This window comes from Citrobacter sp. HN-141 (assembly GCF_033341895.1).
GTDB lineage: Bacteria > Pseudomonadota > Gammaproteobacteria > Enterobacterales > Enterobacteriaceae > Citrobacter.
In genome coordinates, this window is the sequence record NZ_JAWPBF010000014.1 from 1 (window position 1) to 57,671 (window position 57,671).

Genomic DNA, 57,671 nt, shown 5'->3' on the forward strand with positions numbered 1-57,671 from the left:
TAAAGAGCAGTTGCGACGCGCTTTAGCGCTCTGTCGCGAGGTGGCGTATATTACGCTTTCCTCTTTCAGAGTCAACCCTCATTTTCAGGTTTTTCTCTTCAACCGAGCCGGCTGTTTGCGTGAAGTGATTCACATCCGCCGTGTCGATGGAGGCGCATTATAGGGAGTTTCCTGTGGCCCGCAACCCTTAAATGACAGAAAAATGACTGACTGCTGCATTCCACAGCAAAAGCCCGCCTTATACCCATTTACACACAGAGTTATCCACAAAGCCGTCAATATTTCCTGCATCACATCCCGGAAAAAGAAGAAACCAACATTGAATTCTCTTTTCTATATAGAAAGAAAATAACGAATGCCCGTTTTCTACTCCATATATAAGAAGGGATGGCGGCGGGAGCGCCCGGCCCCCCCTACTACCTTTGAATTACGTACCTCATCAGGCGATAATACCCGTACAAATAGTGATTCCAGGACTGCGATGAGACACCCTCTGCAACGAACTGCTATACGCAAACGCCCGATGAAACTCGGCACAACCGTGATCCTCATGGTCAGCGCTGTCCTCTTTTCTGTGCTGCTCGTCGTTCATTTGATTTACTTCTCGCAAATCAGCAACACGACACGTGATGCATTAGCAGACAAAGCGCTTGCGGTAGCGCGAACGTTGGCAAACTCTCCTGAGATCCGCGAAGGGCTCAAGAAAAAGCCTGAGGACAGCGGTATCCAGGCAATTGCTCAGGCAGTAAATAAGCGCAACGATTTTTTATTTATCGTCGTCACGGATATGAAAAGCATTCGTTATTCGCACCCTGAAGCACAACGCATCGGCCAACCGTTTAAAGGCGACGACATCCTGTTGGCGTTGCAGGGCAAAGAGAACGTTGCCATTAATCGCGGCTTTCTGGCTAAAGCGCTACGCGTTTTCACCCCCATTTATGACGAACATCACCAGCAGATTGGGGTTGTGTCGATTGGTCTCGAGCTAAGCAGGGTCACTGAGCAGATCAATAACAGCCGCGGCAGTATCTTTTGGTCCATCTTATTTGGCGTTCTGGTTGGGTTACTCGGTACCTGGGTATTGGTGAAGGTTCTCAAACGCATTCTGTTTGGTCTGGAGCCTTATGAAATATCCAACCTGTTCGAACAGCGCCAGGCGATGTTGCACTCTATAAAGGAGGGGGTCATTGCCGTTGATGATAGTGGTGAGGTCACGCTAATAAACCAGGCCGCTCAGGAGCTGCTGGATTACCGTAAGTCGCAGGATGATGCCCAGCTTTCCACGCTCAGCCATGCGTGGTCTCAGGTAGTCGACCTTTCGCAGGTACTACGTGATGGAACGCCACGCCGTGATGAGGAGATCACGGTGAAGGACCGGCTGCTTTTAATCAACACCGTTCCAGTACTCAGCAATGGCAAAATCATCGGGGCAATTTCAACGTTCAGAGACAAGACCGAAGTCCGTAAACTCATGCAACGTTTGGATGGTATGGTCAACTATGCCGATGCACTTCGTGAACGATCCCACGAATTCATGAACAAGTTACACGTGATTCTGGGATTATTGCACCTGAAAAGTTATAAGCAGTTGGAAAATTACATCCTTAAGACGGCCAACAATTATCAGGAAGAGATTGGCTCGCTGTTAGGCAAAATAAAATCACCGGTGATCGCAGGCTTTTTACTCAGTAAGATTAATCGCACATCTGATTCAGGTCATAGCCTGATCATTAGTAATGAAAGCCAGTTGCCGGAAAACAGTAATGAAGATCAGGTGGCGGTGTTGATCACCGTGCTGGGTAATTTGATTGAAAACGCCCTGGAGGCGCTAGGTCAAGAACCGGGGGGTGAGATCAGCGTATCCTTACATTATCGACACGGCTGGTTGCATTGCGAAGTGAATGACGATGGTCCGGGGATCGCCCCCGAACACATCGACCACATCTTTGAGAAGGGCGTCTCGTCAAAAGGAACCGAACGAGGCGTCGGTTTAGCACTTGTGAAACAGCAGGTTGAAAACGTTGGCGGCAATATTTCCGTCGAATCCGAACCTGGGGTCTTCACCCAATTTTTTGTACAGTTACCGTGGAATGGTGAGAGGGCCAGCAGATGATCAATGTCTTAATTGTCGATGACGATGCAATGGTAGCGGAGTTAAACCGCCGTTATGTCGCGCAGCTCTCTGGTTTTCATTGCTGTGGAACGGCCTCTACTCTCGAAAAAGCCAAAGAGATCATCTTTCATGGCGAACATCATATTGACCTGATTCTACTGGATATTTATATGCAGAAAGAAAACGGTCTGGACCTGTTACCCATTCTGCACAGCGAAGGCTGTAAATGTGATGTCATCGTCATCTCCTCCGCTGCCGATGCGACAACCATCAAAGACTCACTCCACTACGGTGTCGTTGACTATCTGATCAAACCGTTTCAGGCCTCACGCTTTGAAGAAGCCTTAACCAACTGGCTGCAGAAGAAAACGGATATGGAGAAGCACCAGTACTATGAACAGTCAGAGCTTGATCAGCTGATTCATGGTAGCACGTCCAGCGAGCAGGAAACGCGGCGCTTACCCAAAGGGCTGACACCACAAACGTTACGTACGCTGTGCCAGTGGATTGATGAGCATCAGGACCAGGAGTTCTCCACGGATGAGCTAGCTAACGAGGTCAATATCTCCCGGGTCTCGTGCCGTAAATACCTTATCTGGCTCGTCAATTGTCATATCTTATTTACCAGTATCCACTATGGTGTTACTGGCCGACCGGTTTACCGCTACCGCGTTCAGGCAGAGCATTACTCATTGCTTAAACAATACTGCCAATAAAACGCTCCCCCAGGGATTATTCGTTATATAAAAGTAACAATTATTAAAATAATGAAAAATCCCTTTTTATCCCGCAAAAACAGATAAATAGTGAATTTGCGTTAGATCAAATATATTTGTATAAGACATGTTAAATTTATTATTCTGTTATTGATAAACATCACACTGTTTTTAATTTCAAAATCGCTAACAAAAGTTAATTAAGTATTAACTAACTCACAGAGTGTGTATTTTTACTCCTAAAGGATTAGTCTGAATTTTATCAGACATAAAAATCTAAGCTGGTAGCAATGGAGACCATGCTACGTACTATGGACACCGTACATTTTTGTGAGCAAATAAACGTATCCGTACGCCAGACTCATTACCACATGACATGGCGTGACCGCGATCACATAAAGAATACACTCACCTGGTATACCGGTGTTTCACGTAATAGCGGACAACGTAGAACCGACGGTCAGCACCCGGAAAACCGGTGTAAGCCAGCCAAACTACAGCGTCAGCCGCAGCGCTTCATAACCAGCTCTACTTCCCATCGCCTGAGGATCCTCTCCTCTGATCAATGCCATAGAAAAAAGCTAAATATTTCCAAAAATTTATAAAAAAATTCTGGCCAGATATTTAAACATTAATCGCAAATACGGACATATCGAATACTGACCATTTTTTGATGCTTATTCCGGCAAAAAAGAATGTGCCACAGATCCATTTTTCAAAAAATTGACTGGGTTTTTCGCGAGGGTAAATAAAATGTTATTTAGTATACAACTTCTCATAATATTAATATGTTTGTTTTATGGCGCCAGAAAGGGCGGTATCGCGCTGGGTTTGTTAGGCGGTATCGGCCTGGTTATTCTGGTTTTCGTGTTCCATCTCCAGCCGGGTAAACCCCCTGTTGATGTAATGCTGGTTATTATTGCCGTGGTGGCCGCATCTGCAACCTTGCAAGCCTCCGGCGGTCTTGACGTTATGCTGCAAATTGCTGAAAAGCTGCTGCGTCGTAACCCAAAATACGTTTCTATCGTAGCACCGTTTGTTACCTGTACCCTGACTATCCTGTGCGGTACCGGCCACGTGGTGTACACCATTCTGCCAATCATTTATGACGTCGCCATTAAGAACAATATTCGCCCGGAACGCCCAATGGCGGCGAGTTCTATCGGTGCACAGATGGGGATTATCGCCAGTCCGGTTTCCGTAGCCGTTGTCTCGCTGGTTGCGATGCTGGGTAACGTGACATTTGAAGGCAAGCACCTCGAATTCCTCGACCTGCTCGGCATCACCATTCCATCTACCCTGCTGGGTATCCTGGCTATCGGTATTTTCAGCTGGTTCCGTGGTAAAGATCTGGATAAAGACGAAGAGTTCCAGAAGTTTATTTCCGTACCTGAAAACCATCACTATGTGTATGGCGACACGGCAACACTGTTAGACAAAAAACTGCCGAAAAGTAACTGGCTGGCAATGTGGATCTTCCTCGCTGCCATCGCCGTGGTTGCCGTGCTCGGCGCTGTATCTGAACTGCGCCCTTCTTTTGGTGGCAAACCGCTGTCAATGGTACTGGTTATCCAGATGTTCATGCTGCTGACTGGCGCATTGATTATCATCTTAACCAAAACGAATCCCGCATCTATCTCAAAAAATGAAGTCTTCCGTTCAGGTATGATCGCGATTGTGGCGGTGTACGGTATTGCCTGGATGGCCGAAACCATGTTCGGTGCGCATATGTCTGAAATTCAGGGCGTACTGGGCGAGATGGTGAAAGAATATCCGTGGGCCTATGCGGTTGTCCTGCTGTTGGTCTCCAAGTTTGTAAACTCTCAGGCTGCAGCGCTGGCGGCTATCGTTCCGGTCGCACTGGCTATCGGGGTTGATCCAGCGTACATCGTTGCTTCTGCTCCGGCATGTTACGGTTACTACATTCTGCCGACCTACCCGAGCGATCTGGCTGCTATTCAGTTTGACCGTTCAGGTACCACCCACATTGGCCGTTTCGTTATCAACCACAGCTTCATTCTGCCTGGTTTGATCGGCGTAAGCGTATCCTGTGTCTTTGGTTGGGTCTTCGCCGCAATGTACGGTTTCCTGTAAGCACACTTCGCGTGCCGCCCGATATGGTGCGGCACGCCACCTTTAAGACGCAGAGAATTTTTAAATTCCTGATAAAAATGAAAAGGCTGGAAGCAAATGTCAAAAGTTGAATTCACTTACCAGGCGGCTTTCCCACTGGGGGAAGACAAAACTGAGTACTACCTGCTGACATCCGATCATGTCAGCGTCGGCGAGTTTGAAGGCGAGTCAATCCTGAAAGTAGCACCTGAAGCACTTACGCTACTGGCCCAGCAAGCCTTCCACGATGCCTCCTTCATGCTTCGCCCTGAACACCAACAGCAAGTCGCCTCCATACTCCATGATCCTGAAGCCAGCGAAAACGATAAATACGTTGCGCTGCAATTCCTGAGAAACTCCGAAATTGCCGCCAAAGGCGTATTGCCAACCTGCCAGGATACCGGCACGGCCATTATCATGGGTAAAAAAGGCCAACGCGTCTGGACCGGCGGCGGTGACGAAGCGGCGCTCTCCAGAGGCGTATTTAATACCTATATTGAAGATAACCTGCGCTACTCGCAAAACGCGGCGCTGGATATGTACAAAGAAGTGAATACCGGCACTAACCTGCCTGCGCAAATCGACCTGTACAGCGTGGACGGCGACGAATATAAATTCCTGTGCGTGGCAAAAGGCGGCGGTTCTGCCAACAAAACCTATCTGTATCAGGAAACGAAAGCACTGCTGACGCCCGGCAAACTGAAAAACTTCCTGGTTGAGAAAATGCGTACGCTGGGGACTGCAGCTTGCCCGCCGTACCATATCGCATTTGTGATTGGTGGTACGTCAGCAGAAAGTACCCTCAAAACGGTGAAACTGGCCAGCACACACTACTATGATGCGTTGCCGACTGAAGGTAACGCTCACGGTCAGGCATTCCGCGATCTGCAACTGGAACAGGAACTGCTGATCGAGGCCCAGAAACTCGGCCTCGGCGCCCAGTTTGGCGGGAAATATTTTGCTCACGACATCCGCGTGATTCGACTGCCTCGCCACGGCGCATCCTGCCCGGTAGGCATGGGCGTTTCCTGCTCCGCAGACCGTAATATTAAGGCCAAGATTAACCGCGAAGGTATCTGGATTGAAAAACTGGAACATAACCCAGGCCAGTACATTCCGGAATCTCTGCGCCAGGCCGGCGAAGGCGAAGTGGTTAAAGTTGACCTTAACCGTCCGATGAAAGAGATCCTTGCCCAGCTTTCTCAGTACCCGGTATCCACCCGTCTGTCGCTGAGCGGTACAATCATTGTGGGTCGCGACATCGCCCACGCGAAGCTGAAAGAACGTATCGAGTCCGGCGAAGGTCTGCCGCAGTACGTGAAAGATCACCCGATCTACTACGCAGGCCCGGCGAAAACGCCGGCTGGTTACCCGTCCGGTTCTTTGGGTCCAACCACTGCGGGTCGTATGGACTCCTATGTTGACCTGCTGCAGTCCCATGGCGGCAGCATGATCATGTTGGCGAAAGGTAACCGCAGCCAGCAAGTGACCGACGCCTGCCATAAACACGGCGGCTTCTACTTAGGTAGCATCGGTGGTCCGGCAGCTGTACTGGCGCAGCAGAGCATTAAGCATCTGGAATGCGTGGAATACCCGGAGCTGGGAATGGAAGCTATCTGGAAAATCGAAGTTGAAGATTTCCCTGCCTTCATCCTGGTCGATGACAAAGGCAACGATTTCTTCCAGCAAATCGTGAGCAAACAATGCGCTAACTGCGCGAAGTAACCTATTCGGCCCGGCACTGGACTGACACCAAATTTTTGGGGCCAGCCCAGTGATCCCCCCGGGCCAACTTTATCCCCCCATTAACTGGCGTTGAATTTTCGCCGTTCACAGTGAATAGTAATATTTTCCATTACTTGTGAATTCGCCATGCTCCGCACACTGAATCCTGTAATACTGAACACTGGCGCTATAGTGCTGGCGCTGATCCTTATCTACACCGGCTTCTGCGCCACCGAGAAATTGACCTGGCTGATGGAAGTAACGCCGGTCATTATTGTTGTGCCATTGCTGCTCGCTACCATGAAGCGTTACCCGCTGACTCCCATGCTCTACACGCTTATCTTCTTTCATGCCATCATTTTGATGGTTGGTGGCATGTATACCTATGCCAAAGTCCCCATTGGTTTTGAAGTGCAGGCGTGGCTGGATCTTAGTCGCAACCCCTATGACAAACTGGGTCATTTTTTCCAGGGACTGGTGCCAGCGCTGACGGCAAGAGAGATTTTAGTCCGCGGCAATATTGTCCGCGGCCGCAAGATGTTAGCGTTTTTAGTTTGCTGCGTAGCACTGGCAATCAGCGCCACCTATGAGCTCATTGAATGGTGGGCGGCACTGGCGATGGGACAAGGCGCGGATGACTTCCTGGGTACGCAGGGCGATCCATGGGATACCCAGTCGGATATGTTCTGCGCCCTGCTCGGCGCGCTAACGACTGTGCTTCTACTGGCGCGAGTTCACTGTGCACAGCTGCGCCGCTACGGGCTGGTAAGCGCCAACTAAATATACCGACTGCCGGATATCGATAACGTTCATCCGGCAGACGCAAGATGGACCTTATCGATGCAACCAGGCCGGCAACCACTCGGCGTGCGCGTCAATCAGATCATCCACCAACGCATAAATCTCCTCAATCCCTAATACCGCAGCGGTATGCGGATCCATCATCGCCGCGTGATAAACACGATCGCGATTCTCCGTCAGAATAGCTTCCGTCAGCAGGGTTTGAACATTGATATTCGTTTGCATCATCGCCGCCAGATGAGACGGGAGCACACCCACTTTTGTCGGCTGAATACCATTGGCATCAACCAAACAAGCCACCTCGACACAGCAGCCCTGCGGCAGGTTATCGATCAGGTTGTCGTTACGAACATTGCCATACACCACGCTGGGTTCTCCGGTCCAGATAGCGTTCATGATTGTGCTGGCATATTCCCGTGACGGTTTAATATCAATGCGCGCCGTCGTTTTGTACTCTTCCAGCTCTTTATGCCAGTTCGCTAGCTGCTCTACACAGCGCTTCGGATATTCATCCAGCGGAATCTTATAGCGCTCAATCAGATCTTCACGACCCGGTTTGATAAACCACGGCGTGTATTCAGCAAAGTGTTCCGACGACTCGGTGACGAAATACCCCAATTTTTTGCACATTTCATAACGCACAATGTTCTGGCAGCGAGTATTGCCGTGGATATTCGGTTTCGGGGCCTGGCCTGTTGCATAAGCTGCCAGCAGTTCCGGATAGAGATCGACATAGGTCCCATCAGCCGTTTTACGCTCCAGTTGCAGATAAAACGCCATATGGTTGATCCCGGCGCAGCGATAGCGCAAAGAAGTAGGGTCGATATCCAAATCACGGGCCAGCTCCTCCGCCGTTCCCTGCACCGAGTGACATAGCCCAACCTGCTTAATATGCGGATAGCGCGCATACATTGCCCAGGTGTTCATCGCCATCGGATTAACGTAGTTAAGCAGGGTGGCATGCGGGCAGACGTCAGTCATATCCTCACAAATCTGCCATAAATGCGGGATGGTGCGCAGCGCGCGCATAATACCGCCAGGCCCCAACGTGTCGGCTATCGTTTGTTCCAGACCGTGGCGCTTACACACGGAAAAATCGGTCACGGTACACGGCTCGTAACCGCCGATCTGGAAGGCGACTATCACAAAATCGGCATCCTGCAATGCCGCTTTTTGATCGGTATAGCAAGTGATCTGGCCGCAAGCGCCAGCCGAGTCCATCAGCTTACGCACCATAATATGCGACTCTTCCAGGCGGGCGGCATCGATATCCATTAAAGCAATATGCGCGGATTTCAGCGCATCGCGGTGAAAGACATCTCCGAGAATATTCTTCACGAAAATCGTCGATCCCGCGCCGATAAAAGTAATTTTGGGTGCAGACATCATGACTCTCCAGAACGTGGGGTGATGACGTCATGGTGGCATGAGGACGCACGAAAAACGTCCGGCTTCTGCACCGAGTACTCCCAAAAACTCAGTTCGCCTTTTCACCCGGATGAAAACTGAGTTTCTGGGACAATTTTTGCCGAAAAGCAGAGTATTCGGGTTCAAAAAAGCACACTACCCGATAATGGTGGCCTGATTTGCGCGCCGATTCGCAATCTTATTCGCTGAAAAATGGCATGATTCTGAACAATCAGGAACTGGAGCTACCATGACCACGCCGCCAATCTCAGCGCTTTCCCCCGATCCGCACATGTGCAACAGCGATGAAAAACAAACCCGTAGCCCGCTGTCGCTGTACTCGGAATATCAACGTCTCGATATCGAACTGCGCGCGCCGCACGCCATGACCACCAGCCACTGGCACGGACAGGTGGAGGTTAACGTACCGTTCGACGGTGATGTGGAATACCTGATCAATAACGAAGTGGTGCAGATAAAACAGGGCCATATCACCCTGTTTTGGGCCTGTACGCCGCACCAGTTAATACGACCTGGCGCCTGCCAGAACATGGCTATCTTTAATTTACCCATGCACCTGTTTCTCTCCTGGCCGCTGGACCGTGAACTGATCAACCACGTCACTCATGGCATGGTCATCAAATCACAAGCCTCTCAGCAGTTGAGCACCTTTGAAGTTCAGCGCTGGCAACAGGAGCTGAGCAGCCCGAACGAACAAATTCGCCAGCTTGCCATCGATGAAATTAGCCTGATGCTCAAGCGGTTTAGCCTCTCCGGCTGGCAGCCAATCCTGGTCAATAAAACCGCGAGCACGCACAAAAATAGCGTTTCACGTCACGCGCAGTTTTACGTGAGTCAAATGCTCAGTTTTATTGCCGACAACTACGATCAGGCGCTCACCATCAACGATGTTGCGGAGCACGTGAAGCTCAACCCCAACTATGCGATGGGGATTTTCCAGCGTGTGATGCAACTCACCATGAAGCAGTACATTACCGCGATGCGTATCAACCACGTTCGCGCATTGCTGAGCGACACCGATAAAACCATTCTGGACGTTGCCCTTACCGCCGGGTTTCGCTCCAGCAGTCGTTTTTACGATACTTTCAGCAAATTTGTCGGCATGTCACCACAGCAGTACCGCAAACTGAGCCAGCAACATCGACAATTGATGGCCGGATAAGCGCCGGATGGCGCAAACACATGCCCACTGACAGCACATCCCATTCGGCAATATCAGTATCAGCCAAAAAAATAATTCCCCTGTCGATAAACAGTGCCGAAAAACTACCGCCGATAAGTATTAATTATTTGTTTATAAAGGAATAAAAATAAAATGCGCTCATTTTTTAGCCACTTTACAGCCCAATTCGTCAGGATAATACTTGCCTGCGTCACATTCATACGGTGTGTCTGCAATCCATACATTGCAACCTCTCCACTACCGGGTAAAAGATGATGAAAGTATTAATTGTTGAAAGTGAGTTTCTGCATCAGGACACCTGGGTTGGTAGCGCTGTCGAGCGTCTGGCTGATGCCTTAAGTCGCCAAAATGTTACCGTCATTAAGTCCACCTCATTCGACGATGGTTATGCCATTCTCGCGGCAAATGAAGCCATTGATTGCCTGATGTTCAGCTATCAAATGGAACAACAAGATGAACACCTGAATGTCAGGCAATTGATCGGCAAGCTCCACGAACGCCAGCAAAACGTCCCCGTTTTCCTGCTGGGCGATCGGGAAAAAGCCACTGCATCGCTGGATCGCGATCTGCTGGAGCTTGTCGATGAATTCGCCTGGATTCTCGAAGATACCGCTGACTTTATCGCCGGGCGCGCCGTTGCTGCGATGACCCGTTACCGCCAACAGCTGTTACCGCCGCTGTTCAGCGCGCTGATGAAATACAGTGACATTCACGAATATTCCTGGGCAGCCCCTGGTCACCAGGGCGGCGTGGGATTTACTAAAACGCCGGCCGGTCGTTTCTATCATGACTACTACGGTGAAAACCTATTCCGTAGCGACATGGGTATTGAACGCGCATCACTGGGTTCACTGCTTGACCATACTGGCGCGTTTGGTGAAAGCGAAAAATATGCCGCACGTGTCTTCGGCGCTGACCGTTCATGGTCCGTGGTGGTGGGTACTTCTGGCTCTAACCGCACCATCATGCAGGCATGCATGACTGATAACGATGTGGTAGTGCTGGACCGTAACTGCCATAAATCCATTGAACAAGGGCTCATTCTGACCGGGGCAAAACCGGTGTACATGGTGCCAAGCCGCAACCGCTACGGCATTATCGGGCCTATCTACCCGCAGGAAATGCAGCCTGCAACATTGCAGAAAAAAATCAGCGAAAGCCCGCTGACGAAAGACAAAACCGGACAGAAACCGTCATACAGCGTTGTGACCAACTGCACCTATGACGGCGTCTGCTACAACGCGAAAGAGGCGCAGGATCTGTTAGCCCAGACCAGCGATCGCATTCATTTCGATGAAGCCTGGTACGGCTATGCGCGTTTCAACCCGATTTATGCCGATCACTACGCTATGCGTGGTGCACCTGGCGACCATAGCGGCCCAACCGTTTTTGCCACCCACTCGACCCATAAGTTGTTGAATGCACTCTCTCAGGCATCTTACATTCACGTCCGTGAAGGTCGTGGCGCGGTAAATTTCTCCCGCTTTAACCAGGCGTACATGATGCACGCCACCACGTCTCCGCTGTATGCCATCTGTGCATCAAACGACGTGGCAGTTTCCATGATGGACGGTAACAGTGGCCTGTCGCTCACCCAGGAAGTGATCGATGAAGCCGTCGATTTCCGTCAGGCGATGGCACGGTTGTACAAAGAATTCACGGCTGAGGGCGACTGGTTCTTCAAACCGTGGAACAAAGAGGTGGTTACCGATCCGCAAACCGGAAAAACCTATGACTTTGCGGACGCCCCTACTCAACTTCTGACGACCGATCAGAACTGCTGGGTAATGCGTCCCGGTGAATCCTGGCATGGGTTTAAAGACCTGCCAGATAACTGGAGCATGCTGGACCCGATCAAAGTCAGTATTCTGGCGCCAGGTATGGGTGATGATGGTGAACTGGAACAGACCGGTGTTCCGGCGGCGCTGGTTACCGCCTGGCTTGGCCGCCACGGCATCGTACCGACCCGTACCACCGATTTCCAGATTATGTTCTTGTTCTCTATGGGGATCACCCGTGGTAAATGGGGCACGCTGATTAACACACTGTGCTCTTTCAAACACCACTACGATGCCAATACCCCGCTCTCACAGGTGATGCCGGAACTGGTAGAGGAATATCCTGACACTTACGCAAACATGGGTATTCACGATCTGGGCGACACCATGTTCGCCTGGCTGAAAGAAAATAACCCAGGTAGCCGACTCAATGCGGCCTACTCCGGCCTGCCTGTTGCTGAAATGACCCCGCGTGAAGCCTATAACGCGATAGTCAGCGATAACGTTGAGATGGTGGCTATTGAAAATCTGCCGGGCCGTATCGCAGCCAACTCCGTTATTCCTTACCCACCGGGAATTCCAATGCTGCTGTCCGGGGAAAACTTTGGCGATGCCAACAGCCCGCAGATTAGTTATCTACGTTCGTTGCAATCCTGGGATCATCATTTCCCTGGCTTTGAACATGAAACCGAAGGAACGGAAATTATTGACGGTGTGTATCACGTCATGTGCGTGAAAGCCTAATGTCGCTTTTTAGATAGTCTTTTTTTTATAAGGTTGACGTGTGATGGTTGAGTAATTCCTGAGTATTGCTGCAAAACAATAACATTGTCATACCTTTTGCGCGGGACCACCCCGCGCTTTTTTTATACGCAAATAGTACGTTGCCACTTGCGTAAAAAATTATGTACATGCCAAGAATCCCTACAGATATTGTAATTACTAAAAATCACGCTATTTTATCGCTTGTCTTGATTCATCATACAATTTTTTTTTAGCCGCGATTACTCAGCAGGTGCTGAGTTACGGTATTTGATGTTCATATTCCGGGAGTTTGGGTATGAGGCTTTGCAGCAAAGAAGCTTGTGTTATTGTATTAACGGAGAAAGATGTTTGGTTAAGGATTAACGGTAAAGAAGCCATCAGTTTAAAAGCTAACCACATGGCTCTGGTGGCGTGTGATAATAATATTATCGACTTCTCTTCACTTAATAACGCACTGGTCGTACATATCAGTCGCGATGTCATTAAAGACTATCTACGATTTTTAAATAAAGATCTTTCACAGATCCCTCTCTGGCAACGTAGCGCTAACCCCGTGATGACCGCCGTCTGCCTGACGCCGGATGTCTTTCGGGTTGCCGCTCAACACAGCGTGATGGAAACGCAAAACGAAGGCGAAAATGAGCGTACCCGCTCGCTACTGTTCACCGTATTATCGCGTTTTCTCGACAGCAAAAAGTTTATCTCCCTGCTGATGCATATGTTACGCAATCGCATCAGCGACAGCGTTTACCACATCATTGAGAGCGATATTCATAAAGACTGGAATTTAAGCATGGTCGCCAGTTGCTTATGTCTGAGTCCCAGTTTGTTAAAGAAAAAGCTCAAAAATGAAAACACAAGTTACAGTCAAATAATAACCACGTGTCGTATGCGTTATGCTGTTAACCAATTAATGATGGACGGGAAAAACATTTCACAGGTATCTCAGCTGTGCGGATATAACAGTACTTCATACTTTATCTCCGTATTCAAAGAATTCTATGGAATGACGCCACTGCATTATGTCAGTCAACATCGGGAACCCTCCGCTGCCTGATTTTTGATCATTTAGCGATGAGCCATAATAATATCAGCATTGGCGATACCCCTGTTCCGCCATCATAAAATAGTCTTCTGAAGAGGTATGATGTGACGTCATTTATCCTTATCAGGAGTTAAAAAATATGTCGACGGATGCTGATGCTCACAAAGTGGGCTTAATCCCCGTCACCCTTATGGTGTCGGGGAATATTATGGGTTCCGGTGTATTCCTGCTACCCGCAAATCTGGCGTCAACTGGCGGGATTGCAATCTACGGATGGTTGGTCACTATTATCGGTGCTCTGGCACTGTCGATGGTGTACGCCAAAATGTCGTCCTTAGACTCCAGTCCCGGTGGTTCTTACGCTTATGCGCGCCGCTGCTTCGGTCCCTTTTTAGGCTACCAGACTAACGTCCTGTACTGGTTGGCCTGCTGGATTGGTAACATCGCCATGGTCGTTATTGGCGTGGGCTACCTGAGCTATTTCTTCCCAATTTTAAAAGATCCGCTGGTCCTGACGCTCACCTGTGTCGTTGTCCTGTGGATCTTCGTCTTGCTGAATATTGTCGGTCCAAAAATGATCACTCGCGTGCAGGCCGTTGCGACGGTACTGGCGCTGGTACCGATCGTCGGGATTGCCGTCTTCGGCTGGTTCTGGTTCCGCGGTGAAACCTATATGGCAGCCTGGAACGTCAGCGGAATGAATACCTTCGGCGCCATCCAAAGCACCTTAAACGTAACCTTATGGTCGTTCATTGGGGTTGAAAGCGCCTCCGTTGCCGCCGGTGTGGTTAAAAACCCGAAACGTAACGTCCCTATCGCCACCATTGGCGGGGTGCTGATTGCCGCCGTCTGCTACGTTCTCTCAACCACGGCGATTATGGGGATGATCCCTAACGCTGCGCTGCGTGTGTCAGCCTCACCGTTTGGTGACGCTGCACGAATGGCACTGGGTGATACCGCGGGGGCCATTGTCTCCTTCTGTGCCGCGGCCGGATGCCTTGGCTCACTGGGTGGTTGGACGTTGCTTGCCGGCCAGACCGCAAAAGCGGCAGCCGATGACGGCTTGTTCCCACCGATTTTCGCGCGCGTGAACAAAGCGGGAACACCGGTTGCAGGATTAATTATCGTCGGCATCCTGATGACCCTCTTCCAGTTCAGCAGTATGTCGCCAAACGCCGCAAAAGAATTTGGTCTGGTCTCTTCCGTCTCAGTCATCTTCACGCTGGTGCCGTATCTATACACCTGTGCCGCTTTGCTGCTGCTGGGCCACGGTCACTTTGGTAAAGCGCGTCCGATGTACTTACTGGTGACCTTCGTGGCATTTGTCTACTGCATATGGGCAGTGGTCGGTTCTGGCGCCAAAGAAGTGATGTGGTCGTTCGTGATGTTGATGGTCATCACCGCGCTGTATGCACTCAATTACAACCGGATCCATAAAAACCCGTATCCTCTGGATGCCCCGACCAACAATAATTAATGCCTGTAAGCGTCGTTGCCCGATGACATAAGCGCATCGGGCCTACGCATCCCCCCCCCCCACCAGTACCTGCTAACATTAAGAACTTAATGTTGGCTTAATTTTACTTTGAGAGGATCCGCTCCACTTAGTCGATGGAACCCCCTTAATGTTAAAGCTCCTGTTTAAAAGACCGACTCTCGGGCAAATCAGCTGGCTATTGCTGATCTCATTTTATCTTGCGACCTTCCTGAACATCGCGTTCTACAAACAGGTACTGCAAGACCTTCCGCTGGATTCCCTGCGCAACATCCTGGTGTTCTTATCGATGCCGGTTGTCGCGTTTAGCGTTATGAATATCGTGCTCACGCTGGCCTCTTTCCTGTGGCTTAACCGCCTGGTCGCGTGCATTTTCATTCTGGTTGGGGCGTCCGCCCAGTATTTCATCATGACCTACGGCATCATCATCGACCGCTCGATGATCGCCAACATGATGGATACCACACCGGCTGAAACCTTCGCCCTCATGACGCCGCAAATGCTCATCACGCTCGGGGTGAGCGGTATTCTGGCCGCGCTTATTGCCTGCTGGGTAAGAATCAAGCCTATTACTCCGGTACTGCGCAGCATACTGTTTCGTGGCGCGAACATTCTGATCTCCGCGCTGCTGATCGTGCTGGTCGCTGCGTTCTTCTATAAAGATTACGCCTCACTGTTTCGCAACAACAAAGAGCTGGTTAAGTCCCTCAGCCCATCCAACAGCATTGTGGCGACCTCATCCTGGTATTCACACCAGCGACTGGCCCACCTGCCGCTGGTGCGCATTGGCGAAGATGCACATCGCAATCCGTTGATGGTGAAAGAAAAGCGTAAGAACCTGACGATTGTGGTTCTCGGCGAGACCTCACGCGGCGATAACTTCTCGCTGTCCGGCTATTCGCGCCAGACCAACCCACTGCTGGAAAAAGATGATGTAGTCTATTTCCCCCGCACGACATCCTGCGGAACGGCAACGGCAGTATCGGTGCCCTGTATGTTCTCGGATATGCCGCGCGCGCACTACGACGAGGAACTGGCGCAGCATCAGGAAGGCGTGCTCGACATTATTCAACGGGCGGGAATTAACGTTCTGTGGAACGATAACGATGGCGGCTGCAAAGGGGCATGTGACCGGGTACCACACCAGAATATGACTCAGTTGAACCTGCCAGGGCAGTGTATTGACGGTGAATGCTACGATGAAGTGCTGTTCCACGGGCTGGAAGAGTACATAAATAACCTGCAAGGCGACGGCGTAATTGTGCTGCACACCATCGGCAGCCACGGTCCAACCTATTACAACCGCTACCCTGCGCAGTTCAAAAAATTTACGCCAACCTGCGACACCAACGAAATCCAGACCTGTTCGCAGCAACAGCTGGTTAATACTTACGACAACACCATTCTTTACGTTGACTATATTGTTGATAAAGCGATCAATATACTGAAAGCGCATCAGGACAATTTCACCACCAGCCTGGTTTATCTTTCCGATCACGGTGAATCCTTAGGAGAAAACGGCGTCTACTTGCACGGTCTGCCGTATTCGATTGCACCAGACACACAAAAACATGTGCCGATGCTGTTGTGGCTTTCAGAGGACTATCAGCAACGCTACCAGGTTTCTCAAACATGTTTGCAGAAACGGGCCAGCTCAGAAGATTTCTCACAGGATAATCTGTTCTCAACCCTGCTGGGATTAACGGGCGTACAAACCAAGTATTACCAGTCAGCAGATGATATTCTGCACCCATGCAAGGGAGGCTAACCGAATGAAAATTCTGATTGTTGAAGACGATACGCTGTTACTACAGGGGCTGATACTTGCCGCACAAACGGAAGGCTACGCCTGCGATGGCGTGTCAACGGCCCGTGCCGCCGAGCATTGCCTGGAAACGGGGCATTACAGTCTTGTCGTTCTGGATTTAGGTTTACCGGATGAGGATGGCCTGCATTTTCTGACCCGCATCAGGCAGAAAAAATATACTGTTCCGGTGCTGATCCTGACCGCCCGCGACACCGTGAAAGACCGCATCACCGGGCTGGATGTCGGTGCGGATGACTATCTGGTCAAACCGTTCGCGCTGGAAGAACTGCATGCCCGCATTCGGGCGCTGCTACGTCGGCACAACAATCAGGGTGAAAGTGAGATTATCATTGGCAACCTGACATTGAATATCGGCCGCCGCCAGGTGTGGATGGATGGACAAGAAATTGTCTTAACGCCCAAAGAGTACGCGCTATTGTCGCGGCTGATGCTCAAAGCGGGGAGCCCGGTACACCGGGAAATTCTGTATAACGACATCTACAGCTGGGATAACGAGCCGTCGACCAATACGCTGGAAGTCCACATCCACAACCTGCGCGATAAAGTGGGAAAATCACGCATTCGCACGGTTCGAGGTTTTGGCTACATGCTGGCCGCTACTGAGGAAAGCTAAGTGAATTTGATGCGTTTTCTAAAACAACCGCTCCCGCTTCGCCAGCGTTTAATGCTGACGATCGGCCTGATTCTGCTGGTCTTCCAGCTGATTAGCACCTTCTGGTTGTGGCACGAAAGCACCGAGCAAATACAGCTGTTCGAACAGGCGTTACGCGAAAACCGTAACAACGATCGCCATATCATGCATGAGATCCGGGAGGCTATCGCCAGCCTGATCGTCCCCGGCATTTTTATGGTCAGCCTGACGCTCATTATTTGCTATCAGGCGGTGCGGCGCATTACCCGTCCTCTTGCCGATCTCCAACAGGAGTTAGAAACTCGCACAGCGGATAATCTGGCTCCCATTAATATCCGTAGCTCCACCCTTGAGATACAGGCGGTAGTGACGGCGCTCAATCATCTGGTCACGCGGCTAACAACCACTATCGACAACGAGCGTCTGTTTACTGCTGACGTTGCCCATGAGCTACGAACGCCACTATCCGGCGTTCGTCTGCATCTGGAATTGCTCTCAAAAACCCACAATGTTGACGTTACGGCGCTCATCACCCGTCTCGACCAAATGATGGACAGCGTGTCGCAGCTGTTGCAACTCGCCCGTGTGGGTCAGTCGTTTTCGGCCGGGAATTACCAGCATGTCAAACTGCTGGAGGACGTCATACTGCCCTCCTACGATGAGCTCAGCACCATGCTGGACCAGCGGCAACAAACGTTGCTCCTACCGGCAAGCGCAGAGGATGTCATCGTACGCGGCGACTCCACGCTGTTGCGGATGTTGTTGCGAAATCTGGTAGAAAACGCCCACCGTTACAGCCCGGAAGGTACCAACATTACGATTAACCTTAACGCGGAACAAAATGCAATTCTGGCCGTTGAGGATGAAGGACCAGGCATTGATGAAAGTAAATGCGGGGAGTTAAGCAAAGCGTTTGTACGCATGGACAGCCGTTTCGGCGGCATTGGGCTGGGATTGAGTATTGTCAGTCGAATTACCCAACTTCATCGCGGGCAGTTCTTTTTACAAAACCGCCCAGGTGCCAGTGGTACTCGCGCCTGGGTGGTGCTGGAGAAAGATCAGTAAGAGCTCACCCACACGTACAAAAAGCTGCTCACAATCAGTACGCTGCATACGGTGGTCAAACTTTCATAAATACGGGTTTTCATGACACTCTCCTCCGATAATCTGGAGGAGAGTTTGCCTTACGGAGATTAAGCCAACCTTAAGGCCACGCACCGGATGGCGGCCGACGCCTTATCCGGCCTACAAAGTACAATGCTATCCGTAGGCCTGATAAACGTAGTGCCATCAGGCAATCACACGATTACTCATCAATACGCGGATGCTGCTGGACCAGGCGCGAACGTTTAACCTGTAGATCAGCAATTTCCTGATCGATGTCTTCGATTTTCTGCTCAATGTTATCGTAGTGCTCGCCGAGAATTTCTTTCGCTTCCTGAATATCCGAAGCCGCAGGCGTAGCCCCTTTCAGCGGCTGATTGGCGGTCTCTTTCATGGTCACGCCGGTAATTAAACCAATCACCGCAATCACCATCAGATAGTAAGCAGGCATCATCAGATTCTGCGAACTTTCCACCAGCCAGGCGGCTAACGTCGGCGTCAGACCGGCGATCAATACCGAGATATTAAACGCGGCGGCCAGCGCACTGTAGCGAATATGCGTCGGGAACATCGCCGGTAACGTTGACGCCATCACCCCGGTAAAACAGTTGAGGATCACCGCCAGCATCAGCAACCCGGCGAAAATCAGGCCGATGACGTTACTGTTAATCAGAATAAATGCCGGAATCGCCAGCACAAACAGCGCAATACTGCCCATGATCACAAACGGACGACGCCCGAAGCGGTCGCTGAGCAAACCCATAATTGGCTGCACAAACAGCATACCAATCATGATGGCGATAATAATCAGCACGCCGTGGTCTTCAGAGTAATGCAGGTTATGCGACAGATAACTCGGCATATAGGTGAGCAGCATGTAGTAGGTGACGTTGGTGGCAATCACCAGACCAACACATGCCAGCAGGCTACGCCAGTGTTTAGTCGCAATTTCTTTAAACGAAATCTTCGGTCCTTCCTGCAGACCCTGACGATCGCCCTGCTCCAGCTTGTCGACATGCTGCTGAAACGCAGGTGTTTCTTCCAGAGCATGGCGCAGATACAGACCAATCAGCCCTAACGGTAGTGCCAGGAAGAACGGAATACGCCAACCCCATTCAAGGAAGTTGTCTTCACCGACGACGGTCGAGATCAAGACGACTACACCGGCACCCAGCACAAACCCGGCAATAGAGCCGAAGTCCAGCCAACTGCCCATAAATCCACGCTTACGGTCCGGGGAATACTCTGCGACAAAAATCGACGCGCCGGTATACTCCCCACCGACCGAAAAGCCCTGTGCCATCTTACACAGCAACAGCAGGATCGGTGCCCAGATACCAATAGACGCATACGAAGGGATTAACCCAATACAGAAGGTACTGATCGACATAATCACAATCGTGATAGCCAGGATCTTTTGGCGACCGTATTTATCGCCGAGCATACCGAAGAACAATCCGCCAAGCGGTCGAATCAGAAAGGGAACGGAGAAGGTAGCGAGTGCAGCAACCATCTGCACGCTGGGGTCAGCCCCCGGGAAGAACACTTTACCTAATGCGTAAGCAACAAACCCATAAACACCAAAATCAAACCACTCCATTGCATTACCGAGTGACGCGGCGGTAATAGCTTTTCGCAGTTTTCCGTCATCAATAATGGTGACGTCGCGAAGCGTAATTGGCTTTATTTTTTTCCTTTTTAGCATACCAGTCCTCATAGACTTAGCCCTGTCGCGCTACAGATCGAGTCTCCCAACGCCGTATGCGCTAAGGTCATCGCCGAGCGGGGAATGCACAGGCGCAATCCCTGTAACAAGCGTAGCAGGTTTACTTACACTGACTGATAATGAGCAGTACAACCGAACCTGTTGACGCCTGATTGGGCGGTTAATGACCTCTTTACCCTAACAGTGTTTAAATGTGTGATCAACTTCACACATAGTTTTTCATTTCGTCAATCTGCGTAAATCAGGTCATTCTGAGTCAACTTTTTTACATGTCATGCTTGCGATTTACTGACAATTAAATTCAAGAATAAATCGCTTTATTGCACCAACAATCACAGCTGTCACTATTATTCTGCTAGTAAAAAAATCACCTAATCCCTTCACAAAAAGATCACAGGTTTTTTAATAATCATAGCGCCTGGGAGATTTTGCTCAGAATATGTGATGAAGATAACTAAAACATCGTTTTATTTTGATTGAATCAATGTTCCTGTGAATGCAAACTAATTCCAGACGCAATATCCCTGGGAGCAGTAGCACGCTCAACGTATGCCGCGTTAGATTTTATAAAACAAAGAGATAGCTGTTTTCTCTGTTAAGACTCACAAGTAACCTTTTGAATATAAATAATTTTTACTTTCTTGCGCGTTTATAACCTGCGACAAGACATGAGGACGTTTATGAAAATTAAAGCCACGATTGAACGCATCCCCGGCGGAATGATGTTGATTCCTCTGTTATTAGGCGCAGTGTTAAATACCTTAGCTCCCGATACGGGTGCGTATTTCGGTTCGTTTACCAAAGGGATGATCAGCGGAACAGTTCCGATTCTGGCAGTGTGGTTTTTTTGTATCGGCGCATCAATTGATTTGCGAGCAACCGGTACGGTATTACGCAAGTCAGGTACATTGGTATTAACCAAAATAGCCGTAGCCTGGGCAGTGGCCATGATTGCCGCTTCATTTATTCCTGATACTGGCATTCAAACCGGGTTCTTTGCAGGTCTTTCCGTACTGGCAATTGTCTCAGCAATGGACATGACCAACGGGGGTTTATACGCCAGCCTGATGAATCAGTACGGTACGAAAGAAGAGTCTGGCGCCTTTGTGTTGATGTCGCTGGAGTCCGGTCCGTTAATGACCATGGTCATTCTGGGCTCTGCCGGCCTGGCCTCTTTTGAGCCACACCACTTCATCGGCGCGGTCCTGCCGTTCCTGATTGGCTTTGCACTGGGCAACCTGGATCACGACCTGCGAGCCTTCTTTAGCAAAGCGACACCGGTACTGATTCCGTTCTTCGGCTTCGCTCTGGGTAACACCATTAACCTGAGCGTCATCGTTGATACCGGTCTGCTGGGTATCCTGCTGGGTGTGGCCGTCATCGTTATCACCGGTATCCCGCTGATTATTGCTGACCGCGTCATTGGTGGCGGGAACGGTACGGCAGGTGTCGCCGCCTCTTCTGCAGCTGGCGCTGCAGTGGCGAACCCAGTGATTATCGCCCAGATTAACCCAGCATTTGAACCGGTTGCCGCTTCGGCAACGGCTCTGGTCGCTGCCAGCGTGATAGTGACTGCGATTCTGGTGCCAATTATCACGGCACTGTACGCCAAACGCTTTAACAAGGAACGCGTCGCCAACAATACAGCAGCCACCCCGGCCGACTCTTTGCACCACTAAGTCTGGCTACACATCACTCGCCGTCCCTTCTCAGTGATCCAGAGGGGGACGGTGCAAAAATCTCCTCAACCATCGCATCAACCAGTCGCTTTGCCGAACACAGTCTCGGCATCCCCAACGCCACATTCTGCCAACGCTGCGTCACCGACCAGCTTACCGGATGGCGCTGTGCATCACACCAGTCCCCCAGCCAACTCAGCAGATCGTTATGTTCGCTCGAACCCCCAACTGCAGGTGAACTCAGCCATTGATGATAATAATGGCGCGTAGTAGGTGCCGCATTCACGCTGTGTGCCAGCGTCTGGGCAGCCATCGTGCGTAAATTGTCTTTTAGCATCGACACAACATCGGCATTCGCCAGCCGACAGGCATCACCAAAGGCGCCCCAGCGCAGTTCCTCCAGCGCAACAAAGCAGCGTCCGGGTAATGACCAGCCGTCATACGCCCCAGCCCGCCAGCGAGTAAAAATCTGTTCACTGTGTTCGCCTGCCTGCACGGTCAGCCCACGTTGCGTCAGCGCTTTTTCTTTATATGCGCTACGTTGGGCAAACCCGTCAGCCAGTGAAATTAATTGCTGCATCACGCCGGGAGTTGATTGTCCGCGTGGTTGTTCAGTTTGTTGTAAAAATACCAGTCGCTCGGCAATACGTACCAGCGCCAGGTGGCCAGGATCGATAGTGCCCGCCAGCTTTTCCACCAGCTTAAGGCGCATCACCAGGTGTTCGCTGGAAACCCCCGCCATCACCCACGCCCGCAGCTGCGTCTGGGATAACACTTCCTGCGTCAGACGCGCACGCAACCGCTGCTGCTGCTGCAGAAAACCGCCGGAACGTTTGGTTTCATCTCCCTGAACCAGATCGACCATAAACTTCGGGTAGACGCACTCCAGCGTCCGCCCTGGGCCTTCCAGTAACACGTTAGTCATGTATGCTCGGTTGCAAAAAGGGTGTGGATATCGTCACGCAGCAAGCGGGAATCTTCATAAATCCATGCCGCCGTCGTAATACGATGCTGCAATTGTTCATTCATTGCGTTCACCGCCGATTCATTTTGCTGGCGCAGGGTCAGACTCTCGCGCAGGCTCGCCTGCAATTGCGTCAGACACAGTGAAAAATCAGCAAAAAACGTGGCCATGCCTGCCGTAACGGAAATATCGACCTGAGCAACTAAAGCTTTACGAATTTGTTGGCAAAACTGAGTGACATAATGGACAAGGTTCTTGTGCAACGCGCCCATATCAATGAGGTAACGCGTTTTTGTTTCGACGTAATCATTCCATCCCCAGTTTGGCTGATTCAACCAACGTGAGAATGTGTCACGCACAACACCGCCGGTGGAGGGGGCATTATCCGCAGGGATATCCTGTTCAATAGCCTCGTTAAACAACTGACGCGTATTGAAGTTAAACATCGACGCATGAAAGGCTGGAAAACGGATCCGCGCCCGAAATCCGGCATGGTTCAGATCCTCTTTCACCCGTTGTTCAATAGGCCGCATAGCATCATTCAGCGCCCGGGATAACGTCGATTCAAGCGCCTCAAAACGCAGCGCCAGGTCCCGGCTGATACTCTCCTGTGCCGCCAGCAGGACCACCTCACAGGAGGAGCGAATTTTATCTAACACAATTTTCGCTTGTCCCTCGTCATGCAACACCAGCATATCACCGGCCATTTCCGCCGCCGCAATGGCAGCGCCCATGCCATGTTGTGACATCATCAGCACGTTTTCTTTAACAAAGAACGTATTAATACCGCACAGAATCTCGGTCTGCTGCTGATTGAGATAGCCGGCAGCAGCCTCCAGCGCCAGCTCAACCTCGTGACTGACCTCGTCGCCCACCCGCGCCTGGCTTCTCTGCAACTGTTGCATGTCATCTTCAATATGCGCGATGTTCATCTGCAACTGCTCATAGGCGACGGTTAAGCCGTGGGCGCGAAACTCCAGATATTCGTGTGCGCTTTGCGAATAGTTCAATAGCTTGTGTGATGCCGAGCGCAGCGCATACAGTGAGGCATTGGCGTAGGCTGCATGGATCACTTTCTGAATCGGTTGTTCAAACAGTGAGTCTTCCCAAAGCAGATCGGCGGCATGGCGAATATGCTCTTTATCCTCAAGATCGGTGGAACGCCAGCGCCTGCCGAGTGCCGCTTCGGCAAAGTCCTGGACCCAGCGCTGCTCCTGATGATCCGGCAAGCGCCCATTATTCACGAGTTCATGGCGCGCCCTGTTGGCCAGATATCCCCACATTGAGGAGACCGGATAAATACGTTCAGGCGTAATACCGCCTTGCATCAACGTGCCGGAAATTAACGCCCGCACCTGCTCTTCATCATCGCTGTTGCGGTCTTTCTGATCGAATTTGTTAACCAGTGCATACAGCGGTACTGATTTTCCAACCGCCATAATGGCCTGACGGACTTCCTCATCCGAAATCGACTTCAGTTGGGTATAATCCATCACCGCCAGTACCGCTGAAGCCCGGGCCAGCTGTTCATTGAGCATCTGTTGTAAGTGTGGTTGCCCGGCCTCATTCGGCCCGGGAGTATCCAGCAGCGTCAATTGCCCCGGATAGCTTGCCAGCCCGGCCAGATGCACGAACTCAACCTCAATAACCGGAATATGCTCAATTGCAGCATAGGCGGCAAACGGAAACTCCACCTCCAGCGCTTTAGACAAACGCACCAGATCGTTCAGGCTCTTGAGAAAATGGAAAATTGGTTGTGCGCCAAGATAATACCGTTCAAATGCCACGCCGTTTTCAATATGTTGAAGCAGGGCATTCATATCCTTATCTATTTCCAGCGTCTGAGCCAGACGCTGACGATCGCATTCCCGCACACGCTGCTGTAATACTTTTATTAAGGCGTCAATTGGCGCGACATGCGAAAAATGTAGCACCGGCTCTTTCTGTCCCGGTGTATGGCGGATAAGGGTCGGTAACGCCGTCATCGGGCGATTACGATTAGGTAAAACCTCGGTTCCGACAATCGCGTTAATCGTCGTCGACTTTCCCGCCTTCATCGTACCGACGATCGCCAGAACCATTTCCAGACGGGTAATCTTTCGCAGTTCATTGTTGAGCGTTGCCTGCTGGACATCCATGCCACGCGCGCTGAAATGCAGGGGCTGAACAACCTGTCCGCTATGCTCTCCTTTTTTCAACATGACATCATTCGCCGAGGTCATTGGCAATTTCTGCAATTGCCTGAGATGTTCAAGAGAGAGCATCAGTAAGCGTTCAGCTTCCTGACTTAATTCATAAATTGTCTGTGTGTACATGGAGAATCTTTCCTTAACGCAAATAGCATTGCTTTTATTTAGCCGAATCGTTTTATTTATAGATCTTCGGCTTTTATAATTACGTGTGGAAATAATTAAAATTAAAACAACCAGCTGATATTATTAAAATAAAATTTATCGTATGACTGCTGGCCTGATGCCTCTCACTTACTATATTAAGTAAGAAAGATAAACAGAGTAGTTCAGTTTTAAAAAATGCCAGCTTAATTCCCCTACCAAAATTAAGGGGGTCACAAAGTATTCACTCACAATGACTTAGCTATCCTGTAAGCCATGTTACCTATGAATATCGGGTGTTTCGCCTCACCTTATCTTAAATAACTAAACGTAGCAATTTCCCTTAAAAAATATTCCTTCTGGTTTTCATAGACGTGAAAGCAACCTGACGCCGCAACAGATAGTTGTGCATAATTGGCCTGTAGCCCCGACAAAAGCAGGGATTTTATGTATAATTGCGGCCTTTTTCGGCAATCTGCCAATTTTGGGCGCTTTTGCCCCTGCTGACTTTTGAGGAAATCCACATGTCATTACCACACTGCCCACAATGCAACTCCGAATACACTTACGAAGATAACGGCATGTTCATCTGCCCGGAATGCGCTCACGAATGGAACGACGCTGAACCTGCTCAGGACAGCGACGAACTGATCGTTAAAGATGCTAACGGCAACCTGCTCGCCGATGGCGACAGCGTTACCGTAGTAAAAGATCTGAAGGTAAAAGGTAGCTCTTCCATGCTGAAGATCGGTACCAAAGTGAAGAATATCCGCCTGGTTGAAGGCGACCACAACATCGATTGTAAAATTGATGGCTTTGGCCCAATGAAGCTAAAATCTGAGTTTGTGAAAAAGAACTGATTTAACTTGCCTGATGGCGCTGCGCTTATCAGGCCTGTTCCAGCTCATTATGTCAGGCGGGAAGCCCATACTTCCCGCCTGGTTTATTTTTGCACACGGCATCTACACTTAACTGGTTTCTTTTACCTGAGGTAAAGATCATGCCGTTAAGTCCCTACATCTCCTTTGCAGGCAACTGCGCTGACGCCATCGCCTATTATCAACAGGCGTTAGGTGCCGAACTGCTCTACAAAATTAACTTCGGTGAAATGCCCACATCGGCGCAGGACAGCGAAGAAGGTTGCCCTTCCGCAATGAAATTCCCCGATACCGCCATTGCTCATGCCAACCTGCGCGTGGCAGGCTGCGACATCATGATGAGCGATAGCGCCCCCGACGGAAATGCTCACTACTCTGGCTTTACGCTGGTACTCGACACGCAAAATGTCGACGAAGGGAAGCGCTGGTTTGACAACCTGGCCGCACATGGACAAATCGAAATGGACTGGCAGGAGACCTTCTGGGCACATGGTTTCGGTAAAGTGACCGACCAGTACGGCGTGCCGTGGATGATCAACGTCGTCAAGCAACAGCAACCCCCTACCGAGTGATGTAACGGGAGGCTCGTCCTCCCGGACTGTCATCAAATATCGCTCAACTCTTCATCGCCAAGTAACCTTCCTTTAACGAAAACATCACATTAATCCGCCACGATGGGGCCACTTTTTTAGGGAGGCCGCATCATGCAAACGGTTATTCGCGTCGAGAAACTCTCCAAATCCTTCAATCAACATCAGGCGCTTAATGCGGTTGATCTGAATATCTGTGCCGGTGAGATGGTGGCTCTGCTTGGGCCATCTGGCTCCGGCAAATCCACCCTTTTACGTCATCTAAGCGGTTTGATTACCGGTGATAAATCACCGGGCAGTCACGTCGAGCTATTAGGCCGTACCGTTCAACGTGAAGGCCGACTGGCACGCGACATCCGCAAAAGCCGTGCCCACACCGGCTACATCTTCCAGCAGTTCAATCTGGTGAACCGGCTGAGCGTACTGGAGAACGTGCTGATTGGCGCGCTCGGCAGCACGCCATTCTGGCGCACCTGTTTTAGCTGGTTTACGCCAGAGCAGAAACAACGCGCATTACAGGCGCTGACCCGCGTGGGTATGGCGCACTTGGCTTATCAGCGCGTTTCCACGCTCTCCGGCGGGCAACAACAGCGCGTCGCGATCGCCCGTGCATTGATGCAACAGGCAAAAGTGATCCTCGCCGATGAACCGATTGCCTCGCTGGACCCGGAATCGGCGCGCATCGTGATGGATACCCTGCGCGACATTAACCAGACCGACGGTATTACCGTGGTCGTCACGCTGCATCAGGTGGATTACGCCCTGCGCTACTGCGAACGCATTGTCGCGCTGCGCCAGGGGAACGTCTTCTTTGATGGCAGCAGTCAGCATTTTGATAACGATCGTTTTGACCATCTCTACCGCAGCATGAACCGCGTCGAACAGAACGCGCAGGCTGCCTGACATCCCCACAATGAGGAATGGAAATGAGCTATAAGACAGTTGCCGCGCTGGCTTTCACCAGCATGTTCAGCATCAGCACACTGCTCACCCCGGCCCATGCCGAAGAGCAGGAAAAAGCGCTGAACTTTGGCATTATTTCGACCGAATCACAGCAAAACCTGAAGCCGCAGTGGGAACCGTTTCTGAAAGATATGGAAAAATCACTGGGCGTAAAAGTGAACGCCTTCTTTGCGCCGGACTACGCCGGGATAATCCAGGGAATGCGCTTTAACAAAGTCGATATCGCCTGGTACGGCAACCTCTCAGCAATGGAAGCGGTGGATCGCGCCAACGGACAGGTGTTTGCCCAGACCGTCGCTGCCGATGGCTCTCCGGGGTACTGGAGCGTGTTGATCGTTAACAAGGACAGCCCGATCAACAACCTGAACGATCTGATCGCCAAACGTAAGGATCTGACCTTCGGCAACGGCGATCCTAACTCCACTTCAGGCTACCTCGTCCCTGGTTACTACGTCTTCGCCAAAAACAACATCTCCGCCACCGACTTCAAACGCACCGTTAACGCCGGGCACGAAACCAACGCGCTGGCCGTCGCCAACAAGCAGGTCGATGTCGCCACCAACAATACCGAAAACCTCGACAAGCTGAAAACCTCCGCGCCGGACAAGCTGAAAGAGCTGAAGGTTATCTGGAAGTCACCGCTGATCCCAGGCGATCCGATTGTCTGGCGTAAAAACCTCTCCGAAACCACCAAGGACAAGGTGTACGACTTCTTTATGAATTACGGCAAAACGCCGGAACAGAAAACCGTCCTGGAACGCCTGGGTTGGGCGCCGTTCCGCGCCTCCAGCGATCTGCAACTGGTCCCAATTCGCCAACTGGCGCTGTTTAAAGAGATGCAGGGCGTGCAGGACAACAAAGGCCTGAATGCAGAAGAAAAAACCAGCAAAACCTCGGCGCTGAAAGCACAGCTTGATGATCTCGACCGTCTGACCGCCGCGCTGGGCGCCATGACCAGCGTCACCAAAGCGGTGCAGTAACCCTGATGCCCGGTGGCACTTCGCTTACCGGGCCTACAGGACATCGTAGGCCGGATAAGGCGCAAGCGCCGCCATCCGGCAATAACCGACGCACGGAGCTAAACATGCAAACCATCACCGTCGCCCCGCCCAAGCGTAGCTGGTTCTCGCTGCTGAGCTGGGCCATTCTTCTCGCCGTGCTGGTGGTCTCGTGGAAAGGTGCCGAAATGGCCCCGCTCACGCTGATCCAGGATTCCGGCAATATGGCAACCTTCGCCGCCGACTTCTTCCCGCCGGACTTCAGCCAGTGGCAGGACTATCTCGGCGAAATGGCCGTCACCCTACAAATCGCCGTCTGGGGTACCGCCCTCGCCGTGGTGCTATCGATTCCGTTCGGTTTGATGTGCGCCGATAACCTCGTGCCGTGGTGGATTTACCAGCCGATGCGTCGCCTGATGGATGCCTGTCGCGCCATCAACGAAATGGTCTTCGCCATGCTGTTTGTGGTCGCCGTTGGATTGGGTCCGTTCGCCGGGGTAATGGCGCTGTTTATCCATACCACCGGGGTGCTCTCCAAGCTGCTTTCCGAAGCGGTAGAAGCCATTGAACCCGGTCCGGTAGAAGGCATTCGCGCCACCGGAGCCAACAAGATTGAAGAGATTCTGTACGGCGTTCTGCCACAGGTCATGCCGCTGCTTATCTCCTACTCGCTGTATCGCTTTGAGTCCAACGTTCGTTCGGCCACGGTGGTCGGGATGGTGGGAGCCGGTGGTATCGGCGTGACCTTATGGGAGGCGATTCGCGGCTTCCAGTTCCAGCAAACCTGCGCCCTGATGGTGTTAATCATCGTCACCGTCAGTCTGCTGGATTTCCTCTCCCAGCGTTTGCGTAAGCACTTTATCTGATTAGCGAGGCATTGATTGCTATGCACTTGTCTACACATCCGACCAGTTATCCAACGCGTTATCAGGAAATTGCCGCGAGACTTGAGCAGGAGCTTCGTCAACATTATCGCTGCGGTGACTATCTGCCCGCCGAGCATCAACTGGCCGCGCGCTACGAGGTTAACCGCCACACCCTGCGCCGCGCCATTGACCAGTTGGTTGAACGCGGTTGGGTTCAGCGTCGTCAGGGCGTCGGCGTGCTGGTGCTGATGCGCCCGTTCGATTACCCACTTAATGCCCAGGCACGCTTCAGCCAGAACCTGCTGGACCAGGGCAGCCACCCCACCAGCGAAAAACTGCTGGCGGTGCTGCGTCCGGCCTCCAGCCACATTGCCGATGCGCTCAGCATTAACGAGGGTGATAACGTGATTCACCTGCGCACCCTGCGCCGGGCCAACGGCATCGCCCTGTGCCAAATCGACCACTATTTTTCCGACCTCACTCTCTGGCCGCTGTTGCAGGGCTTTAACCACGGCTCACTGCACGACTACCTGCGCGAACAGTCAGGCCTGACGCTGCTACGCACGCAAACGCGTATCAGCGCCCGCCGCGCACAGGCCAAAGAGAGCAAGGTGCTGGAAATCCCCAACATGGCGCCGCTGCTGTGCGTGCGCACCCTGAACCACCGTGAAGGCGAAGAACAGGCCGCGGAATATTCCGTCAGCCTGACCCGCGCCGACATGATCGAATTCACCATGGAGCACTGAATGCATTTCGATACCGCCACTCGCCAGCGTTGGATGCGCGCGCTGGCTTACAGCAATGCCGATGCCCTGAATGCGCGTATCAAGGCGCTCAAACTGACGCCGGACTATGAGCTTATCCGCGCCCCGGAAAGCGGACTGATGCAGATCCAGGCCCGTATGGGCGGTACCGGCAATCGCTTCTTTGCCGGTGACACCACGCTTACCCGCGCAGTGGTACGCCTGAAGAGCGGCACGCTGGGTTACAGCTACCTGCTGGGACGCAACAAACAACATGCCGAGCAGTGTGCAGTGATTGACGCGCTGCTGCAGGAACAAACGCATTTCCAGAGCCTAATGGAAACCTTAATTGCCCCGCTGGAAGCGGAACGCGATGCGCTGATTAGCGCACGCCGTGCCGAAGTCAACGCCAGCCGGGTCGACTTCTTCACGCTGGTACGCGGAGATAACGCATGACCTTACAGACCGCTTTTAATTTACCCGTTCAGGATGCTCAGCAGAGCTTTCGTCGCCTGCTGAAAGCCATGAGCGAACCGGGCGTGATCGTCGCCCTGCATCAACTGAAACACGGCTGGCAGCCGCTGGGCCTGGCGACCACCAGCGTGCTGCTGACCCTGGTCGATGGCGACACGCCGGTCTGGCTGGCGCCATCGATAGATAACGATATCGCCCGGCAGAATCTGCGTTTTCACACCAACGCGCCGCTGGTGGATCAGCCGCAGCTGGCAGCCTTTGCCGTCGCCGACGAGCGCATCAGCAGCGAACAGCTTAACGCCCTCTCCGCCGGTTCCGCCGTCGCGCCAGAGACCAGCGCCACGCTGATTGTGCAGGTCGCAGGCTTAAGCGGCGGACGCATGCTGCGTCTGACCGGCGCGGGCATCGCCGAAGAGCGCATGATCGCGCCACAACTGCCGGAATGCCTGATCCACGAACTTACCGAGCGTCCACATCCGTTCCCGCTGGGGGTCGATCTAATCCTCACCTGCGGCGAACGTCTGCTGGCTATTCCGCGAACCACCCATGTGGAGGTGTGCTGATGTACGTCGCCGTCAAAGGGGGCGAAAAGGCGATAGCCAACGCCCATGCCCTGCAGGAAAGTCGACGCCGGGGCGATGAGAGCATTGCTGAACTGAGCGTGGCGCAAATCGAACAACAGATGAACCTGGCCGTTGACCGGGTAATGACCGAAGGCGGCATCGCCGACCGCGAGCTGGCGGCACTGGCGCTGAAGCAGGCCAGCGGCGATAACGTCGAAGCCATCTTTTTGCTCCGCGCCTACCGCACCACGCTGGCAAAAGTGGCGGTCAGTGAACCGGTTAACAGCGCAGAAATGCGCCTTGAGCGCCGAATTTCTGCGGTCTATAAGGACATTCCCGGCGGACAGCTGTTAGGCCCCACCTACGATTACACCCATCGCCTGTTGGATTTTACCCTGCTGGCCAATGGTGAAACGCCACCGCTGCGCAGCGCGGAAAACACGCAGGACGCCTCTCCGCACGTCTTTTCTCTGCTGGCAAATCAAGGACTGGCAAAACGTGAAGAGGATGATGGCGCGACACCCGACGACATCACCCGCACACCTCCGGTTTACCCCTGTTCACGCGCTTCACGTCTGCAACAGCTGATGCGCGGTGACGAGGGCTACCTGCTGGCGCTGGCCTACTCCACCCAGCGCGGCTACGGGCGCAACCACCCGTTTGCCGCGGAGATCCGCAGCGGCTATGTGGCTCTGGAAACCGTGCCGGAAGAGCTGGGATTTGCAGTGAACGTCGGCGAACTGCTGATGACCGAATGCGAAATGGTCAACGGCTTTGTCGCGCCAGAAAACGAATCCCCCCATTTTACCCGCGGTTACGGACTGGTGTTCGGTATGAGCGAACGTAAAGCGATGGCGATGGCGCTGGTGGACCGCGCCTTACAGGCAGCCGACTACGATGAAACGGTCACGGGACCGGCGCAGGACGAAGAGTTCGTGCTGGCGCATGCGGATAACGTCGAGGCGGCGGGTTTTGTTTCGCACCTCAAACTTCCCCATTACGTCGATTTCCAGGCTGAACTGGAACTGCTTAAACGCCTGCAACAGGAGGCCGACCGTGACCACTAACCTCTCCGGCTACAACTTTGCGTATCTTGATGAGCAGACCAAACGCATGATCCGTCGCGCCATTCTGAAAGCGGTGGCCATCCCCGGCTATCAGGTGCCGTTTGGCGGACGCGAAATGCCAATGCCGTACGGCTGGGGTACGGGCGGTATTCAGCTTACCGCCAGCGTGATTGGCGAACCGGACGTACTGAAGGTGATTGACCAGGGCGCGGATGACACAACCAACGCCGTGTCGATCCGCAACTTCTTCAAGCGCGTGACCGGGGTGAATACCACTGAGCGCACGGAAGACGCGACGCTGATCCAGACCCGCCATCGCATCCCGGAAACGCCGCTGGTGGAAGATCAGATAATCATCTTCCAGGTGCCGATCCCCGAGCCGTTGCGCTTTATCGAACCGCGCGAAACGGAAACCCGCACCATGCACGCGCTGGAAGAGTACGGCATCATGCAGGTGAAACTGTATGAAGATATCGCCCGCTTCGGCCATATCGCCACCACCTACGCCTATCCGGTGAAGGTTAACGACCGCTACGTCATGGACCCGTCTCCCATCCCGAAATTCGACAACCCGAAGATGGACATGATGCCAGCCCTGCAATTGTTCGGCGCAGGCCGCGAAAAACGTATCTATGCCGTACCACCGTATACGCGGGTGGAAAGCCTCGATTTCGACGATCACCCGTTTACCGTGCAGAGCTGGGATGAACCTTGCGCCATCTGCGGATCAACCCATAGCTATCTCGACGAAGTGGTGCTCGATGACAGCGGCAAACGCATGTTTGTCTGCTCCGACACCGACTACTGCCGCCAACAGAGCGAGGCCTTCAGCCAATGACGCAACCGCTGCTTTCAGTCAACAACCTGACCCATCTCTACGCGCCGGGCAAGGGCTTCAGCAATGTCTCTTTTGACCTGTGGCCTGGCGAAGTGCTGGGCATCGTTGGGGAATCCGGTTCCGGTAAAACCACGCTGCTGAAATCGATCTCTTCACGGCTGACGCCACAAAACGGTGAGATCTTATATCAGAACCGTTCGCTGTACGGCATGAACGAGGCCGATCGTCGCCGTCTGCTGCGCACCGAATGGGGCGTAGTGCACCAGCATCCGCTGGACGGCCTGCGCCGTCAGGTCTCCGCAGGCGGCAATATTGGTGAACGCCTGATGGCCACCGGCGCACGCCACTACGGCGACATCCGCGTCACCGCCCAGCGCTGGCTGGAAGAGGTGGAGATCCCCGCCTCGCGTATCGATGACCTGCCAACCACCTTTTCCGGCGGCATGCAGCAGCGTTTGCAGATCGCCCGCAACCTCGTCACCCATCCCAAACTGGTGTTTATGGACGAACCGACCGGCGGCCTGGACGTCTCGGTACAAGCCAAGCTGCTCGACCTGCTGCGCGGCCTGGTGGTGGAACTGGATCTGGCAGTGGTGATTGTCACCCATGATTTGGGCGTGGCACGTCTGCTGGCCGACCGTTTGCTGGTGATGAAACAGGGCCAGGTGGTGGAAAGTGGGTTAACCGATCGCGTGCTCGACGATCCGCACCATCCGTATACCCAACTGCTGGTGTCATCTGTTTTACAGAACTGATTTTTTGTTGTGCCGGATGGCGGCTCGGCTGCGCCTTATCCGGCCTACGGAGCGGCATTGGTTGTAGGCCTGATAAGCGCAGCGCCATCAGGCAATTGAACGCACAAATGTTTAAAGAGGCTAAAAATGAACGCGATCCGCGTTGAAAATGTCAGTAAAACCTTTGTACTGCATCAGCAAAACGGCGTGCGTCTGCCGGTGCTGCAAAACGCGACTCTGGACGTTAAAAACGGCGAATGCGTCGTGCTGCACGGCCATTCCGGCAGCGGCAAATCCACGTTGCTGCGTTCGCTGTACGCCAACTACCTGCCGGATGAAGGACACATCCACATCCGCCACAGAGATGAATGGGTCGATCTGGTGCAGGCCCCGGCGCGTAAAGTGCTGGAGGTCCGTCGTTCAACTATCGGTTGGGTAAGTCAGTTCCTGCGCGTGATCCCACGGATTTCCGCGCTGGATGTGGTGATGCAGCCGCTGCTGGATCTGGGCGTATCCCGTGAGGAATGTGCAGCCAAAGCCGCGAACCTACTTACCCGCCTGAATGTTCCTGAGCGCTTGTGGCATCTCGCGCCATCAACCTTTTCCGGCGGCGAACAGCAGCGCGTCAACATCGCCCGTGGGTTTATTGTCGATTATCCCATTCTGCTGCTCGATGAGCCTACCGCCTCGCTGGACGCCAAAAACAGCGCCGCCGTGGTGGCGCTGATTGAAGAAGCAAAAGCCCGCGGCGCGGCAATTGTCGGCATTTTTCACGATCAAACCGTGCGCGACTGCGTCGCGGATCGTCTGCACCTGATGGGAACAACAGCATGATTATCAACAATGTAAAGCTGGTGCTGGAAGATGAAGTGGTGCAAGGATCGCTGGAAATTGTAGGCGGAGTTATTCGCACTTTTGCCGAAAGCCCGAGCAGCTTGCCTGAAGCGCTGGACGGTGAAGGCGGTTGGCTGCTGCCGGGACTTATCGAGCTGCATACCGATAACCTCGACAAGTTTTTCACCCCGCGCCCGAAGGTAGACTGGCCTGCCCACTCGGCAATGAGCAGCCACGATGCGCTAATGGTTGCCAGCGGTATTACTACCGTGCTGGATGCGGTGGCGATTGGCGATGTGCGCGACGGTGGCGACCGTCTGGAAAACCTGGAAAAAATGATCAATGCGGTGGAAGAGACGCAAAAACGCGGGGTCAACCGTGCCGAACACCGTCTGCATCTGCGCTGCGAGCTGCCGCACCACACCACCCTGCCGCTGTTTGAAAAACTGGTCGGTCGTGAGCCGGTGACGCTGGTGTCGCTGATGGACCACTCACCGGGCCAGCGTCAGTTCGCCAACCGTGAGAAGTACCGCGAGTATTATCAGGGCAAGTATTCGCTGACCGACGAGCAGATGGCCCGCTATGAAGAAGAGCAACTCGCCCTGGCGGCACGCTGGTCACAACCCAACCGCACCGCCATCGCACAGATGTGTCGTGAACGGCAGATTGCACTGGCGAGCCACGATGACGCCACCCACGATCATGTGCTGGAATCGCATCAACTTGGCAGCGTGATTGCCGAATTTCCCACGACGTTCGAAGCCGCCGAAGCCTCGCGCCAGCATGGCATGAACGTGTTAATGGGCGCGCCGAATATCGTGCGAGGCGGTTCGCACTCCGGCAACGTAGCAGCCCATAAGCTGGCCGAACTGGGGCTACTGGATATCCTCTCTTCCGATTACTACCCCGCCAGTCTGCTCGACGCAGCATTTCGTGTCGCGGATGATGATACCAACCGTTTTACGCTGCCACAGGCGATTCGTCTGGTGACCCGTAATCCAGCGCGGGCGTTGAATCTTGACGACCGTGGCGTGGTTGCCGAAGGAAAACGCGCAGATCTGGTGCTGGCACACCGCAAAGGCGGCAACATCCATATCGACCACGTCTGGCGTCAGGGCAAAAGGGTATTCTGACTATGGGTAAACTGATCTGGCTGATGGGGCCATCCGGCTCCGGAAAGGACAGTCTGCTGGCGGAACTCCGCCAACAGGAACCGGCGCAACTGCTGGTGGCGCACCGTTACATCACCCGCGCCGCCAACGCCGGGAATGAAAATCATATTGCGCTGAGTGAACAAGAGTTTTTTACCCGCGCCGGGCAGAACCTGCTGGCGCTAAGCTGGCATGCCAACGGTTTGTACTACGGCGTCGGCGTGGAGATTGACCTCTGGCTACACGTCGGTTTTGATGTGGTGGTCAACGGCTCGCGTGCGCATCTGCCCCAGGCGCAGGCCCGTTACGGCACATCTTTACTCCCTATTTACTTACAGGTTTCCCCGGCGATTTTACGCCAGCGCTTGCAGGCACGCGGACGGGAAAGCGAAACGGAAATCGCCGCCCGTCTTGAACGCGCAGCTCGCTACGCCCCGTATGACTGCCACGTCCTCAATAACGATGGAAGTTTACTACAGTCAGTCGATACACTGCTCACCCTGATGGGACGTAAGGAGAAGAAACATGTCTGTCTGTGAATTACGCCGCGCCACGCTGTATGACACCGATGCGGTTTATGCGCTGGTCTGCGAACTGAAGCAGGGTAAATTCGACCACCAGGCCTTTAGCACCGGGTATATAGCAAATCTGCAAGACCCCAATATGCACTACCAGCTGGCGCTGCTTGACGGACAGGTCATCGGATTGATCGGTCTGCATTTGCAATTTCACCTGCACCACGCTAACTGGATTGGTGAGATTCAGGAACTGGTGGTGATGCCGCAGGCACGGGGGTTAAAGGTAGGCAGCCAGTTGCTGGCCTGGGCCGAAGCCACCGCGCGCGAAGCGGGTGCAGAGATGACCGAGCTTTCCACCAGCACGCAGCGCCTTGATGCGCATCGTTTTTACCGCCGCGAAGGTTATACGCAGAGCCATTTTCGCTTTACCAAGCCGTTGTAGGGGGATGCGATGAGTCTGACCATTACGCTTACAGGAACCGGCGGCGCACAGTTGGTACCGGCTTTTGGCTGCAGCTGTGCCGCCTGCCAACGAGCACGTTTACAGGCGCAATACCGCCGGCGCCCCTGCAGTGGCGTGGTCAAATTCAATAATGCGGTGACGCTTCTGGATGCAGGGCTCCCCCATCTGATGGACGACTGGCCGGCAGGCAGTTTCCAGCAGTTCCTGCTCACTCACTATCATATGGATCATGTACAGGGACTGTTTCCGCTGCGCTGGGGGGTGGGAAAAACAATCCCGGTGTACGGCCCACCGGATGAACAGGGCTGCGACGATCTGTTTAAGCATCCCGGTATTCTGGATTTTAGCCAGACCGTCGCGCCGTTTGTGGTGTTCGATTTACAGGGATTGCAGGTGACCCCTTTACCGCTCAACCACTCTAAGCTTACGTTTGGCTACCTGCTGGAAACAGCGCACAGCCGCGTGGCGTGGCTTTCCGATACCGCCGGGCTTCCCGACAAAACGCTGAAGTTTCTCCTCAATAACCAGCCGCAAGTGATTATCATCGACTGCAGCCACGCCCCACGCGCCGAGCCGCCACTCAATCACAGCGATGTAAATACCGTCATCGCCCTAAACGAGGTTATCCGCTGCCCACGGGTGATCCTGACGCACATCAGTCATCAGTTCGACCTGTGGATGATGGAAAATCTGCTGCCGGCAGGGTTTGAGGCGGGGTATGACGGTATGGAAATTGTGCTGGATTAATTACCCAGACAATAAGACTTGTTAACAGGTCTCTTAAATCCTATATTAAGACCAGTTAAATGGTCTTTAGGAGCGATTATGCCGCATATCATTTTAAGCGATACCACCGCGAGTGTGAGTGAGCTAAAAAAGAACCCGATGGCGACGGTTAGCGCAGGAGATGGGTTTCCGGTCGCAATCCTGAACCGTAACCAGCCCGCTTTTTATTGCGTGCCAGCAGAGCTTTACGAAAAAATGCTCGATGCGCTGGACGACCAACAGCTGGTTAAATTAGTCCATGAACGTAGCCAACAACCCCTGGTGGATGTGGATCTGGACAGCTACTTATGAGTTATACGGTAAAGTTCAGGGAAGATGCGCTGAAAGAATGGCAAAAACTTGATAAAGCCATTCAGCAGCAATTTGCCAGAAAACTAAAGAAATGCTGTGAAAACCCGCATGTTCCTTCAGCAAAGCTCAGGGGAATAAAAGATTGCTACAAAATCAAACTACGAACATCAGGGTTTCGTCTTGTTTATCAAGTCATTGACGACACCCTGGTTATCGCGGTCGTTGCCGTCGGTAAACGCGAGCGTAGTGAAGTCTATAACCTTGCCAGCGAAAGATTGCGCTAACGATCGTAATCTTCTTCCATTCTGCGTTCTTCGTCTTCTAACTGTCGACGTTCCTGATCGAGCTGCCGCTGGCGGTCGTCTAACTGACGACGGCGGTCTTCGAACTGGCGACGACGATTGTCGTACTGCCTACGGCGATCGTCACTCATCTGACGCTGCCAGCCATCATCACGTGAGTCGTCATAATCCCGATTGTTATCCGGATTATAGGCATCGCTGACGGCACGTTGAATATTGCCAATGGCGTCATCAATAATGTCTGCATGCGCCGAAATCGTCGTCAACATCAGCAAACTGAATAAAAAGAGCGTCGGGGAGCGTTTCATAAAACCAGCCTCATAAAGAAACTGACCCCACGGTAATCAAAGTGCTTTGACGCGAGTAGCGGAGGAATCTCAATTACGTGCGCGTCGCAGCGCCTGGGCCAGTTCCCCTCGGGTAAACGGTTTACGCAATAGCGCCACATCCGGCAACGCCGGATTATGCGCCGGACGTAAATCCTGGCCGCTAATCAGCAGAATATTCAGTTGGGGATAATGCTTCAGGGCATGATTGACCACATCCGCACCACTCAATCCGCCAGGCAACATTAAGTCACTGACAAGAATATCAATCTCTGCTGAAGCCGCCAGCATATGCATTGCCTGTTCGCCGTTAGCGGCTTCGAGCGTCAGGTAGCCCAAAAGGTGTAATTGTTCGCACAACGTCTGACGCACATCGGCCTCATCTTCAAGCACCAGAACCAGCTTCTCACCGCGGGTCGCAGGATGCTCTGCTATCGGTTCGACCGGAACTTGCACCGGCACAACGGCACGAGGAAGTTGTAGTCTGACGGTGGTTCCCTGCCCCGGCGCGCTTTCGATCTCTACGCGACCGCCAGATTGACGCACAAAGCCGTACACCATTGATAATCCCAGCCCGCTGCCGCTACCGGTTTGTTTGGTCGTGAAGAACGGTTCGAAGACCTGGGCTTTCACCTCCTGCGACATGCCGCTACCCTGGTCGGCAACCTCCAGCATCACCATATCCTGCTTACGCCCATCGCTGCGCGTAACCCGCTGATTCCAGGTACGGATTTTAATCGTGCCCGTCTGCCCGTCCATGGCATCACGGGCGTTCATCACCAGATTGATAATGGCGTTTTCCAACTGGCTGACGTCAATCCACGCCGGCCAGGCAGGCGACTGGGCTTCAATCTCCAGCGTCAACGTGGCGGGTAGCGAATGACGCATCAACTCGCCCAAGTTTTCCAGCAACGTTTTCAGCTCTACCGCGTGCGGATGCAAAGACTGTTTGCGCGAAAAGGCCAGCAGCCGCTGGGTCAGTAGCGCCCCGCGTTCAGCCGCTTTTAGCGCCCGATGAATCCGCGGCGCATCGGGCGAATCTGGGTTCACCAGATCCAGGCTGCCGATAATCACCGCCAGCAGGTTATTGAAATCATGCGCTAATCCACCCGTCAGTTGCCCCACCGCCTTCAGCTTTTGGCTATGCAACAGCGCTTCCTCCAACCCCTGGCGCTCAGTGCGGTCGATTTCCATCTGGCTGGTTTTTTCTTTTAGCAATCGGGTGGTGTGCTCCAGCGACGCCGTATTACGGGCAAAGACGTTAAAGGCACGGGCCAGTTCTCCCAGCTCGTCGCGACGTTGCAGAGCCGGGACGCTGACGTCCGATTCACCGTGCGCCAGCCGGGTCATCGCCCGTGAAATGGCCGTCAGGTTGGAGCCAAGATTGCGGTAGATATACCAACCGGCAAAACCAGTGATCACCACCGCCAGCAGCGCAAACACTAAAATAAACAACGCGCCGGATTGCAGTTCCTGATGGCTTTGCGCCACCCGCTGTTCGGAGATTAACGCCACCTGCGAAGCATACTGGTTGATATCACTGTTGAGGATCGCTACCAGCGCTTTGATATGAAACATATACCAGTTGATCGCCAGATCGCTTTGTTCCAGTGCGGCAGAAAGCGGCTCCAGCTTATGCAGTTCCTGATTGAAATCATTGAGAATACGGCTAATCAGCAGGTTACTGGCTTGCAGAGGCAGCGCGGGCATCACGCCGTCCAGTTGTTTGACCACCGATCGTGGCGTAGGTGTTTCAATAGAGGCGATAATTAAGCGATCCATCTGATCCAGCAGCGCGTCATCCTGTGCGTCAGTCAACTTTTGCAGATGGCGTAAGTAGCTTTGATTCTGATACAGCGAACTGAGTAGCGCGTTACGCTCCAGATGCCGCCGCTGCCCGCGCTGCAACATACCTTCCACACTGCTTTGCAGCTCATTGCTGCGTTGAATAATACGCTCAACCAGCCCCGGCTCCTGCTGTGCCAGCGGCGCAGCGGCCAGTTGTTCCAGCGAATGCTTCAGCGCCCGTTGCGTCTCCTGCAGACGTTCCGCTTCACCTTTGTATTCCAGTGCCCCCACCACCTGAGAGAGCCGCACCGCCGCCGTTGCTACATTTGCTGTATCGCGCGCCAGGTTCATGCTGCCGGTCATGTCATCAACGGTTTGCTGTTGCACCTGCTCCTGAATCTGACTGGCATGCTGAAAACCCAGCACCGCCACGCCGCTGACCATCAACGTGACCGCCACCACCAGCAGGTTGAAAAACAGTAATCGCCCGCGCGCGCTGGCGAAAAAGTGACGTCCTGGTTGCGGCATATCACGCTCCATGAAGAAAAATCGCAATATGACAAATATGAACGGCTTCTGACATTTTGCATTTACATTCCTGTGATGGACTGCTGATATCGGCCACCCCGCAGGAGATCCGCGATGAGCAGGACACCGGTTCTGGAAATGCGCAACATTGCCAAAGCGTTTGGCAAATTTTACGCGCTGAAAGGGGTCGATTTAACGGTCTGGCCGGGTGAGATCCATGCTCTGATGGGCGAGAACGGCGCGGGGAAAAGCACCCTGATGAAGATCCTCGCGGGGGCGTATACCGCCACCAGCGGCGAGATCCTGATTGACGGACAACCTTTTCATATTCGTGGGCCAAAGGATGCATTAAGTGCAGGCATTACTCTGATTTATCAGGAGATGCAGCTCGCGCCAAACCTGACGGTAGCGGAAAATATCTTTCTTGGCAGCGAGCTATCGCGCGGTGGTCTGGTCCAGCGCAAAGAGATGGTGATGCAGTCGCAGAAGGTTATCGACCGACTCGGTGCCCAGTTTAAGGCCAGCGACCGGGTAATGACGCTGACCATCGCCGAACAGCAGCAGGTCGAAATCGCCCGCGCCCTGCACCGTAACAGCCGCATCCTGGTGATGGATGAACCCACCGCCGCCCTCTCCTCACGTGAAACACACCGCCTGTTTGAACTGATCATGCGTCTACGCGATGAAGGAATGGCGATTATCTATATCAGCCACCGCATGGCGGAAGTCTATGAACTCTCCGATCGCGTCAGCGTCCTGCGCGATGGGCAGTATGTCGGTAGCCTGACCCGCGACAAGCTTAATGCTGCGGAACTGGTGCGCATGATGGTGGGTCGCCCGTTGAGCGATCTGTTCAACAAAGAGCGCGATATTCCCTTAGGCAAAGCGCGCCTCAATGTTCATCACCTGACTGATGGCAACAAAGTGCAACCGTGCAGCTTGCTGGTGCGCTCCGGGGAGATCGTCGGCCTTGCGGGTCTGGTGGGAGCCGGACGTTCTGAACTGGCGCAGCTGATTTTTGGCGTACGTAAAGCCATCGGCGGCATGATTGAAGTCGACGGCGAACCGGTGGTGATCCACTCCCCGCGTGAAGCGATTGACCACGGTATTGGCTTTCTGACCGAGAACCGCAAAGAACAGGGGTTATTTTTAGAACTGGCGGCCGCGGAGAACATCACCATGGCGACGCTGGAACGTGACGCCAACTGGGGCATGCTCGATCGCAAAAAAGCGCAGGCCATTTCCGATGATGCGATTCAATTACTCAACATCCGCGTGCCGCATGCTCAGGTACGGGCGGGTGGGCTGTCCGGCGGTAATCAACAAAAATTGCTGATCTCGCGTTGGGTGGCGATCGGCCCGCGCATTTTGATCCTCGATGAACCCACGCGCGGCGTAGACGTCGGCGCCAAAAGCGAGATCTACCGGATCATGAACGATATGGCGCGCAAAGGCGTGGCGATCCTGATGATCTCCAGTGAATTGCCGGAAGTGGTCGGCATGAGCGATCGGGTATATGTCATGCGGGAAGGCAGTATTGCCGGCGAGCTGGACGGGAAAAGCATTACCCAGGAAAACATTATGACGCTGGCAACCGGCGTGAACGACTCCCATCATCAGGCGGTGCCCCATGAATAATCCAACCCCTTCCCAGCAGGTGGCGAAATCCGCCTCCGCGAAAAGAATGCTGATGAGCGATCTGATGCAAACGGTCGGTATCTTGCCGATTCTGATCCTGATTGTGGCGGTGTTTGGCTTTATCGCGCCAAACTTTTTTACTGAGAGCAACCTGCTGAATATTACCCGCCAGGCGTCGATCAATATCGTGCTGGCGGCTGGCATGACTTTCATCATCCTGACCGGCGGGATCGATCTCTCCGTCGGTTCAATTCTCGGCACCACCGCCGTTGCGGCCATGGTCGTTTCTCTTATTCCTGAGTTTGCCATGCTGTCGATTCCGGCGGCGCTGATGCTCGGCCTGGTGCTGGGATTGTTTAACGGCGCGCTGGTCGCTTTTGCCGGACTACCGCCGTTTATCGTCACGCTTGGAACGTATACCGCGTTACGTGGCGCGGCGTACCTGCTGGCGGATGGCACGACGGTTATCAACTCCAACATCAGCTTTGAGTGGATCGGCAACAACTATCTCGGCCCGGTACCGTGGCTGGTAGTGATTGCACTGGCGGTGGTGGTGGTGTGCTGGTTCATTCTGCGCCGTACCACGCTCGGCGTTCATATCTACGCGGTCGGCGGCAACATGCAGGCCGCACGTTTAACCGGGATCAAAGTCTGGCTGGTGCTGTTGTTCGTCTACGGCATGAGCGGTTTGCTCTCGGGTCTTGGCGGGGTGATGAGCGCCTCGCGGCTGTACAGCGCCAACGGCAACTTAGGCATGGGCTACGAGCTGGACGCCATCGCGGCGGTGATCCTCGGCGGCACCAGCTTTGTCGGCGGGATCGGCACCATCACCGGCACGCTGGTAGGGGCGCTGATTATCGCCACGCTTAATAACGGCATGACGCTGATGGGCGTCTCCTATTTCTGGCAACTGGTGATCAAAGGGGCGGTGATCATCATAGCGGTGCTGATCGACAAATACCGTACCCGACACCATCAAAGTGCATAGACAAGCTTACTGGCCTACTCATTCGTAGGCCTGATAAGCGCAGCGCCATCAGGCGTATAACAACAATACCCTACGTGAGGAAACGAGTATGCGTTTGAAGCCATTAGTGACCGCGCTCTGTGCTGGCGCACTGCTTGCTGCAGCTCCGTTTGTGCAGGCAAAAGAACTGAAATCGATCGGCGTTACGGTGGGCGATCTGGCCAACCCGTTCTTCGTACAAATCACCAAAGGTGCAGAGCTGGAAGCACGCAAACTGGCCGGTGATAACGTCAAAGTGACGCTGGTCTCCAGCGGCTACGATCTGGGGCAACAGGTGTCGCAAATCGACAACTTTATTGCCGCCAAAGTCGATATGATCATTCTTAACGCGGCGGATTCCAAAGGCATCGGTCCGGCGGTAAAACGCGCGAAAGACGCGGGGATCGTGGTGGTCGCCGTTGACGTGGCGGCGGAAGGCGCAGATGCGACCATTACCTCCGATAACACCCAGGCAGGCGAAATGGCCTGTAAATACATTACCGACCGCCTGAAAGGCAAAGGCAACGTTGTCATCATCAACGGGCCGCCGGTTTCCGCCGTCCAGAACCGCGTGGAAGGCTGCCAAACCGAGTTCAAACGCCACCCGGACATCAAGGTGCTGTCGCATAACCAAAACGCCAAAGGCAGTCGCGAAGGCGGGCTGGAGATCATGACCGCGTTGCTGGCGGCGAATCCGAAGATCGACGGCGTATTCGCCATTAACGATCCGACTGCGATCGGTGCCGATCTGGCGGCAAAACAGGCGCAGCGTAGCGAATTCTTTATTGTCGGCGTAGATGGATCGCCTGACGGTGAAGAAGCGCTGAAGCGCGAAAACTCACTATTTGTAGCGACTCCGGCACAAGATCCGCAGGTGATGGCTGCCAAAGCGGTCGAAATCGGCTATGACATATTGCAGGGGAAACCCGCCCCGAAAGAACCCGTGCTGATCCCGGTGACGATGATCGATAAAAACAACGTCGGCAGTTATAAGGGTTGGACAGTGAAATAAATCCTGAACCGACTAAGGCTCCTGCTACAAAAAGAGTCAAAGAAGCAAGAGCGCCCGTCAGGGCGCTTACCTCATAAAAACTGAGAGTAATAAATATCCATTTTCTCCTCTATATTATGACTCAGTATAAAAGAAAAAAGCATAATCGCCGTGTAAATAACCGGAATACCAATAACCAAAGTTGTAAACGTATACCAGGGGTGACTTTGGAACAGTTCCGCTGGCACGAGACATATATATCCTAAACCCCATAAAATAATGGCACACAATTTTATGACTCTCCAATAATCATGGAAATCCAGCTTATCAAGTGCCGGACAAGATCCTGGATATTTAGCCGCTATTATGCCGGATTGAATAGTATCTGCGGATGTACTGGCGAATAACTGATGTCCTTGCCCATATTTTGCAGCATCCGCAGCCAATGCCAATACAACCCAGCGCTGAACCTCTGTGCTTTGCCCAGTGACGGCCTCCAGTTCATATCGGCTATCGGCCAAAATACGCGTTTTGGCGTTTTCTATCCCACTAAACAATACGAATTTTGACTGCTTATCCAGTGAGTTGAACCACAATTTTTTAATTTTACTAGCATCCACCTGCTGTGCAGAAAGATATGTACTTACGATTTCATCAAGATAGTAAGGGGTACTGTCCATCATGCGTAATAAATATAAAGGTGCGTCTTTGTCTTCAAGCAAATTTGCATTGGTAAAAATAAAAGCATTAGCACTTTCGAAAAATTCAGAATTATTTTCATCATACAATTCAACTGCAATAACCAGGTGGTTTTCAGACATATTTAAATCAACCCAGTCATTAATTAAGAAATAATCAGGGCACTCGTGAAGGATATTAATTTTCCCGACTTTATCGTTGGGGATGTCCAGGCTTGCCAGCACCGCCTTGAAACTACTGCCGATAGTGTCATCCGCCCCTTTAACGTATAGCCAGGTATTAAAAGGCCGATATTTCCTGACAAGAGAATTTTTGAGGGGTTCTATCAACTGTCTTAGTACTTTATCAACTCTGGTGTCATCCATTGAGTCAACTTCAATATCAATACGTAGCGGCGTTGCAGAACCTGCTGGCGCTTCACCCTCTAGTTTCTGAATTTTTAATGCCAGTTCAGGTACCGGGAGAATGGATGAATAGTCTAAAAGCGGCAATGCCCGTATTGCCCAGTTTTTCCACTGATTCATACCATACTGCTCAAGATAACCCGCATAGTAACATGGAAAAGATATAAGGCCGTAAGTGATTACCATCACACACCAGATGGCTAACACTATTAGCGATGGGATACCTATTGCATTCCATATCAGATCATCAGGAACCTTCTTGTCCTGCAACCAGCTGAATATATTGTATGTTATAAAAAATAGAAAGACAGCACAGCTAATGATCAGCATAATATTCAGCGGGAATTTTTCTGGTTCCTGATAGGGATTTTTGTTTGGTATCTTCCATTTCCTCATTTGCTTGTCCCCGCCGTGGGCAGTGTAGTTTTTATTGCACAGCCGCATGCGGCCCTACAACCATCCACAACAACGCCTTTGCCGTCCATTGTCCAGGTTGGCTCAAAATCAAGTATTGGGAAGGTGCCTTTGTGCAGAATACAAACCACAGTATCCCCCATTAAGGCGACAGCAATTCCCATAAACTTGCTACCAGAAGCTTTATTGACATATCCGCCATTTTCCAGCGGATCGTTTAGCCTGATTACACCTTTCATATTATTTCCCCGCATCCATATCGCAGTACATCCGGGTCCAGCCTTTATAGCCCACCACCTCCGGTTCTTTATCCGGCAGGTTTTGATAATTCGCTTTTTCTGACTCAACAAGATTATCCAGCCCTTTTTTCATAAAAATAACCATACCCCACGCATACCCTGGAGATTCAGGTCTGATATGCGCGTTCACATACTCGCCACTGGATTTATGCTTGCCTGGTCTGTAGAGATAATATGTATCATCAAAGAATTGATAATCTATACCCGGACCACCCGGCGCCAGACGCGGGTCGTCAAAAGGGTATGAGCTCATATACAAATGTCCTTGGGCTGTGGAAATAAACGCCTGATTATTAACCACCACCACTCTTTTTATTTCTTTTCCTTCAGGTCTGTCGACCATATTCCCATCAGAATTTTTCTCTTGCCCCTGAGATGGGGACATATACGTTGCGACCTGCCACGTTTGTCCATAATCTTTAGATATTTTATATGCCCCAGGTTCCCATCGCGGTATAAGAATATACTTATCTGATGGATGAATATATACCCCAGAGAATATCCTGAAGGAAGCAAATACTCCATCATATATCTCTTTATGAATATCTTTTCTAATGTCATGATACCAAAGTGCTCCCTCACAATAATAGCCTTTTAACTCCAGATAACGATTATCATCATAACGATAAATAACCTGTGAGGGTGTTTTTTTTGTACAGCCAGAGATAACACATAGTGAAATTGCTACGACGATTACTCTTACCACATTTCCCATTATCATAATTCATCCTTAAACGTTAAGTATTTTGGGCATATCCCATTGCAAATTATTTCCCCGCATCCATATCGCAGTACATCCGGGTCCAGCCCTTATAGCCCACCACCTCCGGTTCTTTGTCCGGCAGGTTTTGATAGTTAGCCTTATAACCTTCCGTTAAATGGGCTAAGGATGCTTTCATAAATACCACCGTTCCCCACGCAGCACCTGGAAACTCAGGACTGGTATGGCCGTCCACATACTTGCCACCGGATTTATGCTTGCCAGGTCTGTAGAGATAATAGGTGTCATCAAAGTATTGATAATCTATACCCGGACCACCCGGCTTTAAGCGCGGGTCGTCAAAAGGGTATGAGCTCATATAAAAATGTCCTTGTGCAGTGGAAATAAATGCCTGATTATTAACCACCACCACTCTTTTTATTTCTTTTCCTTCAGGATAGTCGCGCATAATACCGTCTGAGTTTCTCTCCAGCGACGGGAAAGAGGCCATATATGTGGCGACCTGCCACGTTTGCCCGTAATCTTTAGATATCAGATAAGCAGTCGGCTCCCAGTTTGGGATGAGTATATATTTATCAGAAGGGTGAATATAGGTTCCCGAGAAAATCCTGAAGGAAGCAAATCTTCCATCAATTAACTCTTTGTGAATATTTTTTTTACCATCGTGATACCAAAGTGCTCCCTCACAATTATAGCCTTTTAACTCCAGATAACGATTATCATCATAACGATAAATAACCTGCGAGGGTGTTTTTTTGTACAGGCAGCGATGGCGCATAGTGAAATTGCTGCGACGATTACTCTTACCACATTTCCCATTTTCATATTTTATCCTTAAACGTTAAGTGGGTCAGGCATATCCCATTGCAGATTATTTCCCTGCATCCATGTCGCAGTACATCCGGGTCCAGCCTTTATAGCCCACCACCTCCGGTTCTTTGTCCGGCAGATTTTGATAGTTGGCCTTATAGCCTTCCGTTAGATGGGCTAAAGACGCTTTCATAAACACCACCGTTCCCCACGCAGCACCTGGAAACTCAGGACTGGTATGACCGTCCACATACTCGCCACTGGATTTATGCTTGCCCGGTTTGTAGAGATAATACGTATCATCATAGTATTGATAATCTATACCCGGACCACCCGGCGCCAGACGCGGGTCGTCAAAAGGATATGAACTCAGATATAAATGCCCCTTCGCCGTGGTAATAAATGCCTGATTATTAACCACCACCACTCTTTTTATTTCTTTTCCTTCAGGGCTGTCACGCATAACACCATCTGAGTTTCTCTCCAGCGCGGGGAAAGAGGCCATATATGTTGCTACCTGCCACGTTTGTCCGTAATCTTTAGATATTTTATATGCCCCAGGTTCCCATCGTGGTATAAGAATATACTTATCTGATGGATGAATATATACTCCGGAAAAGATCTGATACGTTGAATAAACGCCATTTACTAATTCCTTATGTATATTCCTCCTGGTATCATGATACCAAAGTGCACCTTCGCAATCGAAGCCCTTTAGTTCAAGATACCGGTTATCGTCATAACGATAAATAACTTGAGTTGGTATTTTTTTTGTACAGGCAGTGATAGCGCATAGCGAAACTGCGCCGATTAATACTCTTATCGTAATTCCTGGTTTCATAATTCATCCTTAAACGTTAAGCGGTTTTGGCATATCCCATTGCAGATTATTTCCCTGCATCCATATCGCAGTGCATCCGGGTCCAGCCCTTATAGCCCACCACCTCCGGTTCTTTGTCCGGTAGATTTTGATAGTTGGCCTTATAACCTTCCGTTAAATGGGCCAAGGATGCTTTCATAAACACCACCGTTCCCCAGGCGCGCCCTGGCGATTCAGGTCTCATGTGGGCATTCACATACTCGCCACTGGATTTATGCTTGCCTGGTCTGTAGAGATAATATGTATCATCAAAGAATTGATAATCTATACCCGGACCACCCGGCGCCAGACGCGGGTCGTCAAAAGGGTATGAACTCATATACAAATGGTCTTGGGCTGTGGAAATAAACGCCTGATTATTAACCACCACCACTCTTTTTATTTCTTTTCCTTCAGGGTAGTCGCGCATAATACCATCTGAGTTTTTCTCCAGCGCCGGGAAAGAAGCCATATATGTGGCTACCTGCCACGTTTGTCCGTAATCTTTAGATATCTTGTAAGCATCTGGCTCCCATCGTGGTATCAGAATATACTTATCTGATGGATGAATATATACCCCGGAAAAGATCTGATACGTTGAATAAACACCATTTACTAACTCCTTATGTATATTCCTCTTGGTATCATGATACCAAAGTGCACCTTCGCAATCGAAGCCCTTTAGTTCAAGATACCGGTTATCGTCATAACGATAAATAACTTGTGATGGTATTTTTTTTGTACAGGCAGCGATAGCGCATAGTGAAACCGCGCCAATTAATACTCTTATCGTAATTCCTGGTTTCATAATTCATCCTTAAACGTTAAGTGGGTCAGGCATATCCCATTGCAGATTATTTCCCTGCATCCATATCGCAGTGCATCCGGGTCCAGCCCTTATAGCCCACCACCTCCGGTTCTTTGTCCGGCAGATTTTGATAGTTAGCCTTATAACCTTCCGTTAAATGAGCTAAAGATGCTTTCATAAAAACCACCGTTCCCCAGGCGCGCCCTGGAAACTCAGGACTGGTATGGCCGTCCACATACTTGCCACCGGATTTATGCTTGCCAGGTCTGTAGAGATAATAGGTGTCATCAAAGTACTGATAATCTATACCCGGACCACCCGGCTTTAAGCGCGGGTCGTCAAAAGGGTATGAGCTCAGATATAAATGTCCTTGTGCAGTGGAAATAAATGCCTGATTATTAACCACCACCACTCTTTTTATTTCTTTTCCTTCAGGTCTGTCACGCATAACACCATCTGAATTCCTCTCCATCGACGGGAAAGAGGCCATATATGTGGCGACCTGCCACGTTTGCCCGTAATCTTTAGATATCAGATAAGCAGTCGGCTCCCAGTTTGGGATGAATATATATTTATCGGAAGGATGAATATAGGTTCCCGAGAAAAGTCTGAAGGAGGCAAATCTTCCATCAATTAACTCTTTGTGAATATTTTTTTACCATCGTGATACCAAAGTGCTCCCTCACAATTATAGCCTTTTAACTCCAGATAACGATTATCATCATAACGATAAATAACCTGTGAGGGTGTTTTTTTTGTACAGGCAGCGATGGCGCATAGTGAAACTGCGCCGATTATTATTCTTACCGTAATTCCTGCTTTCATAATTCATCCTTAAACGTTAAGTGGGTCAGGCATATCCCATTGCAGATTGGGAGTCTCGGCATTGTATATTTCATTGTGTCTGGCAGGTTGAACCGTTGTTGAATGGCAATATTCGTTAACCACACCAAATTGACCTTTGGGTAAAATATCATCCGGCCTGTTCATAAATGGTTTTGTATATAAACCATTTAAAACACCAGCATTATAATAATTAACAGCATCAGAAAAACCATTACGCTTCATACGCCAGTCCCCGCGCAAGAGTAGCTCGGTCCAGAATTCTCCGCAGCGGTGATCAAATGCTCTGCATGTTCCCACCGCCAGATCGAAGGCCATCGCTTTCGCGGGGGCATCTTTCGACATCACAATAGAGGAATGCTGGCTGTAACCAATCTGCTCTGATTGCATCCATTCTTTTTGCAGTTCATCCGGCGTTTTTTCATAAATCAACTGAACGGTCTTATTGTATCCCCCGCCCAGGACAACGCCTTTGGTATAAGGCTTGCCATATTTTTTGGCGAACATCGTAAGTTCTGCGGGCGTTAATGCCTGGCCCGGCTGTAAATAATCAAAACCGGCCCCGCTCAGATTTTTGGTGTCGGTTTCAGTACGCGCAATGACATTCGCCTTTGCAGAAAATGAGATGTCCTGATCGGGTGAACCTGGCGCTATCGAATATTTATACTGACTTCCCGCGCCCTGTAACTGGTGTCTGAAGGTGACGGGGAGCTGCTCACCGTTAACAACCACATCCGCAAACGTATATTGTTTGGTCGCGCCCGTATCCTGATTAAAGCAGTTCTTTTCTAACGTCGGCATTTCAAAAGGCACGCTCAGCGGGCTGCCGCCTATTTCCGGACCATTTTCGCAAAAAACCCGCTGGCGCAGATTGTCTATTCCGCTGGCAATGTTATAGGGGACTCCCCGCCAGCCCAAACCCTGGACGTTAAGTAATGAAACCACACTGTCATTGGGGCAAAAATAATTATAGACCTTGCCAAAGTTATTACGCGTATAGAGTTCATTCTTGCGCCACTGTGAATTGGTTTTACTCATGCATAGCGCGCCTTCTAATTCATCGATCTCGGCCTGCGTGTGATATTGCCCCTTGCCGTATCTGGCGTTGGTCGCCATCAACTGGCAGAAATTTTTAAACGTCTGCTGTCGGGCGCGATCCGTTTGATGATGTCCGGGCGTCATACCTTCAGCAGCCGTTTTTTCCAGTGCGTAGGGGGAATGGTTAAGAATCACGCAGTCAGCGGGTTTCTCATTAGCTTGCATGACCAGCATATTGGCGAGCATAGTGATAATAGTCCCCTGTGAATGTGCAACAATATTAATTGGGTCCAGTTTTGTTGCCGGTTCACTTCGAATCATCAGGATTAAATCAGCCAGCCGCTGCGCGGCAAAAAACTGATAAATACGGTGCGGATTATCATAAATAGGGTGCGTAAAATCCCCGGCATTCAGATACAGTGATGCAAATCCTGCCGCACCGTTCGCCAGGCCGCCGGAGCCAGGGCCTAACATATCCGGAATAGTGGTTGTCGCATTGGCAAAGGTACCCCCGCCTTTGGCGTACACATCATCGAGAACATTACCGAAATTATCATTCTGATATTTCAAGGTGGTTTGGGGAATATGGCCCAGTTTTTCCAGCTTTGCGTGGTCATCTTCCTGATAGGCGTTGTAAGGCAGTTTTGCGGCGTCTCCTGATTTAGCCCGTTCTTCGCGATAACGCCGCTGGTCTTCTATATATGTCGCATGATCGACGGGTTTATACCCCCAATAAAATGGAATTACCGGGCTGCGTCCGGGCATTTTTACATTCTGCTGCTCGCCATCGCCCATATCCATTTTGTACTGCTGCCATTCATGCGGATACATATCCGTGCGGCCCATACGTTCATTCAGGCCAGCGATAATACCCTGCTCCTGATTCTGATAGGCCTCGCCAACATCGTTGACACCGTGCACAAGGATCACAATGCAGGGCATGGAATAGTTAACGGGCACGTCGCAGACCGCCATTTTTCCGCCCGTTGATTTAGGCACGCCCTGTACACCTGTCGCCACCACCCGCGGATTAAAGGGACTGTTACTCATTTGGTAAAATCTCCATTTTCATTTCGTCCATTTCAGTCATATCCAATAACGGCGTCATTCCTTCATCGTCTGTGACGCCTTCAATGGTCTCACCTGATGCCTTAGTCAGTCTGAATTTTGTCTTTTTCAGAACATCGTCTGGGTTGCCAGAGCCATGTAATTTAATGCGGCGATGAAACTGCTCTTCCTGAAAGACAGGGGTTTTATCTTTTGCCGACTCCGGTCCGCTCCAGTCAAGAGTGGCGCCTTTCAACTGCACCTTGGCGGGGGAGAATATTTTTACAGAGCCGTCTTCATTTATTCTGATACCGCCACCACCGCACAAAAGCTGGATATTCTTCCTGGCGCTGATGGTTACGTTGCCGTTCATACTCTGAATATGAAAATGCTTATCAGAAAGCAGGCCCATTTCCCCACGCTGCGCCTGGACGGAAATATCATCTTTTGCGGCGATGATTTTGATTCCGATAGCTCTGCTGAAAAGTGACAGGCCCTGTCCAACGGCCATTGAGAGTTTTTTAAAGACGTTAAAACTGCCGTTGCTGGCGGCGTTTAGCGACAAATCTTTGTCTGCTGATAATGCCATCGTTTGCGGTGTAAGCAGGGCCATACCATGATCGGCGTAGGCCACCAGCCCCGAGCGGGTAAGCTGTTCAAGCGCGGCGTTAAGCTGCTGCTGCGGTCCCATTTCGACATTTAACGCCTGTGCCGTCAGCGCGCTCTGCTGAAGCGACGTTGCCAGCGTAAGCGCGGCCTGAAGCTGCTGAACCACTGCGCTCATATCGAGCTGCTTACCCTGGGCTTTTGGCTGCGCCTCAGTCGTGAGTAGTATCCCCTTTGCGGCCCTCAGGACCGCGCGGTCATCGGTGCGTAGTTCTGCGCCTTCGCCGCGGGGTTTACCGCCAGCATCAACAAGATGGCCCATGTTCAACTGCGTTTTGGCATACTCGGTACTCAGCTTGACGTGTTCCTGCCCGCGTCGGTCCTCCATCCGCAGCTTATTAAGACCCGCAGTGCGGATGACGTTGCGGGTATTGTTGCGGCTGGTAACGGGGTCCGGCTTTGGAGCATGATGCAGAGCATGTGCAATAAAAGGTCTTTCCGGATCGCCGCCTTCAAACGCAATGGCGACCTCTGTGCCCTGGATTAACGGAAAGTGATGACCATAAGTATCACCGGCATAAACCCGCGCCAGACGAACGGGCATGCTTTCATAACCTTGCCTGTGCTGGTCGAGGTCAAAATCAAACTTCACCCAATAACGACCCTGCACATCGATGTGAGCATATTGGTCATTGTCTATTGGTGATGAAACGATCGCGGGAACAGTACCGGCGATACGTGGCCGGGGTAATGGCTGCGGTCGAAAGCAAACGCGCTCACGGTAAGGAATACCACTCAGTTGGGATTGAAGGGCTGCATCACGCTTGCCCGTCACCCGCATTGCCGTTACCACAAATCCCGAGGTGAAGGCATGTGGAATGACGCCGCCGATTTCCAACACCATCCCAGGCACAATCAACGGACTGGTGGTCACGCCGTTTAAAATGGACTGATTATTAAGAATAATTTCGTGATGCAGTTTGGCATAGAACCAGCTGGACTCGCCTGGTTGTTCCTCAGAAAATTTCGATCCCGGCTGATGGTGAATATCCGCATAACGATAATCCATTCCATACGTCGCCGATGTTTGTTCCGCCCCATAGGCATCAGCATGAAGTATTAGCGAGTTGGCAAGCCGGTAGTCAAAGTTCTTTGCTTTAACGCCTGCGGAAACAACATTATGCTTTGATACCAGCTTATCGATCGAATAATCATTTGATGTCAGCCCGGCATGGGATGAGTGCATAATCTTTTGATCAAAGATGTATTGGCATTGTGAATCACTGAAGATAAGCACCATAATGTGCGAAACAGCATGATGATTTGCGATCCTGAACCAGATCCCGACTTCTGACAGGATGCGGCTAATAAATGCTAAATCTGACTCCTCCCATTGGACGATCATTTCCCGGTTGGGATAGAGACAAACAAGATTATCAAAGTCGATTTCATAATCGGCAAAAGCATGTTCTTTGAGGATCTGCGTGACCAGTTTCGGCACATTTATGTTCAGGTAAATAGCCGATCGCTTACGTCGTGAGAGTAATGCAAGCTTATGCTCCAGCCTGATTTCGTACAGTGATTCATCCGCTGATGTGCTAATAAGTGAAAATGACGTAATGACGCCTTCAATTTGCCGTTCATATAGCCACTTCTCAGAACCCTGAATATATTTATTCCAGTTATGGTTAGGTGCTCTGATTTGTAGCGACCCTTCAATATTTAGAATTGAGTCAGGAGAGATATTTTTTAGTTTTGATGTAAATGTGATTTTATAACTGTATGGTTTGCTTAAATTTTCATAGCCTTCAATTGTTTCAACATCCAGCCCCCCTAACCTACCCTCCCCCCTCACGGAGAATAAATACTTATTTATACTCTCCTCTGAAACTATACCTTCCAGATTATAGAATCCTGAACCTTTTTTCATTATCGCATCCCTTACCCAAAGAAAGTAATACATAAGAAATAAAGTCTAGTCAGCATATCAACAATAATAAAAAAGGGGTATTTTTTACTGAAAACAAATCTGGGAAGTGAGTTAATTATCATGAGTCAAACATGTAATATAACCCTGACATATAAATAAACGGTTAACTGGTGCGCTTTTATATTTAATAGCATCGTTTCATTACAAAACGGTATATATCGTGCAGCATTCGTTTTTTCATGGTAAGGCAACAATCCAGCAGACAAATCCAAATGGTTCCAAAAGCTGAGAGGCAACTAAAAAGACAGAGCATTAAGCCAATGATTTACAATAACATTTATAGAAAAATTCTGTTTATTTATTATTTTATTGAATAAATCACATCCTCCCATAAAAAAACACAATAAAATATAACTATTCCCTATTCTGCTGTGAGGGGAGAGGTAACTGGATTATGCCCATCTGTTCCCCAGGAAAGATTTTGGTTTTCTCCCTCTTCCTTGAGAGAGAACCGCATAAAGGTCATCTGCTCAGCCACAGGAGAATCAATGAAACGCTCCGCAATAAACGAGATTCTGGGTCACACGCGCCAGTTTTTTTCCCTGCACGACGTGCATCTCCCCGCTTTCGCCAGTTTCCCGCCCACCCAATGGCGCAAGCTTGATGCCTCTGCCTGGGGCGAAGTGTTCGACCTCAAACTCGGTTGGGATGTCACCGCGTTTGGCGGCAACAATTTCGCCGCGCAAGGGTTAACGCTGTTCACCCTGCGTAACGGCTCGCCGAAAGGTATGCCTTATGAGAAATGCTACGCCGAGAAAATCATGCATGTTCGCGATGCCCAGGTTACGCCGATGCATTTTCACTGGCGCAAGCGTGAAGACATCATCAATCGCGGCGGCGGCAATCTGATTGTCGAACTGTGGAACGCCGGTATCAGAGAACAAACGGAGGACAGCGACGTCAATGTGGTCATTGATGGTTGCCGACAAACCCATGCCGCAGGTAGCCAGTTACGCCTGGCTCCAGGGGAAAGCATCTGTCTGCCGCCGGGCCTGTATCACAGCTTCTGGGCGGAAGAAGGTTTTGGCGACGTGCTGGTCGGCGAGGTTTCTTCTGTTAATGACGACGACCACGATAACCACTTTTTGCAACCGATCGCCCGCTATAACGACATTGAAGAAGACGAACCGGCGCAGCTGGTGCTGTGTAACGAATATCGCCTGTTCCGCTAACCAAGGAGCGCATTATGCCGTTGATATCTCTCGCTGATGGCCTTGCCCATGCCCGCGAGCACCGCTATGCCTTAGGGGCATTTAACGTTCTGGACTCACACTTCCTGCGTGCGCTGTTTGCCGCGGCAAAGCAGGAACGTTCACCGTTTATCATCAATATCGCCGAGGTGCATTTTAAATATATCTCGCTGGATTCTTTAGTCGAAGCGGTCAAGTTCGAAGCCTCGCGGCATGACATTCCGGTGGTGTTGAACCTTGACCACGGCCTGCACTTTGAGTCGGTGGTTCGGGCACTACGCTTAGGGTTCAGTTCAGTGATGTTCGATGGTTCCACGCTGGAGTATGAAGAAAATATCCGTCAAACCCGCGAAGTGGTGAAGATGTGCCACGCCGTCGGCGTATCGGTGGAGGCAGAACTGGGCGCGGTGGGCGGTGATGAGGGCGGCGCGTTGTATGGTCACGCCGACGAGTCGCTATTTACCGATCCGATGATGGCGCGTGATTTCGTCGACAGAACCGGGATTGACGCGCTGGCCGTTGCCATTGGCAATGCCCACGGCAAATATAAAGGCGAACCGATGCTCGACTTCCCGCGTCTGGACGCCATTCGCCAGCAGGCGGCGATCCCGCTGGTACTGCACGGCGGTTCCGGCATCAGCGACGACGATTTCCGTCGGGCAATCGAGCTTGGCATTCACAAAATCAACTTCTATACCGGCATGTCGCAGGCGGCGCTGTCGGCCGTGGAGACGCGGATGGCAAATCGCCAGCCGCTGTACGACGAATTCGCCGAACTGCTGCTCGGCATTGAAGAGGCCATTACCGATACTGTTTCAGAACAGATGCGCATTTTTGGCAGCGCGGGACGGGTCTGATGGAACGCAAAGGCGTTATCGCCGCAGGCAACATGCTGGTCGATCATGTACACCAGATTGTGCAGTGGCCGGAACGCGGCTGGCTGGCGGAGATCACCCGTAGCGAACGCGCCACGGGCGGTGCGCCGCTGAACGTGCTGCTAACGCTGGCAAAAATGCACGCCGGGCTGCCGCTGCAGGCGGTGGGGTTAATTGGCAAGGACAGCGATGGCGACTACATCATGGCGATGCTGGAACAGTATCACGTTAATCGCCAGCATGTTCAGCGCACGACATCCGCCCCCACGTCGATGTCGCAGGTGATGACCGATCCCAGTGGCCAGC

The 57,671-nt window shown here is 51.6% G+C and carries 52 protein-coding genes and 1 pseudogene (1 of these 53 running past the window's edge); 37 read left to right on the forward strand and 16 right to left on the reverse strand.

Annotation, left to right across the window (positions count from 1 at the left end; translation table 11 throughout):
* Window positions 1-481: 481 nt before the first annotated feature.
* The 5 genes from RYZ59_RS16935 to RYZ59_RS16955 all read left to right on the forward strand — a co-directional run bounded on the left by RYZ59_RS16935 (window position 482) and on the right by RYZ59_RS16955 (window position 7,446).
* Window positions 482-2,113 (forward strand): sensor histidine kinase, encoded by a 1,632-nt coding sequence (locus RYZ59_RS16935; protein ID WP_202037123.1) that lies wholly within the window; start codon window positions 482-484, stop codon window positions 2,111-2,113.
* Entirely contained in the window at window positions 2,110-2,829 is a 720-nt protein-coding gene (gene dcuR, locus RYZ59_RS16940; RefSeq protein WP_318049630.1) for a two-component system response regulator DcuR, read from the forward strand. Before RYZ59_RS16935 ends, dcuR begins: the two co-directional genes overlap by 4 nt.
* A 753-nt stretch (window positions 2,830-3,582) precedes the next feature.
* Complete coding sequence (gene dcuB, locus RYZ59_RS16945) at window positions 3,583-4,923, forward strand: anaerobic C4-dicarboxylate transporter DcuB (protein ID WP_137382872.1); 1,341 nt, start codon at window positions 3,583-3,585, stop codon at window positions 4,921-4,923.
* Between the two features lie 96 nt (window positions 4,924-5,019).
* Window positions 5,020-6,666, forward strand: coding sequence for a class I fumarate hydratase FumA (gene fumA, locus RYZ59_RS16950; RefSeq protein WP_137382873.1), 1,647 nt, complete (start codon window positions 5,020-5,022; stop codon window positions 6,664-6,666).
* Window positions 6,667-6,813: 147 nt separating this feature from the next.
* Complete coding sequence (locus RYZ59_RS16955) at window positions 6,814-7,446, forward strand: DUF2238 domain-containing protein (protein ID WP_318049633.1); 633 nt, start codon at window positions 6,814-6,816, stop codon at window positions 7,444-7,446.
* 54 nt (window positions 7,447-7,500) lie between these two features.
* Here RYZ59_RS16955 and RYZ59_RS16960 read toward each other — a convergent pair whose 3' ends face one another.
* Complete coding sequence (locus RYZ59_RS16960) at window positions 7,501-8,856, reverse strand: alpha-glucosidase/alpha-galactosidase (RefSeq protein ID WP_318049635.1); 1,356 nt, start codon at window positions 8,854-8,856, stop codon at window positions 7,501-7,503.
* Between the two features lie 268 nt (window positions 8,857-9,124).
* Here RYZ59_RS16960 and melR point away from each other — a divergent pair, with 268 nt between their 5' ends.
* The 7 genes from melR (at window position 9,125) to pmrB (ending at window position 18,685) form a co-directional block, all read left to right on the forward strand.
* Complete coding sequence (gene melR, locus RYZ59_RS16965; protein WP_318049637.1) at window positions 9,125-10,057, forward strand: transcriptional regulator MelR; 933 nt, start codon at window positions 9,125-9,127, stop codon at window positions 10,055-10,057.
* A 275-nt stretch (window positions 10,058-10,332) separates the two neighbouring features.
* Window positions 10,333-12,600: an arginine decarboxylase gene (gene adiA, locus RYZ59_RS16970; protein WP_202039635.1), complete on the forward strand. Its 2,268-nt coding sequence runs from the start codon at window positions 10,333-10,335 to the stop codon at window positions 12,598-12,600.
* Window positions 12,601-12,916: 316 nt separating this feature from the next.
* On the forward strand, window positions 12,917-13,678 hold the full coding sequence (locus RYZ59_RS16975; RefSeq protein ID WP_318049639.1) for an AraC family transcriptional regulator: 762 nt from the start codon (window positions 12,917-12,919) through the stop codon (window positions 13,676-13,678).
* Between the two features lie 127 nt (window positions 13,679-13,805).
* On the forward strand, window positions 13,806-15,143 hold the full coding sequence (gene adiC, locus RYZ59_RS16980) for an arginine/agmatine antiporter (RefSeq protein WP_137382877.1): 1,338 nt from the start codon (window positions 13,806-13,808) through the stop codon (window positions 15,141-15,143).
* 148 nt (window positions 15,144-15,291) lie between these two features.
* Complete coding sequence (eptA, locus tag RYZ59_RS16985; RefSeq protein ID WP_318049643.1) at window positions 15,292-16,929, forward strand: phosphoethanolamine transferase EptA; 1,638 nt, start codon at window positions 15,292-15,294, stop codon at window positions 16,927-16,929.
* A gap of 4 nt (window positions 16,930-16,933) precedes the next feature.
* Window positions 16,934-17,602, forward strand: a complete 669-nt coding sequence (pmrA, locus tag RYZ59_RS16990) for a two-component system response regulator PmrA (RefSeq protein WP_048213870.1) — start codon at window positions 16,934-16,936, stop codon at window positions 17,600-17,602.
* Window positions 17,603-18,685 carry a two-component system sensor histidine kinase PmrB gene (gene pmrB, locus RYZ59_RS16995; RefSeq protein ID WP_318049647.1) on the forward strand — a complete coding sequence of 361 codons (1,083 nt, stop codon included), beginning with the start codon at window positions 17,603-17,605 and terminating at the stop codon, window positions 18,683-18,685. It abuts the gene before it with no gap.
* On the opposite strand, the gene pmrR is transcribed toward pmrB, so the two are convergent.
* Both pmrR and proP read right to left on the reverse strand, forming a co-directional pair.
* Entirely contained in the window at window positions 18,679-18,768 is a 90-nt protein-coding gene (pmrR, locus tag RYZ59_RS17000) for an LpxT activity modulator PmrR (protein WP_003826741.1), read from the reverse strand. The two genes, pmrB and pmrR, sit on opposite strands and share 7 nt — an antisense overlap.
* A gap of 158 nt (window positions 18,769-18,926) precedes the next feature.
* Window positions 18,927-20,429 carry a glycine betaine/L-proline transporter ProP gene (proP, locus tag RYZ59_RS17005; RefSeq protein WP_137382879.1) on the reverse strand — a complete coding sequence of 501 codons (1,503 nt, stop codon included), beginning with the start codon at window positions 20,427-20,429 and terminating at the stop codon, window positions 18,927-18,929.
* A 701-nt stretch (window positions 20,430-21,130) separates the two neighbouring features.
* Here proP and kdgT point away from each other — a divergent pair.
* Window positions 21,131-22,129, forward strand: coding sequence for a 2-keto-3-deoxygluconate transporter (gene kdgT, locus RYZ59_RS17010; RefSeq protein WP_318049650.1), 999 nt, complete (start codon window positions 21,131-21,133; stop codon window positions 22,127-22,129).
* 13 nt (window positions 22,130-22,142) lie between these two features.
* Here kdgT and RYZ59_RS17015 read toward each other — a convergent pair whose 3' ends face one another.
* The gene (locus tag RYZ59_RS17015) at window positions 22,143-23,054 is read right to left on the reverse strand and encodes a diguanylate cyclase regulator RdcB family protein (protein ID WP_318049651.1); all 912 of its coding nucleotides are present in this window, start codon (window positions 23,052-23,054) and stop codon (window positions 22,143-22,145) included.
* A complete protein-coding gene (crfC, locus tag RYZ59_RS17020; RefSeq protein WP_318049654.1) occupies window positions 23,051-25,408 on the reverse strand; it encodes a clamp-binding protein CrfC in 2,358 nt (785 codons plus the stop codon). Before crfC ends, RYZ59_RS17015 begins: the two co-directional genes overlap by 4 nt.
* 542 nt (window positions 25,409-25,950) lie before the next feature.
* Between crfC and RYZ59_RS17025 the strand changes: the two genes are divergently transcribed.
* The 18 genes from RYZ59_RS17025 to RYZ59_RS17110 all read left to right on the forward strand — a co-directional run bounded on the left by RYZ59_RS17025 (window position 25,951) and on the right by RYZ59_RS17110 (window position 38,467).
* Window positions 25,951-26,286: a zinc ribbon domain-containing protein YjdM gene (locus RYZ59_RS17025; RefSeq protein ID WP_003031835.1), complete on the forward strand. Its 336-nt coding sequence runs from the start codon at window positions 25,951-25,953 to the stop codon at window positions 26,284-26,286.
* A gap of 140 nt (window positions 26,287-26,426) precedes the next feature.
* A complete protein-coding gene (gene yjdN, locus RYZ59_RS17030) occupies window positions 26,427-26,876 on the forward strand; it encodes a VOC family metalloprotein YjdN (protein ID WP_318049656.1) in 450 nt (149 codons plus the stop codon).
* Between the two features lie 132 nt (window positions 26,877-27,008).
* The gene (phnC, locus tag RYZ59_RS17035; protein WP_137382884.1) at window positions 27,009-27,797 is read left to right on the forward strand and encodes a phosphonate ABC transporter ATP-binding protein; all 789 of its coding nucleotides are present in this window, start codon (window positions 27,009-27,011) and stop codon (window positions 27,795-27,797) included.
* Between the two features lie 23 nt (window positions 27,798-27,820).
* A complete protein-coding gene (gene phnD, locus RYZ59_RS17040; RefSeq protein WP_318049659.1) occupies window positions 27,821-28,837 on the forward strand; it encodes a phosphonate ABC transporter substrate-binding protein in 1,017 nt (338 codons plus the stop codon).
* Window positions 28,838-28,941: 104 nt separating this feature from the next.
* Window positions 28,942-29,721: a phosphonate ABC transporter, permease protein PhnE gene (gene phnE, locus RYZ59_RS17045; protein WP_016155398.1), complete on the forward strand. Its 780-nt coding sequence runs from the start codon at window positions 28,942-28,944 to the stop codon at window positions 29,719-29,721.
* A 20-nt stretch (window positions 29,722-29,741) separates the two neighbouring features.
* Window positions 29,742-30,467 (forward strand): phosphonate metabolism transcriptional regulator PhnF, encoded by a 726-nt coding sequence (gene phnF / locus RYZ59_RS17050; protein ID WP_318049662.1) that lies wholly within the window; start codon window positions 29,742-29,744, stop codon window positions 30,465-30,467.
* Window positions 30,468-30,920: a phosphonate C-P lyase system protein PhnG gene (phnG, locus tag RYZ59_RS17055; protein ID WP_318049664.1), complete on the forward strand. Its 453-nt coding sequence runs from the start codon at window positions 30,468-30,470 to the stop codon at window positions 30,918-30,920.
* Complete coding sequence (gene phnH, locus RYZ59_RS17060) at window positions 30,917-31,501, forward strand: phosphonate C-P lyase system protein PhnH (RefSeq protein WP_318049666.1); 585 nt, start codon at window positions 30,917-30,919, stop codon at window positions 31,499-31,501. Before phnG ends, phnH begins: the two co-directional genes overlap by 4 nt.
* Complete coding sequence (locus RYZ59_RS17065) at window positions 31,501-32,568, forward strand: carbon-phosphorus lyase complex subunit PhnI (protein WP_318049668.1); 1,068 nt, start codon at window positions 31,501-31,503, stop codon at window positions 32,566-32,568. Before phnH ends, RYZ59_RS17065 begins: the two co-directional genes overlap by 1 nt.
* A 46-nt stretch (window positions 32,569-32,614) precedes the next feature.
* Window positions 32,615-33,406 carry an alpha-D-ribose 1-methylphosphonate 5-phosphate C-P-lyase PhnJ gene (phnJ, locus tag RYZ59_RS17070; RefSeq protein WP_318049800.1) on the forward strand — a complete coding sequence of 264 codons (792 nt, stop codon included), beginning with the start codon at window positions 32,615-32,617 and terminating at the stop codon, window positions 33,404-33,406.
* On the forward strand, window positions 33,403-34,161 hold the full coding sequence (phnK, locus tag RYZ59_RS17075) for a phosphonate C-P lyase system protein PhnK (RefSeq protein WP_318049670.1): 759 nt from the start codon (window positions 33,403-33,405) through the stop codon (window positions 34,159-34,161). The genes phnJ and phnK overlap by 4 nt, the downstream gene beginning before the upstream one ends.
* Before the next feature lie 126 nt (window positions 34,162-34,287).
* The gene (phnL, locus tag RYZ59_RS17080) at window positions 34,288-34,974 is read left to right on the forward strand and encodes a phosphonate C-P lyase system protein PhnL (RefSeq protein WP_318049671.1); all 687 of its coding nucleotides are present in this window, start codon (window positions 34,288-34,290) and stop codon (window positions 34,972-34,974) included.
* Window positions 34,971-36,107 (forward strand): alpha-D-ribose 1-methylphosphonate 5-triphosphate diphosphatase, encoded by a 1,137-nt coding sequence (gene phnM, locus RYZ59_RS17085; RefSeq protein WP_318049673.1) that lies wholly within the window; start codon window positions 34,971-34,973, stop codon window positions 36,105-36,107. The genes phnL and phnM overlap by 4 nt, the downstream gene beginning before the upstream one ends.
* A 2-nt stretch (window positions 36,108-36,109) precedes the next feature.
* On the forward strand, window positions 36,110-36,664 hold the full coding sequence (phnN, locus tag RYZ59_RS17090; protein WP_318049675.1) for a ribose 1,5-bisphosphokinase: 555 nt from the start codon (window positions 36,110-36,112) through the stop codon (window positions 36,662-36,664).
* The gene (phnO, locus tag RYZ59_RS17095; RefSeq protein ID WP_137382893.1) at window positions 36,651-37,085 is read left to right on the forward strand and encodes an aminoalkylphosphonate N-acetyltransferase; all 435 of its coding nucleotides are present in this window, start codon (window positions 36,651-36,653) and stop codon (window positions 37,083-37,085) included. Before phnN ends, phnO begins: the two co-directional genes overlap by 14 nt.
* A gap of 9 nt (window positions 37,086-37,094) precedes the next feature.
* Window positions 37,095-37,853, forward strand: a complete 759-nt coding sequence (gene phnP, locus RYZ59_RS17100; RefSeq protein ID WP_318049678.1) for a phosphonate metabolism protein PhnP — start codon at window positions 37,095-37,097, stop codon at window positions 37,851-37,853.
* A 78-nt stretch (window positions 37,854-37,931) separates the two neighbouring features.
* The gene (locus RYZ59_RS17105; protein WP_006688247.1) at window positions 37,932-38,183 is read left to right on the forward strand and encodes a type II toxin-antitoxin system Phd/YefM family antitoxin; all 252 of its coding nucleotides are present in this window, start codon (window positions 37,932-37,934) and stop codon (window positions 38,181-38,183) included.
* On the forward strand, window positions 38,180-38,467 hold the full coding sequence (locus tag RYZ59_RS17110) for a type II toxin-antitoxin system RelE/ParE family toxin (protein ID WP_318049679.1): 288 nt from the start codon (window positions 38,180-38,182) through the stop codon (window positions 38,465-38,467). The genes RYZ59_RS17105 and RYZ59_RS17110 overlap by 4 nt, the downstream gene beginning before the upstream one ends.
* Here RYZ59_RS17110 and yjdP read toward each other — a convergent pair.
* On the reverse strand, window positions 38,464-38,793 hold the full coding sequence (gene yjdP, locus RYZ59_RS17115) for a DDRRRQL repeat protein YjdP (protein ID WP_137382896.1): 330 nt from the start codon (window positions 38,791-38,793) through the stop codon (window positions 38,464-38,466). The genes RYZ59_RS17110 and yjdP overlap by 4 nt on opposite strands.
* Window positions 38,794-38,862: 69 nt before the next feature.
* A complete protein-coding gene (locus RYZ59_RS17120) occupies window positions 38,863-41,127 on the reverse strand; it encodes an ATP-binding protein (protein ID WP_318049681.1) in 2,265 nt (754 codons plus the stop codon).
* 114 nt (window positions 41,128-41,241) lie between these two features.
* Between RYZ59_RS17120 and RYZ59_RS17125 the strand changes: the two genes are divergently transcribed.
* The 3 genes from RYZ59_RS17125 to RYZ59_RS17135 all read left to right on the forward strand — a co-directional run bounded on the left by RYZ59_RS17125 (window position 41,242) and on the right by RYZ59_RS17135 (window position 44,783).
* On the forward strand, window positions 41,242-42,765 hold the full coding sequence (locus RYZ59_RS17125) for a sugar ABC transporter ATP-binding protein (RefSeq protein ID WP_137382898.1): 1,524 nt from the start codon (window positions 41,242-41,244) through the stop codon (window positions 42,763-42,765).
* A complete protein-coding gene (locus RYZ59_RS17130) occupies window positions 42,758-43,753 on the forward strand; it encodes an ABC transporter permease subunit (RefSeq protein WP_202037149.1) in 996 nt (331 codons plus the stop codon). The genes RYZ59_RS17125 and RYZ59_RS17130 overlap by 8 nt, the downstream gene beginning before the upstream one ends.
* An 88-nt stretch (window positions 43,754-43,841) precedes the next feature.
* On the forward strand, window positions 43,842-44,783 hold the full coding sequence (locus RYZ59_RS17135; RefSeq protein ID WP_101742853.1) for an ABC transporter substrate-binding protein: 942 nt from the start codon (window positions 43,842-43,844) through the stop codon (window positions 44,781-44,783).
* A 71-nt stretch (window positions 44,784-44,854) separates the two neighbouring features.
* Here RYZ59_RS17135 and RYZ59_RS17140 read toward each other — a convergent pair whose 3' ends face one another.
* The 9 genes and pseudogenes from RYZ59_RS17140 to RYZ59_RS17180 all read right to left on the reverse strand — a co-directional run bounded on the left by RYZ59_RS17140 (window position 44,855) and on the right by RYZ59_RS17180 (window position 55,240).
* Window positions 44,855-46,261 carry a hypothetical protein gene (locus tag RYZ59_RS17140; RefSeq protein ID WP_318049688.1) on the reverse strand — a complete coding sequence of 469 codons (1,407 nt, stop codon included), beginning with the start codon at window positions 46,259-46,261 and terminating at the stop codon, window positions 44,855-44,857.
* Window positions 46,258-46,518: a PAAR domain-containing protein gene (locus RYZ59_RS17145; protein ID WP_043018109.1), complete on the reverse strand. Its 261-nt coding sequence runs from the start codon at window positions 46,516-46,518 to the stop codon at window positions 46,258-46,260. The genes RYZ59_RS17140 and RYZ59_RS17145 overlap by 4 nt, the downstream gene beginning before the upstream one ends.
* 1 nt (window position 46,519) lies before the next feature.
* A complete protein-coding gene (locus tag RYZ59_RS17150; RefSeq protein ID WP_318049693.1) occupies window positions 46,520-47,299 on the reverse strand; it encodes a hypothetical protein in 780 nt (259 codons plus the stop codon).
* A gap of 46 nt (window positions 47,300-47,345) precedes the next feature.
* Complete coding sequence (locus RYZ59_RS17155) at window positions 47,346-48,077, reverse strand: hypothetical protein (RefSeq protein WP_411961720.1); 732 nt, start codon at window positions 48,075-48,077, stop codon at window positions 47,346-47,348.
* A 93-nt stretch (window positions 48,078-48,170) separates the two neighbouring features.
* Complete coding sequence (locus RYZ59_RS17160) at window positions 48,171-48,950, reverse strand: hypothetical protein (protein ID WP_318049696.1); 780 nt, start codon at window positions 48,948-48,950, stop codon at window positions 48,171-48,173.
* 46 nt (window positions 48,951-48,996) lie between these two features.
* A complete protein-coding gene (locus tag RYZ59_RS17165) occupies window positions 48,997-49,776 on the reverse strand; it encodes a hypothetical protein (RefSeq protein WP_318049698.1) in 780 nt (259 codons plus the stop codon).
* Between the two features lie 46 nt (window positions 49,777-49,822).
* A pseudogene (locus RYZ59_RS17170) lies at window positions 49,823-50,601 on the reverse strand (hypothetical protein).
* Between the two features lie 9 nt (window positions 50,602-50,610).
* Complete coding sequence (locus RYZ59_RS17175; protein ID WP_318049702.1) at window positions 50,611-52,707, reverse strand: DUF3274 domain-containing protein; 2,097 nt, start codon at window positions 52,705-52,707, stop codon at window positions 50,611-50,613.
* A complete protein-coding gene (locus RYZ59_RS17180; RefSeq protein WP_318049704.1) occupies window positions 52,700-55,240 on the reverse strand; it encodes a type VI secretion system tip protein VgrG in 2,541 nt (846 codons plus the stop codon). The genes RYZ59_RS17175 and RYZ59_RS17180 overlap by 8 nt, the downstream gene beginning before the upstream one ends.
* Before the next feature lie 548 nt (window positions 55,241-55,788).
* On the opposite strand from RYZ59_RS17180, the gene RYZ59_RS17185 reads away from it, so the two are divergent.
* The 3 genes in view from RYZ59_RS17185 to RYZ59_RS17195 are tightly spaced (at most 14 nt apart) and all read left to right on the forward strand, a layout consistent with a single transcriptional unit that may run on beyond the window.
* Complete coding sequence (locus RYZ59_RS17185; protein ID WP_318049706.1) at window positions 55,789-56,472, forward strand: D-lyxose/D-mannose family sugar isomerase; 684 nt, start codon at window positions 55,789-55,791, stop codon at window positions 56,470-56,472.
* 14 nt (window positions 56,473-56,486) lie between these two features.
* Window positions 56,487-57,347: a ketose 1,6-bisphosphate aldolase gene (locus RYZ59_RS17190; protein ID WP_318049708.1), complete on the forward strand. Its 861-nt coding sequence runs from the start codon at window positions 56,487-56,489 to the stop codon at window positions 57,345-57,347.
* On the forward strand, window positions 57,344-57,671 hold the beginning of the coding sequence (locus RYZ59_RS17195) for a carbohydrate kinase family protein (RefSeq protein ID WP_318049801.1). The gene runs 677 nt beyond the window's last position; 328 of the gene's 1,005 nt are visible here — the first part of the coding sequence; its start codon is at window positions 57,344-57,346; its stop codon lies off the right edge, out of view. Before RYZ59_RS17190 ends, RYZ59_RS17195 begins: the two co-directional genes overlap by 4 nt.

Excerpts from the sequence above, each read along its gene's own strand:
- RYZ59_RS17185 (WP_318049706.1), top strand. The coding sequence starts at position 55,789 with ATGAAACGCTCCGCAATAAACGAGATTCTGGGTCACACGCGCCAGTTT.
- RYZ59_RS17150 (WP_318049693.1), bottom strand. The coding sequence starts at position 47,299 with ATGATAATGGGAAATGTGGTAAGAGTAATCGTCGTAGCAATTTCACTA.
- phnJ (WP_318049800.1), top strand. The coding sequence starts at position 32,615 with ATGATCCGTCGCGCCATTCTGAAAGCGGTGGCCATCCCCGGCTATCAG.
- RYZ59_RS17025 (WP_003031835.1), top strand. The coding sequence starts at position 25,951 with ATGTCATTACCACACTGCCCACAATGCAACTCCGAATACACTTACGAA.
- fumA (WP_137382873.1), top strand. The coding sequence starts at position 5,020 with ATGTCAAAAGTTGAATTCACTTACCAGGCGGCTTTCCCACTGGGGGAA.
- RYZ59_RS16975 (WP_318049639.1), top strand. The coding sequence starts at position 12,917 with ATGAGGCTTTGCAGCAAAGAAGCTTGTGTTATTGTATTAACGGAGAAA.
- proP (WP_137382879.1), bottom strand. The coding sequence starts at position 20,429 with ATGCTAAAAAGGAAAAAAATAAAGCCAATTACGCTTCGCGACGTCACC.
- RYZ59_RS17105 (WP_006688247.1), top strand. The coding sequence starts at position 37,932 with ATGCCGCATATCATTTTAAGCGATACCACCGCGAGTGTGAGTGAGCTA.
- RYZ59_RS17135 (WP_101742853.1), top strand. The coding sequence starts at position 43,842 with ATGCGTTTGAAGCCATTAGTGACCGCGCTCTGTGCTGGCGCACTGCTT.
- phnN (WP_318049675.1), top strand. The coding sequence starts at position 36,110 with ATGGGTAAACTGATCTGGCTGATGGGGCCATCCGGCTCCGGAAAGGAC.
- kdgT (WP_318049650.1), top strand. The coding sequence starts at position 21,131 with ATGAAAATTAAAGCCACGATTGAACGCATCCCCGGCGGAATGATGTTG.
- RYZ59_RS17140 (WP_318049688.1), bottom strand. The coding sequence starts at position 46,261 with ATGAGGAAATGGAAGATACCAAACAAAAATCCCTATCAGGAACCAGAA.
- RYZ59_RS17190 (WP_318049708.1), top strand. The coding sequence starts at position 56,487 with ATGCCGTTGATATCTCTCGCTGATGGCCTTGCCCATGCCCGCGAGCAC.
- phnM (WP_318049673.1), top strand. The coding sequence starts at position 34,971 with ATGATTATCAACAATGTAAAGCTGGTGCTGGAAGATGAAGTGGTGCAA.
- RYZ59_RS17175 (WP_318049702.1), bottom strand. The coding sequence starts at position 52,707 with ATGAGTAACAGTCCCTTTAATCCGCGGGTGGTGGCGACAGGTGTACAG.
- phnC (WP_137382884.1), top strand. The coding sequence starts at position 27,009 with ATGCAAACGGTTATTCGCGTCGAGAAACTCTCCAAATCCTTCAATCAA.
- RYZ59_RS17065 (WP_318049668.1), top strand. The coding sequence starts at position 31,501 with ATGTACGTCGCCGTCAAAGGGGGCGAAAAGGCGATAGCCAACGCCCAT.
- RYZ59_RS17180 (WP_318049704.1), bottom strand. The coding sequence starts at position 55,240 with ATGAAAAAAGGTTCAGGATTCTATAATCTGGAAGGTATAGTTTCAGAG.
- RYZ59_RS16960 (WP_318049635.1), bottom strand. The coding sequence starts at position 8,856 with ATGATGTCTGCACCCAAAATTACTTTTATCGGCGCGGGATCGACGATT.
- RYZ59_RS17120 (WP_318049681.1), bottom strand. The coding sequence starts at position 41,127 with ATGCCGCAACCAGGACGTCACTTTTTCGCCAGCGCGCGCGGGCGATTA.
- RYZ59_RS16955 (WP_318049633.1), top strand. The coding sequence starts at position 6,814 with ATGCTCCGCACACTGAATCCTGTAATACTGAACACTGGCGCTATAGTG.
- pmrA (WP_048213870.1), top strand. The coding sequence starts at position 16,934 with ATGAAAATTCTGATTGTTGAAGACGATACGCTGTTACTACAGGGGCTG.
- dcuR (WP_318049630.1), top strand. The coding sequence starts at position 2,110 with ATGATCAATGTCTTAATTGTCGATGACGATGCAATGGTAGCGGAGTTA.
- phnE (WP_016155398.1), top strand. The coding sequence starts at position 28,942 with ATGCAAACCATCACCGTCGCCCCGCCCAAGCGTAGCTGGTTCTCGCTG.
- RYZ59_RS17155 (WP_411961720.1), bottom strand. The coding sequence starts at position 48,077 with ATGCGCCATCGCTGCCTGTACAAAAAAACACCCTCGCAGGTTATTTAT.
- adiA (WP_202039635.1), top strand. The coding sequence starts at position 10,333 with ATGAAAGTATTAATTGTTGAAAGTGAGTTTCTGCATCAGGACACCTGG.
- RYZ59_RS17015 (WP_318049651.1), bottom strand. The coding sequence starts at position 23,054 with ATGACTAACGTGTTACTGGAAGGCCCAGGGCGGACGCTGGAGTGCGTC.
- adiC (WP_137382877.1), top strand. The coding sequence starts at position 13,806 with ATGTCGACGGATGCTGATGCTCACAAAGTGGGCTTAATCCCCGTCACC.
- phnG (WP_318049664.1), top strand. The coding sequence starts at position 30,468 with ATGCATTTCGATACCGCCACTCGCCAGCGTTGGATGCGCGCGCTGGCT.
- melR (WP_318049637.1), top strand. The coding sequence starts at position 9,125 with ATGACCACGCCGCCAATCTCAGCGCTTTCCCCCGATCCGCACATGTGC.
- phnF (WP_318049662.1), top strand. The coding sequence starts at position 29,742 with ATGCACTTGTCTACACATCCGACCAGTTATCCAACGCGTTATCAGGAA.
- phnL (WP_318049671.1), top strand. The coding sequence starts at position 34,288 with ATGAACGCGATCCGCGTTGAAAATGTCAGTAAAACCTTTGTACTGCAT.
- RYZ59_RS17125 (WP_137382898.1), top strand. The coding sequence starts at position 41,242 with ATGAGCAGGACACCGGTTCTGGAAATGCGCAACATTGCCAAAGCGTTT.
- yjdP (WP_137382896.1), bottom strand. The coding sequence starts at position 38,793 with ATGAAACGCTCCCCGACGCTCTTTTTATTCAGTTTGCTGATGTTGACG.
- crfC (WP_318049654.1), bottom strand. The coding sequence starts at position 25,408 with ATGTACACACAGACAATTTATGAATTAAGTCAGGAAGCTGAACGCTTA.
- phnK (WP_318049670.1), top strand. The coding sequence starts at position 33,403 with ATGACGCAACCGCTGCTTTCAGTCAACAACCTGACCCATCTCTACGCG.
- pmrR (WP_003826741.1), bottom strand. The coding sequence starts at position 18,768 with ATGAAAACCCGTATTTATGAAAGTTTGACCACCGTATGCAGCGTACTG.
- phnO (WP_137382893.1), top strand. The coding sequence starts at position 36,651 with ATGTCTGTCTGTGAATTACGCCGCGCCACGCTGTATGACACCGATGCG.
- RYZ59_RS17110 (WP_318049679.1), top strand. The coding sequence starts at position 38,180 with ATGAGTTATACGGTAAAGTTCAGGGAAGATGCGCTGAAAGAATGGCAA.
- RYZ59_RS16935 (WP_202037123.1), top strand. The coding sequence starts at position 482 with ATGAGACACCCTCTGCAACGAACTGCTATACGCAAACGCCCGATGAAA.
- eptA (WP_318049643.1), top strand. The coding sequence starts at position 15,292 with ATGTTAAAGCTCCTGTTTAAAAGACCGACTCTCGGGCAAATCAGCTGG.
- RYZ59_RS17160 (WP_318049696.1), bottom strand. The coding sequence starts at position 48,950 with ATGAAACCAGGAATTACGATAAGAGTATTAATCGGCGCAGTTTCGCTA.
- phnP (WP_318049678.1), top strand. The coding sequence starts at position 37,095 with ATGAGTCTGACCATTACGCTTACAGGAACCGGCGGCGCACAGTTGGTA.
- RYZ59_RS17145 (WP_043018109.1), bottom strand. The coding sequence starts at position 46,518 with ATGAAAGGTGTAATCAGGCTAAACGATCCGCTGGAAAATGGCGGATAT.
- yjdN (WP_318049656.1), top strand. The coding sequence starts at position 26,427 with ATGCCGTTAAGTCCCTACATCTCCTTTGCAGGCAACTGCGCTGACGCC.
- RYZ59_RS17130 (WP_202037149.1), top strand. The coding sequence starts at position 42,758 with ATGAATAATCCAACCCCTTCCCAGCAGGTGGCGAAATCCGCCTCCGCG.
- phnD (WP_318049659.1), top strand. The coding sequence starts at position 27,821 with ATGAGCTATAAGACAGTTGCCGCGCTGGCTTTCACCAGCATGTTCAGC.
- RYZ59_RS17165 (WP_318049698.1), bottom strand. The coding sequence starts at position 49,776 with ATGAAACCAGGAATTACGATAAGAGTATTAATTGGCGCGGTTTCACTA.
- phnH (WP_318049666.1), top strand. The coding sequence starts at position 30,917 with ATGACCTTACAGACCGCTTTTAATTTACCCGTTCAGGATGCTCAGCAG.
- dcuB (WP_137382872.1), top strand. The coding sequence starts at position 3,583 with ATGTTATTTAGTATACAACTTCTCATAATATTAATATGTTTGTTTTAT.